The following is a 49,810-nucleotide window of genomic DNA, read 5'->3' on the forward strand; positions in this document are numbered from 1 at the left end:
TCGCCTTCCTTCTTTCGTTCCATCCATCGCTGAGTAAAAGGCAGGCAGCTCGCGCCGCCTCGCATGGCAATCTTCAAAACCCGTGCCATGTGGGCAGCAGCATATAAAACAGTTGTTTTGCTGATCTTCAGCTATTTAATTCCAAACTTTCGAAGGCGGGATCGACAAACTCTTGTCTCGAAACCGCCAAACTGGACGAAGCGGCTGCGAGGTCTTGTCGGTTGGAAATCGCTTGCGTCAAAGATCAACAAATCTCGTCCGTATCCTTACATCTCAGGCGAGGGACAGAAGTAGTGTGGCAAGTCGTAGAGCCAAACAGATCGGTACCGCATTGACGGCCGATCGGCTTCGCACCGCGCGTCGGAATTAAGGCCGGATGATCAGCAGAACGCATATGAAGGCACAGTAGAGATTGTCCCTTACAACAAGCTCGCTGTTATGCTGTCTCCATGAACAAATAGGAGGAATGCCGACAGCTTGGCAGCTGCAGTCTTGCAGGCCCGGATTGTTCCGCCATTGGCGAGATTGACAACGGAGCCGGTTTCGATCGTCAGCGGGCCAAATTCTGGAGGAAATGCTCGAAGGCTACAGCAAAGATCGTGAGCGAGCTATCAAGTTAAAGCGCTAGTCGCGGATGCTTTTTCCGGCCGCACGCTCAGCTCCGACAAATTGTAGATCGCGTAGTCGAATATGGCGAAGAGCTTAAGGCAATTTTAGTAGGCGCTATAGAATGGACCGATGATCATTATCCGACGACGACATCACCGCTCATATTTAGGAAAGTGGCATTTGCGCGTGCCCGCACAGTCGCAACATCGGGAGCAATAATCCCCCGTATCGGTTCAACGTCGCCGGACAAGCCCGCCAAGATTGCATCTGTGGCCTTTACGTTTTCAAGATCTCGCGCCCGACGAACTCTGCCGCTCCAGAAAGACTTCCGCTTTCCTCAGGGAGAAAGCATTCATTAAAATCGCCGCATTCCTTGCAGCTGGGAGCGCTACAAAGGAAAAAGCCTTCAGCTTCGCAAATCTTGCGGTAGAAATATTTTTTCCACCTCATGTTGCTGGTGTTGCCTGCCGCCAGCGCCGGAAAATGCGCGAACAGCAATCTCCTAAGTTCGGCTTTGTCATGCAAGCCGAGATCCCGCCAGAGGTGGTCTTCACGCATGGAACGTCGCGCAATGATCTTAGCAAAACGCACGCCCTCAGGGTCGCCTGGCCGCACATGCGCTAGGAGCATGTCGCGCAACAGTTGCTCCTCCGCATCAGGCACGCAATCACTCGCCTCTTGCAGGGCAAAGGCGCGGATAAGCCTTGCCGGGAAACTGCGGGTTGTATCCCGCAGCTCCCTAAGCGAAAGGCCGGTTGCCTCGGTCGCGGTGGCAATCCCCATCTCAATTTCTTCAAGTGCGCGCGAAAAAAAGCGGAAGAGCACATAGTCATCAAATAACTTGAGACCCATCTGGCATGGTCGGCTGAAATAGAGTGTTTGGCAATCGTCGCAGTGGTCGACGGCTATGCCGGTTTGACGTGCGGCGTCCACAGTTGGTACCGCTACCGTCAAGACCCCGATGTGATGCACATTTGGCATGCGCTTCGTCGCTTTCTCCAATAATCGAATTCAGTTGGCTGCTTTGGTCCCCGGAAGGCGAACATTCAAAGGTTGTGCCAACTTGAGCAAGTGACAATTGAAGCCGGCTTTTCAATCACTCGATCGCCTGTGCAGCGGGAGGCGATCCCGCCTCCCGCTGTCGTCAAACGGACAAACGCAGGCTTTCAATCTGCGGCGCCGATTGAGCAGTCTGAGTGCGGCAATCTGAGGGAAAATCGAAGATCAACTGCTGCGCAACGACGCCTTAGCCGTCGATGAGAGTTATCATATGTCTCTTCGTTAGTCCTCAGAGTAGTTGGAGACCGGGCCTGTTCGCCACACTCCGAGGGCCGCCGCCATAGCGAGCAACATGGCGGCGGCAGTATCTCTCCGGGATACGCAATAAAATCTGCCGCTTCCTATCTATTGCATTTTTTTACGTTCTCCGCTGACGTCGCGATCACCTTGTTTGGTTAGACGCTTTGGTCATGCACCAAGGTCGCTAATCAGGAAAAATAGATTGATTGGATGCCGTCATCCGCGTTTTGAATAGCACTAAAAACGCGGCACCAAAAACGCCTGGGGACCGAGCGCGAACTCGCGACCGCGGCACTCAGCACACTTTAAGTCAGCCAACAGTGAGCGCGGCTGTTGCCCCGGTTGCGCTAGCCAAATGTCGTGATGCTCGGATGGAACTTGCCGATTGCAAATTTTCTTTCTGCTTTCAGCGTCGTAAGGGGTGCCTTGATAGAAGCTCCACTCGTCAGCTTCTCGCGTCTGCAGCATGGGAGATGATTTCCAATTCTGCCGGGGTATTCGTACAGCGTACAGCTCTCGTCAAACTTGGAACACGCACCCGTTTGCATAGCCTGCCCAAGGTCGGGATCCCGTTCCGCAAATTTGGGACAAATGTCGAGCCATACGAGCGGCGACGCCGATGGCCGCCGCGTTCGATTGCTGAACTCGCCTTAGTCCACTGCGCGGCTGCTGGTATGGTCCAACATCGTCGCGTACATGTTTGGCGCGGAATTGGTATGGGGGCGGGCCGGAATAAAACCACGCGTATTCAAATATCTCAATAAATTCAACCAGATGGGCGACACTTGAGCGACACGTCCGGAGCGTGACTTGAACTGAACCGAACCGAATTGGCGCAGGACCATTTACACAGCACGCTGAAATCTGCATATTGCCGCGCGTTGTCGCTATCCCGAGTTGATGCACGAGTCGCTTTCGCTCCAGTCAAAAGCAGCTGGGCACGGGCTCTTTTCAAGAATTTAGAAGGCAAGGATATGGAAAATTTTGTGTATCTGTTGGAGCCGGAAAGTGCGATCTTTCGCGCCGCTGAGCTCCCTGATCGCAACAGCATTGCATCGATCTCCGGTTTAATTGGCAGTGATCTTATTCAGATGATCCGCTTCGACGACATGCACTCGCTATTTGTTGGGGAAGAAGCTTTGCGAGTTGGGTTAACCGCCTTCACTATCTTTGACGGGTACCCGATCCCTCTTGCCGGGCAGATAGCGCTTTTGGGAGGCGACGGTAGTAAACCTTATCGTTCACCGTCAATAACGATGACGGAAGCCGCGCGACGTTTTGAATGTTGCCGGCCGGTGCTTGATCCTGTGTTTGCTCCGATGGACCGAGTGGCGAACAAGGGCCTCATCGTTGCGGGCGCACTGGAAAGCCTGCAAGTGCGTATTGATCGCCGCTCCCCGGTGCTCCTATGAGCGCAATGACGAATGATAGGATCCAGGTCGCGCCGATTCGCTCAGAGTCCGCGAGCGTGCCGACATGGGCTCGAGAAACGGAAAGCTGACGCCTCAAAGCGGCGTTCACTACGTTGCCGAAGGCCTCCCGTTCAACTGGACAAAGGTCAACACTGAAGGGCGGAAGACGTTCAGTGCATTTGCCGATTTGGAAGCCGCGAAGGAAAAAGTCGCCATTTTGGCGTGTTCGCGCTGACCCGGCTTTTGGCAACCTATGGCACCAGCTGAATGCCGAAGTAGTTGATCGCTGTCGACGGCGCAACCCGCTTTGCTTGCAGACGCTGTTTCAACGCCTGCTCTCGGCGAAGTCATGCACGTTCATAGCGTAGACGAACCGGGCGAAATCGTCGGCGTCGACGCAGTTGAAACATTGGACGAACGAACGGGAGCAAGACCTTGCCCTTTAGAACCTTTTTTTGCATCCTGCTGCTGGTCACGTGCACCAGCGCTGTTTCGGCCTACGCCGCCTCGCTTTCCATCTTCAAAGCGTTCGCCGTAACCTTAGCGGCTTCGGTTTTCCTTCAGGTCGTTTATTTCTTGAGCCTGCTATTTATGTCCTTCCGGCCCACGCGCGAGAGCGACAGATCGATACATTCAGGAACTCGGCAGGCAGACCAGCCACAAAAACGTGATCGCGATAAAACAGAGCAGTCCAACGTCCCCAAGCTTGACCCAAGGCGTAAACGGCGCACCCCTTAGCGGTGTAGGTATTGACCGATTTCATCAGGCGTAAGCTCAATTCGATGTCATGGAACTATTCAACAACCTCCAGCAACCGAGGGCCGCTTTCTTCACCACGGTGCGGCGGTCCATGAGATGCTGCATTGGTCTCCCGATTGCTTCATCTTCGGCATGGATCGGGCATCGTCTGGTTTAGAAGGCCTCCGACTAAGGCGACTGCTGCCGACCGCCGCTTCTGATTAGATGACATGTTTCCGGAAGAGAACATGCCTCGAAATTTGATCGTTTCCCGTTGCCTTTTGGACCTACGCCGATCGAGAAGCTCGACCGTCTCGGTAAGCGCGGGGGTGGAAACATTGAGAACAACGTCAACGAGATGACTGCAAGCTCGGAACTTGCATCTGGCGGAAATAAGCTCCGCAAACTTTATTACCGGAGGCTCGAGGCGGGTCCAGTCAGATTTGCCCAAAGCCGGCGCTTTTAACGCGGCGGCGCAGTCGACGACGTTCCCGCCCATGGGACGAAAACTGGCGGGGCAACTTCGACGTCGAAGATGGCGTGGATTGTTGCACGAAAGCTCGCCTCGGGGCATCCCATGCAGGTCGCCGACTGTCGGACGCAGACCGGCGTTAGAGCAGGCTTTTGTCAGACATGTACTCCGCGGTTGTCGGCATTGAGACTGAATGGCGGGAGCTTGACACTACGCGCTGCTACGAAATGCCTGCTGAGCCCACGAATTCACTTCGGCACGCGATTTGCTCTGGTCACGGTATGTCGCCAATCGCAGCGCGATGGTCTTCGGGCGGCGCGTCGCTGTTCGCGTCCCGTGAGGTCCGATGGTTTGCTGTGGCAACGATAGTGGCTCGGTTGTGCGCCGGGAAAATGTGAGGAGTGTTGGATGCGATCTAGAGTTCTTCGTTTGCGAGCCACACACGTCGCGAGCGGTACAGCCAAAGCGGCGGACCTTGAGCCAGGCGGGAAGCCGGGGGTGGGGGACTGGTTTGGAAGTTATGTTTGCGGACGGGTCGGTGGGCGGGTGGGGTCGAACCTGCTGCGCCAATTCCTACGGTCGGCCGACCTATGGCGTTACCGACATGTTCGATTTCAACCGGCTGCAAAACCCGCACCTGCCGCTCGGCCAGGGGCCGCATCTGTGCGTGGGCGCTACGCGCTCGCGCCTGAAATTGGGAAGTGCCTTCCCCCCGCCGTTCGTGCGGCCGGAGGATCTGGCGCTGGCAATCGCCGCGGAGGACGTCGTCTACACGCTGTCTTAACTCATTTGCTGCCCGCAGTCTGCCCGTCATCTTCCGCCCCTTCCGGGCTTAAAGAGTGAAGCGTCACCATGTCCGAACAATCCTTGCCGACGCTGCCGATGTGGCGGGTCGATCACATCGAGCCCTCGCCCGAGATGTTGGCGCTACGCGCCAAGGGTCCGATCCACCGCGTGCGCCTTCCGTCCGGGCACGAATGCTGGTGGGTGACAGGCTATGACGAGGCCAAGGCGGTGCTGTCTGACGCGGCATTCCGGCCCGCGGGAATGCCTCCGGCGGATTTCACCCCAGATTCGGTCATTCTCGGTTCGCCGGGATGGCTGGTCTCGCACGAAGGGGACGAGCATGCTCGGTTACGCACGATCGTGGCGCCGGCCTTCAGCAACAGCAGGGTGAAGCTGCTTACGCAGCAGGTCGAGGCGATCACCGTGCAGTTGTTCGATACGCTGGCGGTTCAGCCCCAGCCCGCAGACTTGCGACGCCATCTCTCCTTTCCGCTTCCGGCCAAGGTAATCAGCGCGCTGATGGGCGTGCCCTTCGAGGAACACGCCTTTTTCGCAGGGCTCTCCGACGAGGTGATGACGCACCAGCATGAAAGCGGCCCGCGCAGCGCGTCCGGCCTGGCCTGGGAAGAGCTCCGCGCCTACATCCACGGCAAAATACGGGGCAAGCGACAGGATCCGGGCGATAACCTGCTGACGGATCTGCTAGCCGCGGTCGACCAGGGCAAAGCGACCGAGGAAGAGGCGATCGGCCTCGCGGCGGGCGTGCTGGTGGCGGGGCACGAGAGCACCGTCGCGCAGATCGAATTCGGCCTGCTGGCCATGTTTCGCCATCCGCAACAGCGCGAACGCCTGGTCCGCGATCCTTCCCTGGTTGACAAGGCGGTGGAAGAAATACTGCGCATGTATTCGCCTGGCGCGGGGTGGGACGGCATCATGCGCTATCCCCGGACCGACGTTACCATCGCGGGCGTGCATATACCCGCGGAGAGCAAAGTACTGGTCGGCCTGCCGGCGACCTCGTTTGATCCGTGCCATTTCAAAGACCCGGAAGTCTTCGACATCGGACGCGACGCAAATCCCCACCTGGCGTTCTCCTACGGGCAGCACAATTGCATCGGGGCGGCGCTGGCGAGGCTGGAACTGAAGGCCATATTCGGTTCGATCTTCCAGCGCTTTCCCGCGTTGCGCCTGGCCGTGGCGCCCGAAGAACTGAAGTTGCGCAAGGAGATCATCACCGGCGGGTTCGAGGAGATGCCGGTGCTCTGGTGCGGACGCCCCCCGGCATCGCAATCTTCTCATTTGGCGGCGCCTGGCGCGCACCGGTCAGATCAGCCACTCGACAGGTAATCAAGATGGACGTGCAAGACACCACGGCAGCATGCCACGACGCCTTCGCCGAGCTGGCGTCGCCAGCATGCATCCAAGACCCGTACCCGTTCATGCGGTGGTTGCGAGAGCACGATCCGGTGCACCGCGCGGCGTCGGGCCTCTTTCTGTTGAGCCGCCACGCCGACATCTACTGGGCGTTCAAGGCTACGGGCGATGCGTTTCGGGGGCCGGCGCCATCCGAACTGGCGCGCTATTTCCCGCGTGCGGCGAGCAGCCTGTCGCTCAATCTGCTGGCGTCTACGCTAGCCATGAAGGAACCACCGACGCATACGCGTCTGCGCCGGCTGATTTCGCGCGATTTCACCGTGGGCCAGATCGACAACCTGCGGCCGAGCATCGCGCGCATCGTCGCAGCTCGCCTGGATGGCATGGCGCCCGCACTGGAGCGAGGAGAGGCGGTGGACCTGCATCGGGAATTCGCACTGGCCTTGCCCATGCTTGTCTTCGCTGAATTGTTCGGCATGCCCCAAGACGACGTTTTCGAGCTCTCAGCGATCGTCAGCGCCATTCTAGAAGGCCTGAGCCCGCACGCCAGCGATCCACAGCTCGCCGCGGCGGACGTGGCCAGCGCCAGGGTGAAGGCCTATTTCGGCGACCTCATACTGCGCAAGCGCGCCGATCCCCGCCGCGACATCGTGTCGACACTGGTCGGCGCACACACCGACGACGCCGATACGCTCTCGGACGCGGAGTTGATCAGCATGCTGTGGGGCATGTTGCTGGGCGGCTTCGCCACCACTGCTGCGACTATCGACCATGCGGTGCTGGCGATGCTGGCCTACCCCGAGGAGCGGCACTGGCTGCAGGGAGACGCCGCAGGGGTGGAGGCATTTGTAGAAGAAGTACTGCGCTGCGAGGCGCCCGCCATGTTCAGCTCCATTCCGCGTATCGCCCAGCGCGACATCGAACTGCATGGCGTGGTGATCCCGAAGGACGCGGACGTGCGCGTGCTGATCGCGGCCGGCAATCGCGACCCGAACGCTTTCGCTGATCCCGACCGCTTCGATCCGGTGCGGTTCTACGGCACCAGGCCTGGCACGTCGAGCGACGGAAAGATTATGCTGAGCTTCGGCCACGGCATCCACTTCTGCCTAGGTGCTCAACTCGCCAGGGTGCAACTGGCCGAGAGCCTGCCGCAGATCCAGGCTCGCTTCCCCACGTTGGCCTTGGCCGAGCAGCCGACCCGGGAGCCCTCAGCGTTCCTTAGGACGTTCCGCGCGCTGCCGGTGCGGCTGCACGCGCAGGCGGCGGCTGAGGTTCGCGTCGTGGTCGACCAGGACCTGTGCGGAACCACTGGTCAGTGCGTGTTGACGCTGCCGGGCACCTTTCGTCAGCGCGAGCCGGACGGCGTGGCGGAAGTGTGCATGGCGACGGTCCCGCAGGCGCTGCACGCCGCCGTGCGCCTAGCAGCCAGCCAGTGCCCGGTCGCGGCCATTCGGGTGATCGAAAGCGAAGCCGGCGATGACCATTGCACCAACCCCGGCCCTACGCCCTCTCCGGCAGACGCTGAGCGACATGCAGCGAAAGACCTACGCAATCCAGGAGAACATGATGGAACGATTTAAAGGCAAGGTGGCCGTGGTGACCGGCGCCGGCGCCGGGATCGGCAAGGCATGCGCCCTCGCCATCGCGCGCGAGGGCGGCAGAGTGGTGGTGGCCGACATTGATGGCCCCGCTGCCATCGCCTGCACCGCACAGATCGCAGCCGAAGCGGGCCAAGCGCTGGCCGTGGCCATGGACATCGCAGATGCGCAGGCGGTGGCAGAGCTGTTCAAAACGGCGAAGCGGCGCTTCGGTGGGGTCGACGTGCTTGTGAACAATGCGAGCGCCATGCATTTGACTCCGCACGACCGCGCGATCCTCGACCTGGACGTGGCGGTCTGGGACCAGACCATGGCGACCAATTTGCGCGGCACGCTCCTTTGCTGCCGGCAGGCCATCCCACAAATGATCGGCCGTGGTGGTGGCGCGATCGTGAACATGTCATCGTGCCAAGGGCTCAGCGGCGACACCGCACTGACGTCATACGCCGCGTCGAAGGCCGCAATGAACATGCTGTCGGCCTCGCTTGCCACCCAATACGGACACGCGAAGATCCGCTGCAACGCGGTTGCGCCAGGTCTTGTCATGACCGAACGTCTCTTCGCCAAGCTGGACGAGTGCATGCAACGGCATCTACACCGGCACCAGCTCCTGCCGCACGTCGGCCGCCCCGAGGACGTAGCCGCGCTGGTCGCGTTCCTGCTCTCGGAGGAGGCTGCGTTCATCACCGGCCAGGTGGTGTGCATCGACGGCGGCATGTTGGCGCATGTTCCAACCTACGCAGACGGTGGCAACAGCGCGGCTCGGCCGGCCGGTGACGCCGCCGAAGCAGCCGCAGCGTCGCATTGGTGATGGACATGCTGCTCAACCCGCTGAACCGCTGGCGCCGGCTACGGGACGACATCCCGGTCATGCCTGGCGCTTTCCCCCTGGTCGGGCATCTTCCCGCCATCGTCTGCGATCTGCCGCGCCTGCTGCGGCGCGCGGAAAGGACCCTAGGCAGCCACTTCTGGCTGGACTTCGGCCCGGCCGGACACCTGATGACATGCCTGGATCCAGATGCGCTCGCATTGCTCCGGCACAAGGAAGTGTCCTCGGCACTGATCGAAGAGATGGCGCCCGACATCCTTGGCGGAACGTTGGTCACTTTGGACGGTAGCGCGCACCGGCAGGCGCGCGATGGGATAAAAGCGGCGTTTCTGCCGAGGGGTCTGACCGAGGCCGGCATTGGCGAGCTGTTCGAACCAATTATTAGGGCTCAGGTCAAGGCGTGGCGCGACCGCGGTGAAGTCGCTATCCTGCCAGACACCCGCAACCTGATGCTCAAACTCACCTTCAGTCTCATGGGCATCCCCGCCCAAGACCTGTCGGAGTGGCATCGCAAGTACCGGCAACTGCTACAATTGATGGTCGCGCCCCCGATCGACCTGCCGGGGATGCCCTTGCGACGCGGCCGCGCCGCCCGCGATTGGATCGACGCGCAGTCGCGCCAGTTCATCCGGGACGCGCGCGCGCGCGCCGCGCGCACCGGGTTGATCAACGACATGGTGAGCGCCTTCGATTGCAGCGATGGCGCGCTCTCCGATGACGTCCTGGTCGCCAATATCCGCTTGCTGCTGCTTGCCGGCCACGAGACCTCCGCCTCGACGATAGCCTGGATGGTGATCGAGCTGGCGCAGCATCCAGAGCTGTGGGACGCCCTGGTCGAAGAGGCGCAACGCGTGGGCGCGGTGCCGACCGGGCACGAGGACCTGGCGCAATGTCCGGTCGCAGAGGCGCTGTTTCGGGAGACGCTACGAATGCATCCGGCTTCCTCGCTCGTACCGCGTCGCGCGATGCAGGAATTACAACTCGGCCAGCGGCGCATTCCTTCGGGCACTCATTTGTGCATCCCACTACTGCATTTCTCGACCTCGCCGCTGCTGCACGAAGCGCCCGATCAGTTCCGTCTGGGGCGGTGGCTGCAACGCACGGAGCCGATCCGGCCGGTGGACATGCTGCAGTTCGGTGCCGGCCCACACGTCTGCATGGGCTATCACCTTGTATGGCTGGAGCTGGTGCAGTTCAGCATCGCCTTGGCATTGACCATGCAGGAGGCCGGGGTGCGGCCGCGATTGATGAGCGGCGTCGAAAAAGGCCGGCGCTATTACCCGACCGCACATCCGTCCATGACAGTCCGCATCGGATTCTCATGAGCTGGGATCCTCTGCCCCGTGTCAAGAGGCAGCGGCGACGACGATGGGCGGCATTGCTGCACTCGGCGCGCGCGCGCGGTGCGACGCCGGCAGCACCGCGGCGGCTCGCCGCTCGCCGCGGCATTCTCTGTCAGGTAGAAGGAGATGAACAACATGCAGAAGGGTTCCACGCTAAACGACGACCGAACTGGCGTTTCCCCGTTCGGCGGATCGGGCGCGCAGGCGTGCGGCGGATTGCCGGTGCGCGCGTCCATAGGCATTGGCGCGCTATGCGCCGTCGCGGAGGATGCCGCGCTTTACTCTGTACCGCGCACTGGATCGCTATCGCGCCTGTTTCGGCCTTGTATTGTAGGTGGTCGAGGATGACACGCCAGCGGATGACGCGACGCTGGGCAAGCCCCCGGCAAGCATGCGGCGGAGAAGAAAGCAACCGGCGTGCCGATCACGAAGCTGCATGCAGCGCCCCAGTCAGTGCCGGGCCTATGGCCAGAGGCCGAGGAAGCCATCACCTCGCTGCGCCCGCGTGCGGAGCGGTTGGCGCAGGCCGTGCAGCGGGCCAAAAGGGTATCTGTTCAAGCACGCGCCGTGCGCATTGGCGCCGGTCCGCACGGAGGCGCCGCCGTACCGCTGCGATCGGCCGGCGGCACCGCTAGATGCTACATTGTGTTCGATTCCACGGCGCAGATCGGAGCGGTTGCCCACCGCGGACCGCCGCCAGCATAGGTGCGCTTCGCCGCGCTTCTCGTCAACTGCCTGCAGAGGGAACATCCCGCATGAGTGCGCTGTCCGAACAGATCCTTTCTGAATTGCGCCACTTGCTGAACGAGACGCGCGATGGCGGCAGCGTGAGTCCGTCCGTTTACGACACGGCGCGCGTTTTGCAGTTCAGCGGCAACGTCACCGGTCGGCAGAACGGATACGCGTGGCTCATGGCGCAGCAACAGGCCGATGGCGGGTGGGGAAGTGCTGACTTCCCACTGTTCCGCCATGTACCCACGTGGGCGGCGTTGCTTGCATTGCGGCGTGCCGATCCTCTTCCCGGCGCTGCGGACGCAGTTCAGGCTGCAACGCGGTTCCTCGAGCGCCAGCCGGATCCCTACGCGGATGCGGTGCCGGAAGACGCGCCGGTAGGCGCGGAGCTGATCCTGCCGCAGATCTCCGGCGAGGCCACATCCTTGGTGGGCGACGTGGTGTTTCCGCGCTACCCGGCGCTGTTGCCGTTGCGGCAAGCGTGCCTGGTTAAGTTGGGGACGGTGGGACCGCTGCCGAGCGGCCATCCGTTGTTGCACTCCTGGGAAGCCTGGGGGACGTCGCCGACCACGGCATGCCTGGACGACGACGGCAGCATCGGCATCAGCCCGGCGGCAACCGCCGCGTGGCGTGCGCACGCCCTCACACAGGCGAGCGCGCCACAGGTCGAGCGTGCCGACAGGTATCTTCAGGCCGCATCGCGCGCGGCGCGCAGCGGCATCGAAGGTGTCGTTCCCAGCGTCTGGCCGATCAACGTGTTCGAGCCATGCTGGTCGCTGTACACTCTGCATCTGGCCGGGTTGTTTTCGCATCCCGCGCTCGCCGAGGCGGTGCGCGTGATCGTCGCGCAGCTCGATGCCTGTCTGGGCGTGCGCGGTCTGGGTCCGGCCTTGCACTTCGCGGCCGATGCGGACGACACTGCTGTTGCGTTGTGCATCCTGCACCTAGCAGGACGCAACCCGGCTGCCAACGCGTTGCGCCACTTCGAAATCGGCGGGCTGTTCGTTACCTTCCCCGGCGAGCGCAATGCCTCGGTGTCGACCAACATCCACGCCCTGCATGCGTTCAGACTGTTGGGAAAGCCCACCGCCGGTACCAGCGCTTACCTTGAGGCCAATCGCAACGCGGACGGTCTATGGGACAATGACAAATGGCATGTTTCGTGGCTGTATCCCACCGCGCATGCAATCGCTGCGCTCGCGCAAGGCGCGCCCCAGTGGCGCGACGAGCGCGCGCTGGCGGCGCTGTTGCAGGCGCAGCGCGACGACGGCGGCTGGGGCGCGGGTCGCGCGTCAACATTTGAGGAAACCGCCTATGCGCTGTTCGCGTTGCACGTGATGGATGGGCGCGAAGAGCCGACAGGGCGCGCCCGCATCGCGCTGGCGGTCGCGCGCGCGCTGGAGTGGATGCTCGCTCGCCATGAGGCGCATGAATTGCCGCAGACGCCGCTGTGGATCGGCAAGGAATTGTATTGCCCGACCCGGGTCGTGCGCGTGATCGAACTCGCCGGCTTGTGGCTGGCTCTTCGTTGGGGGCGGCGCATCCCGACCGAGGGAGCAGGAGGAATGGCGCAATGATCCCGACGGAAAGCGCGCTGCAGCAAGTACTGGAGTGGGGGCGTTCCCTGACCGGATTCGCCGACGAGCATGCCGTAGAAGCAGTTAGGGGCGGACAGTACATCCTGCAGTGTATCCAACCGAGCTTGCACGATATCAGCGCCCGCACCGGCCGAGATCCGCAGGACGAAAAGCTGATCGTGGCGTTTTATCGCGAGTTGGCGCTACTGTTTTGGCTCGACGATTGCAACGACCTTGGCCTGATCGCGCCGGAGCAGCTGGCCGCGGTGGAGCAGGCGCTGGGGCAGGGCGTGCCATGCGCGGTCCCCGGTTTCGAGGGCTGCGCTGTGCTGCGCGCTTCCCTGGCCGCGCTCGCCTACGATAGGCGCGACTATACTGAGCTTCTAAACGATACCCGGTGCTACTGCGCGGCGCTGCGCGCCGGACCCGCGCAGGCGGCGGGGGCTGAACGCTGGTCGTACGCCGAATACTTGCACAATTCCATCGATTCGATCGCCTACGCGAACGTGTTCTGTTGCCTGTCGTTGCTATGGGGGCTGGACATGGCGACCCTGCGCGCGCGTCCGGCGTTTCGCCAGGTGCTGCGGCTCATCTCCACGATAGGGCGCCTGCAGAACGATCTGCATGGATGCGCCAAGGATAGGGCGGCGGGAGAAGCCGACAACGCTGCCATCCTGCTCCTGCAGCGTTATCCGGCTATGCCTGTGGAGGATTTCCTCAACGACGAGCTGGTCGGCCATGCGCGCATGCTGCACCGAGTGATGGTGAAAGAACGCTTTCCTGCACCATGGGGACCGTTAATCGAGGCCATGGCGGTCATTCGCGCGAAGTACTACCAGACCTCGATCAGCCGCTACGGCAACGATGCGGCGGGGGGAGGCCAGCGTGCGCCGGCGTGAACGCGCGGGAGGCGGCGGCGTGCGCGCGGCGCCCTCGGTCCGATCCGACGCAACGCCAACGCCCAATACGGCGGATCGAGCGAGCGGGTGCGACGACGCCCTGACCCGGCGCAAGGACGACCATCTGGACCTCGTGCTGGATCGGCGAACGGCGCCAGCCACGGTCGCTGCCGGCTGGGAGCAAATCCGGTTCGAACACTGCGCACTGCCCGAGCTGGACCTGACGCAGATCGAACTGCGCACATCGCTGTTAGGCAAGCCCATACGTGCGCCGCTGCTGATCAGTTCCATGACCGGCGGAATGCCACGCGCAAAGGCCATCAATCGGCACCTGAGCGAGGCGGCGCAAGCCTTGGGGATCGCCATGTGCGTCGGTTCGCAGCGCGTGAGCCTCCAATCGCGCAATTCCCAGGGGCTGACGCGCGCCCTACGCCGCCTGGCGCCTGACATTCCCTTGCTGGCCAATATCGGCGCTGCGCAACTGCGCGAGGCCGACGGCCTTGATCTGGCGCGCCGGGCTGTCGATGCGCTGGAGGCTGATGGGCTGATCGTCCATCTCAATCCGCTGCAGGAAGTGCTACAGCCGGATGGCGACCGCGACTGGCACGGCGTACTGGCGCAGGTGGCTCGCGCCGCGCGTAGCGTGGGCGTGCCGATCGTGGCCAAAGAAGTCGGGTGGGGCCTGTCCGCCTCGGTGGCCTGCGCGCTCGTCGAGGCGGGTGTTGAGGTGATTGATGTCGCCGGAGCCGGCGGCACCAGTTGGGCCGCGGTGGAGGGCGAGCGCGCCCGCGATGCCGCCGGCCGTGCAGTGGCGATGGCGTTTGCCGATTGGGGGATCCCGACACCGGCCAGCTTGCAGGCGGTCCGTCGGGCACTGCCAACGGTGAAGCTTATCGCGTCCGGCGGGATCCGCGACGGCGTCGACGTGGCCAAGGCCATTCGCCTGGGTGCGGACATTGCCGGGCAGGCAGCCGGCGTGCTGCCGGCGGCTACGGTATCGACCGAAGCGGTCGTTGCGCATTTCGAGGTCGTCATCCGCCAGTTGGCCGTCGCCTGCTTTTGCACCGGCTCACCTGATCTGGCGACGTTGCGCCAGGCGCGCTTGTTGCCCTCCGCGCACTTGTTGCCCTCCGCGCATCCGCCAGTCGGATGATGCCGGCGTCGCCCGCTCTGTCGGCCGGCCCTCCAAGCTGGTTGCAAAAACCGTTAACGCTAAAGCTAGACCTCTAATCCACCTTGGCCCAGCGGTTCGATGCAGGGAACGAAATGTTCATGAAGCAGCTGTTGACGATGAAGCGGTAATGATGCCGCCGGCTAGGTTATGCGTACCGTAACTCGGGCTTACAAAGGCGCGCAATCCAGCGCCGTTTGTTGAATCAGACCGGCTTTTCCCGGTCCAGCCACGCCTTTGCAAAGTGCATGATTAAGCCAGTCAACGAAGGACCGTTTTTGAGGGCTGGCAGGAATGGTGTCACCTATCTGTTCGAGATACGCATAAAATCTGGCGGCTGCGCTGTCCAATCCTTGGCCGCGAACGATACTGGGTCGATTCAGCTGCGTGTCCACGGCAGGCAATTTGCCAAGCACTTCTGCGCGGCCGACTGTATCTGCGATGTCGTCGGCGATCTGATACGCGTGCCCGAGCAATTCCCCCACCTTAGACCATGGGGCCGGATCTGCACCACTTGCCAGGGCACCGCAAGTGGCCGCCGCGACAAAGAGGGAGCCGGTCTTGTAATGGTGATAGCGGTCGATTGGGACGTGCGTCATTGCCTCCATCGACTGTCCGGCGATCAGTCCGTGACTGGGGCCGACCGCCTCCGCAACCACCTCGATCATGCGCGCGCCCAACTCAGGTGTTAGCGCAGCCTGCAAGCTGAGGTATTTGAAAGCCATCACAATCAAGGCATCGCCGGTCAAAACGGCGATAGGCTCTCCGAAAAGCCGGTGCACCGTTGGTCTGCCGCGGCGTAGCGCCGCGTTATCGAAGCAAGGCAAGTCGTCATGCACCAACGAGGCACAGTGCAGCAATTCAATTGCTGCCGCGGCTCTTGTCGCCAGCTCAGGATCTTTTTCGCCGCACACATAGGAGACTTTCAAGCAGAGCTTGGGGCGCATCCGGGAGCCCCCTGGAAACACTGCCGCGTCCAGCGCTCCACGCAGGTGAGCCGGCGCAGCCGGACTTAGAGCAGTATCCATGGCAGCTCGCAGCGCTTGCTCGATGAGCTTGTCGCTATCGCCAACCACGTCGGCTTGGTGATTCGAAATCATATCGCATCTCCACTTTTGAGACGAAAACGAAAACGGGCCTAGTCCAACCGGTGCCAAACAAAAGGCCGATTTCGCTGTGTCTCTTCAGGTTCTAAGGCACCGTTAAGTTTAGCGGATTGCGGCGGCCAACATGCGGCACCGGCGTGACCAATGAAACCGTGTGCCAGTGGGAGCCTTAACTCGGCAAGGCGATCTCCCACTGGAATCCCTTGAAGCAGTCTCATTCGTGGCGACCTGACATCTGAACGTCGGTTACTTCGATCGCGCGCGAAGAACATTGGCTCCGGCGGCGCTGTCGGCCAGAATGGCATCGCTCTCAACGTCTTGGTCCAAAGCTGAAGAGGCTCCCGCGCTGAGCAGTGGCTGGTGACAAAGCTCTTTGGATCGGCTGCACGCCGCCGCGCGTGATGATCGCTGACGAGCTCCGTTCGTACGGTACGACATGGGCGAAGATGGGCCTTACATCTAAAGGTGTTGGTCATCGTCGATAGTAGCCACTGGAGCTTGGACCGGAACCATTGCTGGCAGAGATCTGGGCTCCTACAAGCAATTGGTGTGCCACCAGATCATTGTTAGTGAATGTTTCAATGGCGACAGAAGGCGTCTTCCGGTGCTCACCGTGTGTCGGGAGTCGCGGATTGTGCCATCCGCCTAGTATTTGAACAGCGTCAACCTTGCGAGCGATCCGTCCGAAGGCCAACCCAGCATTGGAGTGATTTGGGTTGAGGTCACAATGCACGTCGGCGCTTGCATCATGCCAGCCTGTCAATGTGCGCGATCGCACACGACTGTCAGCTTTGCGTCAATTACGATCGAACCGATGCTTTTGACGTTTCACGAGGTTACGCTGCCGATAGACCCAGCGTGAGAAGACGACTGAGCCTTCCAGTTGTTCTTCGGCGCGATGTTGCCGAAGCCTTACACTCGACCGGCTTGGCGAGGATTTCAGCGCTGCCGTAGCCCTTGTCGGCCGGCAGGAAACCGCTTCGAAAAGTCGGTCCCCTACCGCCTTTTGCTAGCGGACTAAAAGGGCGGAGCAGGTGGATCTATACAGCGCTTTCTTTCAAAGCCCTGGTTGCGCCTTGTGTTCGTCAGCGATCAGGAGCGCCTTCGGCTCCACATGCTTGGCGACGGCCGCCCATGCATCCTTGCCGTTCTCGTCCAGGATCACCCGCGTCACCGTTCTGTTCGGTGCATGGCGGTTGGCCTCCCTCAGCGCCAGAACTCACATACGCTTGCCGTTCTGATTTTCCTTCTTGCGCCCGTCCTTGCGCTCTTCCTTCTTGTCACCTTGCGGAGGACGCCGCCCACATACTTGCCGTCGATCTGCACCGTACCGTGCAGCTTGATCGCATCACGGCGAAGGTCGGCTGCCTCCCGGAGCTTCTGCAGCAGGAAGTAGGCGGTCTTGTACGTACCCATCCGGCGAAGGCCGTCTGTCCTGACTTGCTGATTGGCTTTAAGTCCATGCCTTATGTCATGCGCTACAATCATTTCCCCCATTGAGGTCTTGTCCGTCGACGATCTTGGTCGCCGACGGGATTGGTCGGACGAAGAGAAGGTTCGGATCGTCGAGGAAAGTCTACAAGGCTTTCGGAAAGGCTCGGTGACGGCGCGGCGATATGGATTGTCACGGTCATTGTTGACCCGTTGGCGTCGGGAATACCGTAGTGGTCTTCTGAGCAGTTCCGCTACAACGGGCTTCGTGCCACTTACGATTTCGCCACCGGCGGCGGCATCTTGCGAGGTAGCCTCACGGCCGCGATTTGAAGACGACATGACGATCGAGATCGGCCTGCCGAATGGCCGACGGCTGACGATCCCAGCCTCGCTTGATCCGACCATTCTTGCCCGCCTGTTGCCCGTCGTGGATGGGTCATGATCGCGTTTCCCGCGGGGGTAAAGGTGTGGATCGCGGGCGGGGTGACGGACATGCGTTGCGGCATGAACAGCCTGGCGCTGAAGGTTCAGCAAGGTCTTGGCCGCGATCCTCATGGCGGCGAAGTCTTCTGCTTCCGGGGTCGCAAGGGTGACCTGATCAAGGTCCTCTGGCATGACGGCGTCGGCATGTCGCTTTACCTGAAGCGGCTGGAAGCTGGAAAGTTCATCTGGCCGGTCAGCCAGAATGGCTCCGCCGTGCCTGTATCGTCGGCGCAGCTCGGCTATCTCCTGGAAGGGATCGACTGGCGCAACCCGCGCTGGACGCAGCGGCCTTCGAAGGCAGGCTGACCGCCTGCATTCCTCTGTTTTTGTTGGGCTTTCGGCATGCGGCATGGTAGCTTTCGGCCATGGATGATGCTGCTTCGGAGATAGCCAGACTGCGCGCCGCGCTTGCGGCATCGGAAGCGCGTGCCGCCTCTGCCGAGGCCGACCTCGCACAGGTGCGCGCGGTCGTGACGACGTCTGAGGCGATGATCCGGCATCTCAAGCTCGAGATCGCCAAGATACGTCGCGAGCAGTACGGCCAGAGCTCGGAGCGCCGCGCCCGGCTGATCGAGCAAATGGAATTGCAGCTCGAAGAACTTGAAGCCGACGCCACCGAAGACGAGATCGCTGCGGAACGCGTGGCGACGAGAATCACAAATGTCTCCGCTTTCGAACGCCGCCGGCCGGCCCGCAAGCCGTTTCCCGAGCACCTGCCGCGCGAGCGCCTGGTCATCGATGCCCCGTCGACCTGCACCTGCTGCGGCTCGCACCGCATCGTGAAGATGGGCGAAGACATCACCGAGACGCTGGAGATCATTCCGCGCCAGTGGAAGGTGATCCAGACGGTGCGCGAGAAGTTCACCTGCCGGGACTGCGAGAAGATCAGCCAGCCACCGGCCCCTTTCCATGCGACACGCGGGGATGGGCAGGACCGCACCTGCTGGCGACGATCCTGTTCGAGAAGTTCGGCCAACATCAGCCATTGAACCGCCAGGCTGAGCGCTACGCCAGGGAAGGCGTCGCTCTCAGTCTCTCCACACTGGCCGATCAGGTCGGAGCCTGCACGACGGCCCTGCAGCCGATCCATGACCTGATCCGTGCCCATGTTCTGGCCGCCGAGCGGCTGCATGGTGACGACACCACCGTGCCGCTTCTGGCCAGGGGAGCAACAAAGCAGGCGAGGCTCTGGACTTACGTCCGCGATGACCGCCCTTTCGCGGGCGGCGCGCCTCCCGCCGCACTCTTCCACTTCTCTCCCGATCGCGAGAAGACCCACCCCAACACGCATCTCGCCGGATGGCACGGCACCCTGCAAGCCGATGCCTATGGCGGCTACAACGACCTCTATCGTGCCGACCGCCGCCCCGCGCTGGTGATCAGCGCACTTTGCTGGAGCCACGCGCGGCGCAAATTCTTCGAACTCGCTGACATCGCCGGCAACGTGCGCAAGGGCAAACCTGCCCACGAGATATCGCCCGTCGCGCTTGAGGCCGTTGCCCGCATCGACGCGCTCTTCGACATCGAGCGCGGCATAAACGGAATGCCTGCCGAGGATAGGCTCGCAGCGAGGCTGCAACATGCTCGCCCGCTCGTCGAAGAACTGCACGATTGGCTCATGGCCCAGCGCGGGCAAATGTCGAAGCACAACCCCGTCGCCGAGGCGATCAACTACATGTTCGAGAAGGAGGGTCGCTGGGAAGCCTTCGCCCGGTTCCTCGACGACGGCAGACTGTGTCTGACGAACAATGCCGCCGAACGAGCCCTGCGCGGCGTTGCCGTACCTGAGTCATTGTGCACTCCCTCTTTAAGTATCTGTAAACATTGGAAGCGTCTCGGTGTCAGCAATGCGACACGGGCGGCCCTTTCGGGCTATCGCGGCTTGGACGGTTGCCGAAGTCAGATTGCTGGCCCGGATTTGATACGGCGCGCCGGGAACCACCTGCTCGGCAGACAACACGTTCGTCTTGATCAGGTGGCGTATTCGGTGGTTGGTCACGCCCAAAACCGCCGCCGCCTCTGTCATGGTCAGCCATTCGCCCTCTTTATCGGCTGATTTGTACGCGTGAATGGCCCGGACCCGCCTTACTGAAGCGACCCGGTGTGCAGTCCAGGTTTTTCCTTGCCCCGTGGGCATTCCCATTCGATTGAGCGACGCGGCGATATGTTCATCGGACCAGCGTCCTGCCATGCTCCGCATCACTGCCAAAGCATCTTCCGTTGTGGCGCACCCGTGTTCAACCGTCTGGGGCTTGCGAACCTTGAGCTCCGAATGCTGACCGCCTTTCCAATGGATGGTCAGCACCACGTCGCGCACCTCATCATCGACATCGACAACAATGTCGGCGATCAATGTACGTAGCAGTTGCTGGCGCACGCGCATGGTGACATCCGGCGACTCCCAGGCCGCCTGCAGATTGTCGGCGAGGTTTGCGAAAGTGCCTGGGTCAACTTCGATGGTTGAAGGACTTTCGGTAGGCCTGCGCACTTCCAGATCACGGACGCGGCGTAGCGCCGTTTCCCAATTCTTCTCAAGCTGTGCAGCTATCAGGCGGTTGTCGGGATCGCATGCCGCATAGCGGCGCTCGGCGAGGCTAGCCTCGTAGCGGGCCTGTTGTAGCTCCAGATCGTGAATGTGGCGCTGGTCTTCCTGTCGCTCCCGGTGCATCCGCTCTGCTTTAAAAGTCGCCTCGATCGCTAATGGTTCTACCGCGCGCAACAACTCGCGCGCAACCGCCGCATCGACCTTCGAGCCGCCGAACGTCATGCAACGGGGCAAGCCCATCATCAGGTTCTGTTTATAGCAGCGATAGACAGGATTTTGTGGATTTCCCGTATAGGCAACACTCAGTCGCCGTCCAGACCGTCCGCAGGTCAGGAGACCTGATAATAATGCTTTGCCGCCGCGGCCCGATTTAGTCCCACCCGATCGGCCATAATTATTGAGGGCCAGTTGCTGTTGGTTACGCTCGTATTCGCCCCAACTAATGTAACCTTCGTGATGGTCCCGGATCATCACCTCCCAGGTACCGACGGGCTTGCCGTGCCCGTAACTGCGCCGAGCCCATCCATCGACGATGGCAGTCCGCTTCTCGCTCTTCCCATAGACGTAAACGCCGGCGTAGAAGGGGTTTTTGAGGATGCCGATCACATTGCGATAACGTACTGGCATCCATACGAAGTTGGTCATGCGCCCTTCATCCGACGGCCGAGGGAAGTGAATGTGATCTTTCGTCATCGACAGCAGCACCTGACGCGCGCTTCCAAGGTCGTGGAAGCGGGCGAAGATGGATCGAATTACCTCTTGCAGACGCAGATCAGGATCGAGCCCAAGCCCGGCCTCCCGATGCCAAATGTAGCCGAACGGAACAGAAAGTCGCAGTTCGCCACGGCGCGCCTTCGACCTGGCGGCATCGAGCATCCGGGCTCTCAGCACGCCCAGTTCGAACTCGCTGATACTGCCCTTCATTCCCAGCAGCAGCCGATCGTTGGGTCGACATGGATTGTAGACGCCGTCATGGTCAATGACGCGGGCTTCGACCAGGCCGCACAGTTCGAGCAGGTGATGCCAGTCCCGACCGTTGCGCGCAAGCCGTGAAGCATCGAAGCAGAAAACGGCACCAACTTTGCCGGCGCACAGTAGGGCGACGAGACGATCGAAGCCCGGACGGGCGACGGTTCCGCTGGCAGAGCGCCCGAGGTCGTCGTCGATCACCTCGACGTGGCTGAAGCCGTGGTGTCGCGCAATGTCAACAAGATCATACTGCCGTCGCTGGCTTTCCAGATTGGTTATAACCTGCGACTGAGTGGATTGCCGCACATAAACGACGGCCTTGCGCGCGAGCAGCGCTGTCGGAATCAAATCAGTGATGGTCATCGTTGAGCTCCTCGAATATCAGGTCGAGCTGCCGGCCCGACGCCGGCACCAGCGTATTGCGAGATCTCATCATGGTCCTCCTGAGTGATTCTACGTCCACTTCGGAAGGGTGCCGCTTTGCTGCCGCCAGAGACCAGCCTGTTCAATTCGATTAGCGTCGCAAGATCGACGCGTGGCGTTCCCATGGTCATGCCGCGGCAGACCACGGGATCGATCATCCACCCTGAGATCGCGATGACGACACCTGTCGGCCCCAGAACCTTCAAAAACCGGCCTGTCGCTCGTTCTTCGACGCGACGAATGGAAACCTTCTGGCCAAAATATGGATGCCAGCAATAGTGAACCTCGACTTCATCGCCGACATGGGCAGAATGAACAGGGCATTGCTCTCGGAAGAAAGGCATGGCTATTCGCCGGTTCCCAGCGCGGAGGCGAGCGTGCTGCCTTCATGTATTCCCTAATCGTCACGGCAAAGACGAACGATATCGATCCGCAGGCCTGGTTGGCGGACGTGCTCGCCCGCATGCCTGGCATTCCCGTATCACGGCTGCCGGAACTGCTGCCGTGGAACTGGCCCGCCGGAAGCGCCCGGCAGATGGCGGCCTGATGGCGCGCCCGACGCATGTCTACACGATCAACTACGTCGCCACGCTGATTGGCGAGAACCTCGAACTCATCCAGGAGGTCGCCAGCAACTCCGACAACATCGACTATGGTGAGATGATCCATGCCCATGACGGCAGCGAAGAGGGCATCACGACCTTCACCGACCGGGGCATCGAAAGCTTGAAGGAGTTCCTCGCCGATATCCGCACCTGGGAAGGAGGTGTTCGGCAGTTCCTTGTCGACGAGCAATGCGATCGCGACAAGATTCGAACGCATCATGGCAGACGAGCCGAAATCATAAGTGCCGCGGCCTTCGCCGGATGGATACTCTTGTACTGGACGTTGACCTTGCGGCTCAGATGGAGCGCCGCCATGCCCTTGGCGGCCGTGATTCCTCCCAGATTGCCATGATGATCTTCTTGAATGAAAGCTTGCGGTCGGCGAAAACCGAAAATTCGGCGCGGCATTCCGGCTCCGAGCATCAGAACGACGACGCCGTACGGCGCCAGGCAGCCACAGCGAGGGCAATATGGCTTCCCGACGTTCTTGGGCCAACGGAAGTCGACGAACAGGCCGTAGGTGTCGTCCTCGGCTGCCCGAAGCCTCTCTCGGGTCAGGCCAGGCGCACTGGTCGTATTTCGAACCTCCGGTCTCCTGCGGAGAAAGCGTCGTAGGAATTCGGTCTCAGGATGGAATTCGCTCCTGCAGCATGTTCAGGCTTCCGGTCCATACGCGAGACATAAGCAGACAACTCCGTCGTAAGGACGGAAGCGAAAGGTCAGTGCTCTATTCGTATCGATTTGAACATGAAAGGACCCTTACCAGGAGAACGAAACCACGTTCAGGGGTTAGCACTTTCGTAAGGTTGTCAAACCCGTGCCCTTATATCGGGAGAAAATTCAATGTCTCAGAGCCAGACTACCCAGCGCAATCTATAATCCAGTTCAGTGAATGGGTCCAGATCGTGAGAGCTGTCTTCGGGTGACCGCGCCTCATGACGACTATTAACGACTCGTTCCCAACAATCGAACATCCGCAAGGTAGATTCACGTTCGAGCATCTTGTGCCTACCTCTGTATGCCTTACTGGGCAGGTAACATTGCCGTTTCAGGCCCTGTCCTGACCTCTGGCCTTAATGATCTTGTTGTTTATTACCTTTTCCCGAGCAGATCAGACGAACACAACGTAGAACTGGTGGTAAAAAGCGCTGATCAGAAAGAAATTAATTTCAGCCGCATCAAGCGAAGGTGTAACGTCTGCCAACTCGTAAAAAAGGCTCATTTCCAGCAAATAAGGGTGCCCTAGAAACAAAAAAGGCCCCCTAAAGGAGCCTTCCCATGGCGTTTCCGCCGAACGCGTGTGCCCTACCGTGGTGTACCGACCTCTAAGGGTGCACCTGCAACAGCGACCTTTCGGAAGCCTCGTTGTCTGCTGCTCACAAAGATATAACCCTCACGGTCGACTATTTCAAGCCCTTTGTGTGGATGCGATAAGGTGGCGGCTTCGTTTAGCAAAGTTCACGTTTGTGGCACTTGCTCCATGATGCCGGAATTTTCAGAGAGCATCGAACCTACACGCTAGCGGGAGCGGTAACCGATATGGGTTCTTGGCTGAGTGATTTCCAGCACGGCGGAGCTTTCCCAGCTAGCCAAATGGGATATCGTGGGACGGGGAAATGGATCGGTTTTCGAGGATTATGTCTTATCGTCCTCAACGAAGACCGCTTAGAAGATGTTGAGCATTGAATGTGAATTTTCGCTCAAATTCGACGCAACCTAGATGTTTCAGTCGCGGGTGCGGCCATAGCCGACTCATCTTTCATGGAACTGGGCCACCGGTCTAGCGAGACTGTTTTGAATGCATTCATGAAGCAATTTGGCTAAACTCTCAAATATTTGCTATAACGCAAAAAATGCCCAAAATGGGTATTTAAAACGGTTGTAGTGTGGCGATGACAAGTGGTTCAAATCGGTTCAGGTTGGCTCAAGCCTACAACGAGTGGCAGGAAAACAGGGACGTGCGGTGACGGAAGATCTAGCAAGCTACAGAAGTTCGAGAGGCCTCGTCAGCACCGCCGATCCGGAGGTTGACAAGGCGATCTATCGAAAGCCAGGTTTCGGCGGCGAAATTACATCGTTGGGTCACATGGAGGAATTGATCAGCGCGTTCCTGAAAAAGACACGCGAAGCGCAGGGCCTGTCTCGCGCAGACGTTGCTCCAATGCTTGGTCTGTCCATCCCTGTATACGGACGCTACGAGCGGGCATTTTCCAAAATGACTGTTACTCGGATGATCCATCTGTGTGAGATTCTTGGCTTCATGCCTATCGATATGATCTTTGAAGCTGCGCCACATCTTTGGGGCCGCACATCGGAGGAGGCCGAGGATTGTCTCACACTGGCGAGGATTCTTAGGAGACTTCCGAACGGCACGACGCGCGATCTTATTCGGCTCCTGCAGCGAATGATCCCCGATGACGACGAGAGCGACAGAGGTATCAGTGATGTAGCGGAGCCCGTGAAGTGAGCTGGGTTTGTCTATGACGCCCCGACCAGTAGTTAGCAGTATTGGTGATAGCTGTCGCAGCCGACGCGCTGTCGTCGGTGTGCAGACACCCGCAATCTCACAACTTAGTTTTTCACTCGAATTTCCGTCTGATCAACAATACGCGCCGATTGCGCAATTTTTCGATGTTTGGTTGGCGTTGATCTCGCTCGATGCTCGAGCGATTCGTCGGCGAGCGACGCCAAGTCTATTTGCATGCGCTTTGCTTCGACAGTAGGGTCTGTGTTAAACTCCCTCGTTGGGTTTTCCCGCTCAATGCCATGTGGGTATTCGAGCTGCCGGCGCGCATGCTTTGATTTCGATTGCTGAATCTAAGCCCGTCCTCTCCGCGCCTCCGTTCCATCGCGCCGATCCTTTTTGCCATTCGGCTCGGAAACAGTCTTTTGACATCACGATCAGGTTCCGCGAAAACGGGGTCGAGTCGCTGAGACTGGAAACGCTGTTCATGGCTGTCGCCGTTCAGAGGTAAGGGCATCGCCTAGGTGTTTAGTCCCGGCATTTGATGGATGGGGTCGATGATGAATCGATCCGGCTCCAAAGTCCATCGTCTACAGATGAACTCGTAAGGCGTAAGGCCCTTTAACGTCTTGAGCCGGCGCCCGAAATTGTAGGCGTCGATAAAGTCGGCCAGATGTTTTTTCAACTGCGCATGATCGTCGTAGTGGAAGCGCTTGACGGTCGCCTCCTTGATCGTTCGGTTCATCCGTTCGACCTGTCCGTTGGTCCAGGGATGCTTCACCTTGGTCAGGCGATGCTCGATGCTGTGATCGTCGCAGACCCAATCGAAGATGTGCTGGAAGGCATTTCGATCACAAGCTCGGTTGGTGAACTGAATGCCATTGTCGGTCAAAACGGTGTGAATGGTGTAGGGCACTGCCGCGATCAGATTGCGCAAGAACTGAGCGGCATTCATCTTGCCGGCTTTGGTGTAGAGTTCCGCGAACGCGAACTTGGATGTTCGGTCAATTGCGACAAAGAGATAGAGCTTGCCCTCAGCCGTCTGCACCTCGTCAATATCGATGTGGAAGTAAGCGATCGGATAGCTTTTGAACTTCTTCTTCGGCTCCTTGTCGCCTCTGACCTCCGGCAGACGTGAAATGCCGTGGCGCTGCAAACACCTGTGCAACGACGAACGCGTCAGATGTGAAATGGTCGGCTGAAGAGCGTAGAGGCAATCATCGAGCGGCAGCAACGTGTGCCGGCGGAAGGCGACGATAGCGGCCTCTTCTTCGAGGGAAAGGGTCGTCGAGTGCGGGTCCTTTGGGCCTGTAGGAAGGTCGACCAACGATGTCCGCTTCTTCCATTTCGCCACGGTTTTCTGGTTGATCCCGTATCGCTTCGAAAGCGTTTTCAGGCTCTCTTCACTATTGCTCGACGGATTGCCTCTGTCGTCGTGGCGCTCCCGTGTAGAACCTGGCCCATAGTGCTTCCCTCCATGCCAAGGAAAATATTGCACCATCAAATGCCGGAACCAAACACCAGAGCAGCCAGCGCGCGGAGCCGTGATTGGTCTGCCGTGAACCGAGAGCTCCACGTGCAGGACAAAAGGCCACCATGCCCGCACACGACGTCCCGGGAGCTAGACGAGGAAATGAAGCGACCGTTATCACCAAAATCACTGAGGGTCATAGCCAATTTGGCGCAAGTGGATAATCCTTGCGTGAAGCGATTTCGGTATGATCTATGTCTATGTACTTGCGATCACTTATATATTTTGGTGAACGATAGCTATCGGGTGAGGTCCGCGTGGCCCAAAATGCGCCAAATTAGATCGAAACGAAACATTGGTGGTTCCAAGCACATCACTTTCCGTATAAAGAGCTTTGGCGCATTTACCTCAGTCGGAGCAATGTCAGGACCACCATTGAAGCAATGGATTAATGAACTCGGTTTGCAACAAGTCGATGATCCAGGCATAGACAAGCCGGTCTATCGAAAACCTTTTGACGGACGGATTGCACTTAGCGCCGAACTCGAAAACTTGATCAGCATCAGCCTTCGCGAAGCCCGCGATAAGCGAAAACTCCCGCGCTCGAAACTGGCGCCCTTGCTTGGCATCACTAAGCAGGTCTACGGCCGGTACGAAAATGGAGTATCCCGCTTGACCGTGAGCCGACTGATTCATCTGTGTGAGGTTTTGGATGCCACTCCGGAAGAGATTATCGCCCCGGCGGCACCTTATCTTTGGGGCGAAACTGAAACCAAAGCGGTTCTGCTGCTGGCTACTATCGTGAAGTTGCGGACTTTCGATGAAGAGATCTTGCAAGATATTTTCAGCTTACTAAGCCGCATAGACGAGACCGGTAGCGATAGCGGCGATCGTGCCATGAAAGTCGCGTCTACCAGCGCCACTGCAGACGATCGCGAATAGGACGTAGATCGCTAGCTTCAATAAACAGAACGTGCGTCCCTGATGAAGTTCCATCAGAAACCGCGAAGGACTAGCTGGCGACCGTTCATCGCCACTCCGGGACATAGGTGGGTAAACCGGGGAGGGCGCAGTTGGGTCAACTGGTCCAACGCATCCCTGCTTTCGGCCGCTGGAGGGGACGCGCGGTCGTCTTTACGCCGCGAGTGCCAGGGAGGTCACGTCAAAGTCTAAGAAACCCGTATATTCGACATACAAAGCATCGATAATTCCATTCATACAATCCATTTTACCAATCTCCCGTGATGATGCACTAGGAATGATCTCAGACGCGAGTGACGGCGAAACATTTGACGATCCGGACTGGCTATAGCGCGAACCCGAGCAACGGCGCCGACATGCATCGGGGCGGCCACTGCTTCGATCGCACAGTGCGGGCTTCAAAAACAGCAGCAGGAAATACCAAAGGAGGTCTTTGCATGCGTTCTGAGGTGCGGTGGAAGCTGTGCTGGGAAAACGAGCTGGAACTCATCGACCACGTCGATCCTCCCGAGCTCTTTCGCAAAGCCCAAGGGCCGACCGGGGTCTTCAATTTCAGTGGCAGCCAAAGCTGGGCAAGGCGCGCCGACAACCTGCATTGGCAGGCGACCGACGCTGACAAGGGCGCGCGCGGCGATGAAGAGTCAGCAGCCAGCCGTCCTTTTGTTCACTGGACTTTCCGGCTCCGGCAAGTCGACAATCGCCAATGCGCTCGACCGGCTGCTGCATGCCCACGGGAAGCACACCTACATCCTCGACGGCGACAACGTGCGCCACGGGCTCAATCGCGACCTGGCTTCAATCAACCCGATCGCGTCGAGAACATCCGCCGCGTTGCCGAGGTCGCCGAGCTGATGGAGGAGGGGAGCTTATTGAAATCCTCGTCGACACGCCGCTTGAGGAATGCGCGCGACGCGATCCGAAGGGGCTTTATCGGAAGGCGCTCGCCGGCAAGATCGCCAATTTCACCGGCGTTTCCTCGCCGTACGAAATCCCTGAGGGCGCTGAATTACATCTCGAAACGGTTGGCCACGACCCTGCGGCGTTGGCGTTTGAGATCGAACAGTTCCTCGAAAGGCGAATGGAGCAAGTGACGCATGAGTGTGAGAGTGGGGAGGCTTGACCATTGGCGGCTTGAAGCGGCCGCGGCGGTCCTTGGCCTATTAACTACGCGGCGACCGTAGCAGCCCGCAGGCGGCCCGCGCCAACGTCCGATGTGGCTTCAACAGGAGACGGCCGATCACGCGCTCACGACTCGGCTTACTGAAACGGAGAAAAGATATGGCTGATGCAAAGCTGCAAGCCGTGCTTTCGGCTCTTTCGCCGATGGCGAGACAGCTAAATGCGCTACCCTCCAATCAACCGGGGCGAGATGCGAACTGCGTTAAACTAAACACGAATGAGAATCCGTTTCCGTTGCCGATGATGGTGTTGCAAAGTGCGCTGGCGGCCCTCGAACGGCATTATCTGTATCCCGAAGATGACAATCTGAGCTTGCGCGACGCAGCCGCCAGCGCGTATGGCCTCTCCCAGGATCAGGTGGTCGCCGGGAACGGCTCGTCGGAGCTGCTTGGGCTCATCTACAGAGCATTCCTCGACCCGGGAGATAGCGTTGCGATGATATCGCCAGGTTTTTCCTTTAACCGCAAACTGGCCAAGTTGCAGGGTGCCAGATTTCTCGAAATCGAATGGGGCGAGTCTTATTCTCTGCCAATCGAGCAGCTGCTTCTTGGTCCAGCAAAAGATGCAAAATTCATACTGCTGGCCAATCCGAACAATCCAACGGGAACATTCGTTCCGGTGGCTGAAATCGACCGCCTCGTCGCGCAATCGGACCAGTTGATAGTGGTGGATGAAGCGTATGTCGACTTTGCACCCGATGATGCCCTGCGCCTAGTCGATCGTCATCCAAACCTTCTAGTATTGAGAACACTTTCGAAAGGCTTTGCAGCCGCGGGAATTCGCGTCGGTTTCGGCTTTGGTCATCCCGAACTTATTGGGAGGCTACGCAACCTGCAAAATGTCTTTAACATGAACGTGATCGGCCATGCGGTGGGCATTAGTATCCTTTCGCACCGCGCCGACTACGACGAGAACCACAGATATATTAAACATGAAAGACACAGAACGACCACTGCCTTGTCTCAATTGGGCTTTTCTGTCATTCCCTCCCACACAAACTTTTTGCTAGCTCGGGTGCCACCCGGACGAGATGGCAAATGGTGGCAAGCGTCTTTGGATAGGCAGAACATACTTGTAGCCGTCTTTCCCGATGCCGGTTTGGAAAATTTTATCCGCGTCAGCATCGGCACCAGAACCCAAATGGACGCGTTCCTTTCAGCCGCCAGGGACATCATTTCTGGAAGTATGAAGACGCAGAGCTAGGCGGTTAGAATTATTGGCCACACTGCTTGTCACTTGGAAACACCAAGTATCGAAGTCCATATTGTGGGATAAAGATCACAAATAAGCGCAAGACCGTAAAGCGTGTGCCGTCTCGATCCCGTTGATTACGCGTGTTATTGGCGCACGAGTGGAGCACCCGGTGGCCGATGCGAGGCTTATTTCTGGCGATTCGGCCGCGGCTCTGCCGCTGTATTGGGAATGGTTTAGGTTTCTTCATAATCGGTCCTTCGCATTGACATTGAGCGAACAGTAATCTGCGGTCGTCGCCGATCTTCCGTCGATCACCTGCGACAGAACCTCGATCCGCTAAAGATCACGCTCGCTCATCGCCATTGATTCCACCCGCAATCCCCTACGCCAGCAAACGTGGGCAGTATGGCATTCGAACTTGGCAGAAACAGAACTTTTTCAATCTGCGGCACTCTAGCCGCTACAGAGATTCGAAGCGGGAGCCGTGCGGCCATGGTCACCATCCGCCTTGCTACCAAATGGTACAAGCAGAGCCGCGGCTTCGCCGATCGGCAGGTCGACCACCGTGATTCCGCTTGCTGCAAGGAAACGGCGCTCGTTTTTGGTAAGGCCTTCCGCATCAAGTACTGCAAAGTGGGGGCCGTGAGAGCGCTTGATGATCTGTCGAGCGTAGATCCGGAGCATCTGATCGTTGAAGCGGCAGCCAATGAAAAGAAAACCGCGATCTATACGCCGTTCTTTCACCATTCCAGGTATTGGCGTCTGGATATCGATTTCGGTTAGGACTTCCACGTAATCGGAATCGGACACCAGAAAGTTCGAAGCTGGTATAACACTGCCGTACGGCGCATAGAGGACCGTCTTTGGCGCTGCGACGCATTCGACGTCTCTCCCGGACAGATCGTAAGTTTTTGTCCAAATGTCGCCGCCGCCGTTTGCACGCGTGACGCCCTGAATCTCGACGACATCCGTTCGACCGGTCTTCGCGAAAGCCGCACGCATTGTCCCGTCGTACCAACCGTCGACGATAAGGGAGAGCGGCAGCGTTGCGAGCCAGTCGTGGAGGGCGGTCGGCGCCACGGGTGCTCCAAATATTTCTGCCATCCAGGCCTGAAGCGTCCGGCGATGCCGTCGCTGTTCAATAAACTGCGCGACTGACCACATATTGCTGCGTATCCTGGAAGGGGCAGGTGTGCGTTCGTTGAGTGCCGCGGAGACGGCTTCCGGGGTGTCCGGTACAGGTGGTTCCGTGGATTGCAGCCGAAGGAGATCCGGACCGAGATAGGGAACGATCCGATCCGCAGCGAGCGCTTCCTGAAGCAGCCTAAGTCTTTCTTCGGCGTCACCGTTGCGAATGATCAGGAGACGGTCCGAGGTCAAAATTTTATTCATGCTGTTTTCTCTTACCTCTCGTTTGCAGCATCAGTCCTCGTCAGGAATCTTCCTTGCGTGGACGGTGATCGGCAGAGGCGTATCCCGCGATAGCTTGGGCAAGACGAGTCTCCAGCCGTTCCTGAGAGTGATCGTGCCGCCCCACATGTCATCAGCCTCGACATCTACGATCGGCTCTTCGAGATCTTTCTTTGGTACGTAAGCCGACAAGCCGGCGCTCGTTCTGCGAATCATTATCTTCATGTCGCTATTCCTTCGTTGGGGGCCCCGCGATTTCAGCAGCGCCGCAAGCAGCGGCGTTGTCTAGACTCGTCAGTTCACGGGCACGCATGCCGACGATAGTGCCACGTTCGACCCATTCGACGGCATAGATGTAAAACTGCTGGAGAAAGGTGCCGATGTCGCGCACATAGCCTTCGTCGCCCTTCCGCACCAAACTTTCCCCAATTTTTTTGCCAGCATAGGTGCCGTCATTCTTTACGTGAAGTCTGGCCCGCACCCGCTCGCCGGGTGTAAATCGTGGAGGCCTGTGGATTTCGACCTCCTGTTCACGTCCAAGGCCCATGGGCATTCCTCCTTGCAGGATATCATTGAAGGCTTCTCCGCAGGAGCCCCGACCATGCTGAAGGTCAAATCGCAGGTGCGGCGAGGACGCAGGTCTTCGGCACGGGGCAAACCTCCGCGCATTGCTGCGTTTCGAAGGTACCCTTGCATTCGGTGCATTTTTCCGGGTCGATAACGTAGATCTCACCTTTGAACCTGATCGCACCGGAGGGGCATTCGAACTCGCAGGCACCGCACTGGGTGCATTGGGACGCTATGATCCTGAAGGCCATTTTTAAACTCCTGAAGATGTTGGATTAAGAGCGCTCACGCCGTCGCCGCTTGTGGTTCGACGCCAAACTTGGCGGCGTAGAGGGTGCCGATGGCGGTCTCGATGTAGTCATAGCAATAAGCATCCGTTGCCCGAACCCCGGCCTCCATGAGCTTAGTCTTAGGGCACTCCCCGATCTTGGCGCATAGCACGACGTCAATACCGACCAGCGCAGTTATGATGCCGTCGAGGGTGGCTTCCTCGCCCCTGCCTCCGAGGCAATACTGTTCGATCTTGCGATGCCCGACGTAGGTGATGCCTCTCGACGAAGCTTCGTATACTTGGAACTCCTTCGCATGGCCGAAGTGCTCGTTGATGCGACCGCCACCCTTTGTCGCGACCGCGACGTGGAGGGACCCATCGCCGGCTGCTTTGACTGTCTCGATTGCCTCGCTCTTGGCGGTCGCGTGATCGCCGCGTTCGCGGGCGATCACTTCCCGATAGGCCTCGCGCTTACGGGCGTCATAGGTGATCTCTCCGGGAAGCTGGTCGAGTGCGAACTCCTGGCCCCGATCATCCCCAAGCAGGCCGACGGCATCGGCCCTACACTGCCGGCAATGGCGCATTAGCTTTGCGCCGCCTTCGAGACGATCCTGGAGCGCCTTCAATTCGAGCGCCCGCGGGCCGCGCTGTCCGGTCAAGCCGTAGTAGGTGCCATGGGCCGGATCGGAAATAAGCGGCATGACGTTGTGCAGGAACGCCCCCCGCTCCTTGACCCATTTATTTACCTCGACCAGGTGTTCGTCGTTGACACCAGGAATCATCACCGAATTGACTTTGGTGATGATGCCGCACGCGGTCAGCATCTCCAGGCCCACCATTTGCCGCTCGTGCAGAATTCTCGCAGCTTCGATGCCGGTGTAACGACGGTTGCGGTAAAAGATCCAGGGATAGATCTTTGCGCCGATTTCAGGGTCAACCATGTTGATCGTAATTGTCACGTGATCGACATTCATGTCGACAAGTTCGGCGACGTGATCCGGCAGCGCAAGCCCGTTGGTGGAGATGCACAGCTTGATGTCGTGGATCTCCCCCGCAACTCGTTCGAACGTTTCCTTTGTCTTCTTCCAGTCGTAACAGGCATCGCCCGGTCCGGCGACACCCAGCACGGAAAGCTGCGGCACTTCGTTGGCGACGGCAATGACCTTGCGCAGCGCCTGGTCTGGCGTCAACTTTTCCGAGACGACCCCAGGGCGGCTTTCGTTGGCGCAGTCATATTTACGATTGCAATAGTTGCACTGGATATTGCAGGCTGGTGCGACCGCGACATGCATGCGCGCGAAATAATGGTGAGCCTCTTCTGAATAGCAGGGGTGGTTTTTGATCTTCGCCCAGATAGCCTGGTCCACGTCGGCCGGTTTTGTGGACACGCCACATGACGAGGATGTGCAGCCACTCGGTTTCGCGGTCGCCAGCAATTGATACAAGGATGTCGTGCTGGTCGCACTTTCAAGCGAAATCATCGGTGCGGACATTGAGTGCTCCGTTGCTAGTTGACGTCGCCTTTCAAAACGCAAAAGCCATGCCATCCCAAGGACGGGATTTGCTTTAAGAATTTGCATTTATTGCCCGATTCCGACCGTGTTCGGACACAGACTTGTCAAGCTTCCGACAGTCGACAAAAGAGTTGTCCGTAAGCCACCAAACCAGGCATTGGAGATCGAGAAGGTCCAACATCACCCAGGCGCTTAAAGCTTTTTCACCTCGATGCGATGCTGGCGTAGAGCATAGCCGACCTGACGAGGCGTAAGGCCGAGAATACGAGCCGCTTTGGCCTGAACCCATCCGGCCTTTTCCATCGCCTCGATCAACCGGTCCCGTTGCGTGAGGCGCGACTCCATTGCGGGACAACCGGAACCGTGCGGATCACAAGCCTTGACGGAAGATACCTCGTCCGACGCACCGATGCTCCCGCCCGAGCGCGGCGATGAAGTCGGCATCACATTGCTCCGGGCATGCCCATCGACGGTGATGCCGCCGGGCGACCCGTCGGTTTTCCAGAGGAGCGACGAAAGGCACTGGCTGTTCTTGCAGGCAAAATCAGACGAAACGATCGAGCTTGAACGCGCAAGGGTGGCAGTCCTTCGCACGCAGTTTTCGAGTTCCCGGACGTTACCTGGGAAATAGCATTGCGACATCACCTCGATCGCCGACGACGAAAACGTCAGCTCGCGTTGGTTCTCCTTGTTGAATCGGTCAAGAAGAGCGTTCGCAAGGCGTGGAATATCGCCGGGTCGCTCTCGAAGCGGCGGCAGGACAATTGGAACTACGCTGATGCGGTAATACAGGTCGGCCCTGAATTCGGCGTTTGCAACAGCCATCTCGAGGTTCTTATTCGTGGCGCATATGAGCCGGACGTCGACCGCAAGCGTCTTGGTTCCGCCCACCCTCTCCAGTTCGCCTTCCTGCAGGACGCGCAGCAGTTTGGCTTGAAAGGCGGGCGAAATCTCGCCAATCTCGTCAAGTAGAAGCGTTCCGCCATTTGCCAGTTCGAAGCGTCCGGCGCGCTGCGCGATGGCCCCGGTGAAAGCCCCTTTTTCATGCCCAAACAGCTCCGATTCCAGGACGCCTTCGGGCAGCGCGGCGCAGTTCAATTTGACGAACGGCTTGTTTTTACGAGGGGAAAGTTCATGGATCGCCTGTGCAAAAAATTCCTTGCCGGTGCCGCTTTCGCCCCGCAGAAGCACGGTGGAATTCGTCCTCGCCACCACCGAGACGGTTTCAACCACCTGCTGGAGAGCCGGGCTATCCCCGATAATCCCGTCGATTTTGACGGGTGGATGTCGGCCCGGCGCGCCCCTTTGCGCGATGATCGGCTTCTCCGGTCTCTCTTGTTCGCCGATAGGTCGCCGACCCTCCAGGTTCAGGAAACGATGAAGCCTGATCGTCCGACTGACCAGATTGGCGACCATGGTCAGAAAGCGAACGTCCTCGTCGGCGGGGAAGGGGGCGGCGTCGTTCCTGACGCGATCGATCGATATTGTGCCAAGTATTTTATTATCGGCTTTTACCGGAACGCCAATAAAAGAAATTGGGACGGTGCCGCTGCTCCAAGGCGGTTGCGGCTCAGCCTGAAATAATTCGGACTTGCTGACATCCTTTACGATTAAGGGCATACCGGTCGTCGCGATATGGTCGATTACGGCCTTAGGTATAACGCCTCGAGCGGCTGATTGAGAGGATGGGGGGATGTCGCCAGTTGCGGCAATCTCGGGCTGACCTTCAGCGTCTAGAACAACGATTGCTCCGCATCGAATCTGCAGAAAGGAAGAGAGGACGTTCACGACGTTGGCAAGCGTAATCTCTAGCCGGGCGGGGGCAGTCAGTACCTTTGATATCTCGTAGATTCCGCTGCGCTGCGTGCCCGCTTGGCGCATAGGTCCAGCAGGTAGCGCAGATAGGGGTTCCGCTCCATCGACCGGTCGGGCGGGCATGTGGGTCATTATATGGCCTTGGGTTGTCTAACGTTTCTTATCACCCTTGCTTGCATGTATATATAGTAATTTCTAATACCAATCTGCAACGCGCACCTCTGCAAGTTTCCGATGCGCCCGTCTGCAAACCCAAGTTGGTTCTGAATCGTGGAGTTGCAAACCTTTATCCGAACTTGAAGAGAACGCCGAAACCGCCTCTCGGATAGTTCCACTCGATATCTCCACTTGCCTCGCAGAGTACGCGGCACGTGCCGCACTCCATGCACCCGTCGGCGATAACCTCCACTTGGCCCTGGTCATTCAATTCGTAGCACTTGGCCGGACAGACACTTGTGAGGGCATACAGATTTACGCTTGGCCAATCGTGTGGACGCACCCTAATATGCGGGCGTCCGGCATCGACCACGTATCGATTTTGGTAAAGCTTGTCCTCTACGCGTATGTTCGTCACTGCAACCGTCATCTCATCTCTCCTTTATCGCCACGCGCGCGCCAAGCGAACCGCGTCACCAAACAGCCCCCAGCGGGAGCGTGCCTTGATGAAGGTGCCCGTGGTCGCCCGTTCCTTGTCGATCTTCGGGGTGCCATCGACTCGCACAAAGTTCTGTGCGGCCTGCGACAGCAACCTTGGATAAGTCGTGAAGAAATTGCGGGAATTGGTGTGCAGCAGGGCAGGCATGTCCTTGTATTTCCGCAAGTCTTTGATAACGAACGACTTTTCAAGCATCGACTTGTAAAGGGAGAGGTTCTCCTTGACCATCGGCTTTTTGCGATTCTTGATCTGGACGATTGCTTCGCCGGCGATGCGCCCCGACGTCATGGCGAGGTTGGACCCCTCGCGGTGCACCGCATTATTAAGTTGTGCCGCGTCGCCGACGACGACCCAGCCGTCACCAAAAAGCTGCGGAATTGCCTTGTAACCACCTTCTGGAATGAGATGCGCCGCATATTCCTTGACTTCCGCTCCTGCGATCAGCGGCTTTACCGACGGATGGCTTTTGAATTTTTCGAGCAGATCATAAGGACTTTCCATTGTTGCCGCGAATTCGGAGACAAGGCAGCCAATGCCGATCGAGATCGATTCTTTGTTGGTGTAGAGGAAGGCAAGCCCGGCCATGTTGCGAGAGATCGTGCCAACTGCCTCGATGACGCAGCCTTCATTGGCCTGGAGGCCGAACCGCTGGTCAATTACCTCTTCGGCCAGGAAATGCATTTCCTTGACGGCGAGCGCGACAGTTTCCGGTTTTGGCGTGTCACGCAATCCAGCACGCGTGCCGAGCAGCCCATTGACGCCCTCTGCGAGAACGACCACGTCAGCAAGAATCACGTCGCCGGCGCGGTCGGTGCGAACGCCAATCACCTTGCCCTTTGGATCACGAACGAGTTCCGTCACGGTCGTCTCGCATAGAAGCGTCGCTCCGGCCTCGCGCACCTTGCGTGAAAACCATTTGTCGAATTGGGCGCGAATGACCGTGTAGCGATTGTGTCTCGACTCGTTGAAGTCGTCCGACCGGTATTGCATACCGATGTGGGACGAGTCGTCCATCATCCAGAAGCGCTGCTCGACTAAGTGCCGCTCCAGAGGCGCATCATCCCGGAAATCCGGCAGGATTTTCTCCAGCATGTCCGCGTACATGATGGCGCCCTGCACATTCTTGGAGCCCGGATACTCGCCACGCTCCAACTGCAGCACCTTCATGCCGCGGTTCGACATCGTGTAAGCAGCTGCGTTTCCGGCCATGCCGGCCCCGATAACTATGGCGTCGAAGTTTTCCTCAGTCATGGGGCGCCCTCAGTTTGCAAGCTTATCGCGACTGTGCGGCGACAGTCGATGGGTGAAGAGTTCCGTTAATGACGGCAGTAAACGGATCGCATCGGTGACGACGCCGAGGTGGGCGAAATCAAAAATCGGCGCGTTAGGATCGGTGTTAATGGCTAAAATAAGATCAGCTCCCTCGACGCCAACGCGATGCTGGATGGCGCCGGAAATGCCGGCTGCTATGTAAAGCTTCGGCCGGATAGTTTTGCCAGTTTGGCCGATCTGCCGATCAGCAGGCATCCAGCCCTTTTGGACGAGGGGGCGCGAACAGCCATAATCGGCCCCGATCGTCCGCGCGAGTTTCTTCATAAGCTTCACGTTCTCCACCGCGCCGAGACCGAGGCCTCCAGCAACCACGACGTCCGCATAGGCGAGATTCGCCGTCGCCGACTGGCCATCGGACAAGAAACCGAGGACCTTAGTGACGATCTCTTCCTCGATCATCGACACTTTGTGTTGAATGACGCGTCCGATCTTATTATTCCCGCGCGGAGGCATGGCCATGACCCTCGGCCGGACCGTTGCCATCTGCGGCCGGCAGTTGAGCGTGTAGATCGTGCAAAGCAAGGAGCCGCCGAAAGTCGGCCGGGTCGCCGCAAGCGAGCCGTCCGCATCCACATCAAGTTCGGTGCAATCCGCCGTGAGCCCTGTCAACAAGGTCGTCGCCACGGAACCGGCAAGGTCGCGCCCGAGCGTCGTTGCCCCTAAAAGAAGGATTTCCGGTTTGTAGTTAGTAACCAGATCCGTCAATGCTTTGGTGAAAGGCTCATTTCGGTAGTCGGCGAGCAGTGGGGCCTCGACGAGGTAGGCCAGGTCGGCGCCATAAGCAAAAGCCTCGGCGATGGCAAACCACGTGGCCTCTCCCGGTGGTCCGAGAACGACGCCGGCAAGCTGGACGCCCAGCTTGTCGGCGAGCTTGCGGCCTTCGCCGAGCAGCTCGAAGGAGACGGGATGCACCTGATCGCGCTCCAGCTCCATGAAGACCCAAACGTGCCGATGGTCCTTAAACTGATCGGGCAGCTCTTTCTTCATGGCGGCACGGCCAGCGGCTGGAGGAGGGCTCTCTCGATTCGTGCTCAACATCGTCGCTCCTTGCCTTCATTCGCCGTCAAAGGCGAGTTCGCTTTCGAGCGCCGGCTGGCGCAAAAAGATCCCAGCGATCAACTCCTCCGCGAGATCGCGCGGTGTTTTTTCCGCGGTGTCGATCTGCTCCGCCTTTTCCGCCCGCTCAGGAGGGGCAAAGACCCTCTTAACGACGGTTGGCGAGCCACGCAGGCCGCACTTGGTGAGGTCCTCTATGCCAGCGTCGGCCGCATTCCACTTCACGATCTGGCTGCGCGCGGCCCGTAGCGCGTCATCGAGCGAGCCGCGGCGGATTTCGTTTGTGCCTTCGAGCATTGTAATTAGGCAAGGGAGCTTGCTCATCAGCGTCTGCGTGCCCCCTTCCGAGCGGCGCTCCACCGTAATCTCGCGCCCATTGATGTCGACAGAGACGATTTTGGCAACGTAGGTGAGCTGCAGGAGGTCGAGGCGCTTGGCGATGCCAGGCCCAACCTGGGCGGTATCGCCGTCGATGGTCTGTTTGCCCGTAAAGACGATATCGGGCGTACCGAAGGCCTCTCCGATCTTCGCGATGGCTCGCGAAAGAGCAAACGAGGTCGCCAGAGTGTCGGAGCCGGCAAAATGACGGTCGGTCAAGAGTACGGCGCGGTCGGCGCCGTAGGTGAGCGCCTTGCGCAACGCGTCCTCTGCCATGGGCGGCCCCATGGTGAGCACGGTCACCTCGCCGCCATGGCGGTCGCGCAACTGGAGCGCCTCTTCAAGGGCGAACAGATCATAGGGGTTGATGATGGTTGGCACTCCCTGACGCATGATTGTGTTCGTCACCGGATGCACTCGTATTTGTGCGGAGTCCGGTACCTGTTTGATACAGATAACTATGTGCATGGCGGTTTCTTACTCCCTCCCTCTATGGGTGGCGGGCTTGTCAGTACACATGCTTGCGTGCATCATTCGTGCCAACCGTTTGGCGTTCTCTATCACATTGAAATGGCTTCGATTCCGACGTTGCTAGCATATGACTGAATTGTAAGCTTCCCGACATTGTCGTGTCGCAACCGTGCTCACTTCTTTTCGAACGGCTTCAGGAAAGAGTCTAACGGGACAACGGTGCGGCCGGGTGTGACAGGTCTGTTCGGATTGTGGTCCTTGAGCACCTTGAAGACCCGGTGCGAGAGCGGCGCGGAGGTCGCGAAATCACAGTAGGCCCTTTCCAGTATGGCACGGGCACGAGCAGCGATTACCCGGTCTGGGAGATGGGAGAAGTCCTCTGCCGCGAGGTATTGGCCCATACGCTTCATGATATGGAGTCGTGAGACATCGAGAACCTTAGGGTCATAGGGGACCCCTAGGGCTGCGAAGAACTCCTCCGCAGCCGAGAGAGATTTCAGCCGATTGAGGATGTCTTTGACATCGACGGGACTGCTGTCAGCGGAGCAACGGCACATAAGATTCCCCCTGGTCGTGAGCGGTGATCGCGAGATCGTTCTCCCGTAGCTTAAGCTGCAACGTACGGAATGCGTGGTTCGACGCGGCTAGGCGCAAGGCAGTCGCGTTGCAACTGGAGTCGGCATAGGCTGGTGGTCGGATGCGATCCACCGATGGTGTCGAGAGATTGATTAAGATGATATGGCGCTGGGCCCCCTCCACGAACACGCATGGGCGGTGAACCGGCGATCTATGTGACTGAGAGCCCCGGCTTTTACCTGATCGTTCATACGATGCCGGTGCCGTCATGCAGGTCGTATCGGTGAAAAGGAATTGCCGTTTCATGAGCGTGCCTGCTCCTACTCCCCTGAACGAACCCGGCTGCTCGTGTCGGCCACGTGGCCGGAACGGCATTGGCTCCGGAGCCTTTCAACGATGCCCGGTAAAACTTCGAGCACCCGGTCGACATCCTCGTCACAGTTATCGCGCGAGAACGAGAAGCGGATTGTTCCGTGCGCCATAGCATGAGGGATATCCATTGCCCTCAAGACATGGCTCGGCTCCAGCGAACCGGAGGAGCAAGCAGAGCCGGAAGAGCAGGCGATGCCATAGCGGTTGAGAAGAAGGAGCATACTGTCTCCTTCGACACGTTGAAAGGCGATGTTCGCCGTGTTCGGCAACCTCTTAAGCCTATCGCCGGTTACGAAGGCGCCTGGAACACGCTGGACAATGCCGTTCTCCAATCGATCTCGGAGCGACTTTAATCGGGTGCTCTCGTCGTCTATTGATTTCAGGGCGAGTTCGGCAGCCTTGCCTAAACCGACAATCCCGGCCGTATTTTCTGTCCCTGCGCGTCGGTCGCGCTCCTGATGACCTCCCTTGATCAGTGAGGAGAAAGATAAGCCCCGCCTGAGATAGAGTGCACCAATGCCTTTTGGTCCATGGAATTTGTGTCCGGACAACGAAAGCATGTCGATTGCAGTAGGTTGGAGGTCCATTGGAACCTTGCCGACCGCCTGGACCGCGTCGGTGTGGAAAAGTGCACCGATTCTCTTGGCCATCTCGGCAAGCTTAGCGACCGGGAAAATGGTTCCCGTCTCGTTGTTCGCCCACATGATCGAAGCAATCGCTACACGATGAGTGAGGGCGGTCTCATAGGCGTCAAGATCGAGACGTCCATGTCGATCCACTGGGATCCTGTGTACCTTAATGCCGCGCGTCTTCTCCAGATGGCCGCAGAGTGTCAGCACCGCTGAATGCTCGACTGCGGAAGTCACGATCTCTGTGCGCTCAGGCATCACCTCCAGCGCCGAAAGGATCGCCGCATTGTCGCTTTCCGTCCCCCCCGAGGTGAACACGATCTCATGATCGAACTCGGCGCCGATCAGCGCTTGCAATTGCCGGCGCGCCTTCCTCACCGCCTCGCGGATGGAGGAGCCAAAAGCGTGCGTCGACGAAGGGTTTCCAAACTGATCCGCAAAGAACGGCAGCATGGCTTCAACCACTTCAGGATCGACTCTGGTCGTTGCATTATTGTCGAGATAGATCGCTCTCATGGGTGGATCTCGACTGAGGGGAAGCGGTGACAATGCTGCGGCGTCTTGCACATGCTGTTGTTTGATAGCCTCGGGCAAGCAGCGCGGGGTGGAGTCGTGCGATGGCGCGTCACGCGATCTTGTTGGCATCGATAACGTCGCATAGCCGCCATCAGTAGGAAGGGAAGAACGTTGTGCGCTCGCGCCTTTTCCAACGGTTGGATTCGCCGCGGCTGCTTAACTAGATGGGTCGCCAGCTTAGCTTGTCGCTGAGAACTGAACTGTTGCAGGCTGCGGCGATTTTTAGACCCTGTCCTACGCGATTGCCGGCTACAACATCCATTTCGACCCTGCCAATTTCTCCAGGCCTCAGATTTCTGTTGTGACGGTCTGATCGTCCTCCTCTGCCGGAACGAGGCTTTCGACGACCAGTATTGTATAAACCGCTGACACGTCTTCGACGGCTTGAACGAGTGTCGTCCGTCTACTGCCAGATCTAGCGAAGTGAGCGACTTGGTCATGAAATCAAGCCTCTTGACACGCACGCGTCTTCGCTCACCTTTCCTCGGCGCGGAACTGCTTGCAGAGGGGGCGTCTCCTTTGGAATCCTGGCCCGGATGCCCGCCAAAAAATTTTGCTGCCTCAGGATAATCCGTTGATGAGCAGACCTTTCTCTCCGGCAGCAAACCGCTTAAAAAGCCTGCTGTCTCCTGACGGACGGTTTGAGGCGCTTCGGCGGGCTTTAGGGTTATGAGTTCGGCCAGCGCTGGCGAGAAGGCGGTCGCTGGGTTGGAACGCAAGGACGACGGCGTCACCAGAAACGCTTCCACCGTTGGATCGACTCCAATTATCAATTCAGGCCCTCTACCGTAGGAAACTGCCCCGGTCTCGCTGAGGGGATTTTCCTGCACGCCGTCGTTCTTCGGATTGAAAAAGGAAACCATGACCTTTTCGCAATAATTCCGCATGGCTCTCTCGCTTTCTCGGTGATCAGCCGAAGGATTTGCCGCAAGTGCAGTTCTGGTGCGCATTGGGATTGTCGAAGACAAAACCGGAGGTTTCTGGTCCCGTCACGAAGTCGATCGTCATGCCGTTGATGTGTGCTTGCGAGTCTGCGTCAACGAACACCTTGACCCCATTTGTTTCGATCACCGCGTCGCCCTGGCCCTGGACGCTTTCTAGCCCCACCAGGTATTTGTAGCCGGCGCATCCACCTGCCTCGACCGCGATGCGAAAGCCTTCCGCCTGCTCGGCTCGGGAAAGCGTTACGTTCATGATGGCGGCGGCATTCTCTGTGAGCTTGATCATGGGATGATTCCTTTTTGTTCGATGGCGCATTTTCGGATTACCGTGCATGCGTCGTGCCAAGCGGTGAGGAAGGCCAAGAGTTCGATCAGCCCGCGTGTTGTATTCCTGCGTCGTCGAACATCGGAGATCTCGAAAGCGCGCCAACTCCAGAACGTCTGCCCGCGTATCTCCGTCTATCATTTTCGGTTGAGGCTCTCGTTGCCGCCGCACCGAAATCCCAGCGGTTCGGCGAAAATGAATGGGAGGCGACAACTGCTTCTAGATTTGTCGCTTGCGCGACATAAAAATTCTGCACGAGTTTTCGTGATTAACCGCTTAGCCCCTAAGCGCTTGGGCTATGGAACAGACATCTAATCTTTTCTGGAACGTCAGCTTAAGCGGCCGGAACAACTTTTGAAGCTCCCGTGACGAGGCTGCGGTCGCCAGCCCATATGAAGTCGATCCTCCATGGAGAGGACTAAGCACAATGTCACATGTGCCTCAGTTCCGCGGTTTTTGGGAAAAGGGCATCACCTACGGTACAAAGGACTTATCCCTCCGCGGCCGCCAGTACAAACCGTTTCTCCCGCCGGCGTTGCGCGGACGAGGGGATGTTCATCGCCTCGCGATATTTGGCGACTGTGCGGCGAGCAATGTCGACGCCTGTTTCCTTGAGCTTGGCAACGATGCCATCGTCGGACAGCACATCATGGAGCGTCTCTGCGGCAATAAGTGCCCTTATCTGATGGCGCACAGCTTCGGCCGAGTGCGCGTCACCGCCTTGTGAGGACGGGATCGCGACGGTGAAAAAATACTTGAGCTCGAACACGCCGCGGGGCGTGAGAATGTATTTGTTCGACGTTACCCGACTTACAGTGGACTCGTGCATGTCGATCGCGTCAGCGATGGTCTTAAGATTGAGAGGGCGAAGATGAGCAATGCCATCTTCCAAAAAGACATCCTGGTGGCGCACGATTTCGGTCGCCACCTTAAGGATCGTCGTGGCGCGCTGATCGAGACTCCGAACCAACCAGCTCGCGCTCTGGAAGCATTCGTTCAGGAATGACTGATCTTTCGAGCTTTGGGCGGTTAGGCGAGTAACTTGCGCAAAATAGGTTTGGTTGATCAGTACCTTGGGCAAAATCTCCCGATTAAGCTCGACGTGCCATCCGCCTCCCGGCGAGGGTAGGACGAAGACGTCGGGTATGATGGATTCCGACCTTGCGGACTGGAACTGGTTTCCAGGCTTTGGGTCAAGTGCACGAATTTCGTTCAACATATCGAGAAGGTCGTCTTCATCGACCCGGCAACGTCGCTTCAGTGCTCGAAAATCGCGTCGCGCAAGCAACTCGAGATTTGCGACCAGAGCTGCCATGGCCGGGTCGAACCGGTCTCGTTGGCGCAACTGAATCTCGAGGCATTCGCCCAGACTTCGCGCAAATATGCCCGGCGGGTCAAATAGCTGCAAAGCCTCAAGAACCCGCTTCACTCCAGCCTCAGGGCTATTTAGCCTCTCTGCTAGCTCCAGAAGGTTCACTTGCAGATACCCAGTGTCATCCAGATGGTCGGCAAGCGCGCCAGCAATCAGCCGCTCCTGGGGTGTGAAGGCAGTGAGGGCGATCTGATGGGCGACATGTTCGTGCAATGTCTCAGTTGAGGCGGCGAACTCATCCAGGGAAGGCCTTTCCCCCGGCGAAAGGTTGCCTGTGTCACGGATTGATTTCCAGGGACTAGACAGCTCAGGCATGTCCGTCCTGGCCGGTCCATCAACGTGGTCTTCGCGTGCGCTGATATTTGGATCATCCGCCGCAGTTGGCGATACGCCAGAAGCCCCGCCGTCATTCGACGCCAGGTCGAGAAATGGGTTCTTCTCGATTTCCTGTTCCACGAACTGATTCAGTTCGGTGTGCGCCAGCTGCAGCAAGCGAATAGACGCGATGAGCTGGGGCGTAATAACCAGCGATTGCTGCTGACGCTGATGAAGGCTTGTAAAGGACTTCATGGTTCGAGCAAAACTCCTATCATTCGGCGCAGGTGTGCACGACAAGTCGTAGCTGCTGGTCGTTGGCTTCAATGCTCATACGAAGGCTGGGGCCTTAAGGCATTTCAAAATGTTTTGCGGCGAAGAAACGCCATACGGATCGGTCGCGCAGTTGTCGCCAAAGCCTTCTTCCTCGAACCACCCCTCCACGACGCCATTATTGATCACGGCAGCGTAGCGCCAGGAGCGCAGACCGAAACCGAGATTGTCCTTGGCGACGAGCATACCCATTTTCCGAGTGAATTCTCCCGAACCGTCCGGGATAAGCTTGACATTTTTCAACCCCTGAGACTTGCCCCAAGCATTCATGACGAAGGCATCGTTGACGGAGAGACAGTAGATGTCGTCAATGCCATTCTTCTTAAACTCGACATAAAGACTTTCGAAATCAGGCAGTTGGAAGGTGGAGCAGATTGGCGTGAAGGCGCCCGGCAGCGAAAAAAGGATTACCCGCTTACCGCTGAAATAGTCGTCGGTCGTCTTGTCTTCCCAGCGGTAGGGGTTGGGACCGGATATAGACTCGTCGCGAACCCGCGTGCGAAAGGTGACAATAGGGACCTGCTTTTCCATGGTCATCAATGAAGCTCCTCTAGGAAAATTTATTTGCGGCCTCTCAGTCACGGCTAACACGAATCCGACCTCGGCCCACACGCCAGGGCAAGCAAGCGTCATGCCATTTGGCCTGAAGGAGATGGACTTGCGGTCAGCACAGGGCCTTCGTCGCCGCACTCGTGCGCTGCTCGTGCGGGCGAGCGAATTGTGAAGCCGTTGTGCCGCGCTGACGGCCGGGCGCTGTTTCGGCTACTTCCGACCGCATCTCGATCAAGGTTTCTCTGCCGCCTTTTAGAACCTTAGCATACTGCCCGCCAGTCCGGTCGCGGCGGGAAGGCGCGGGTCACGAGGTTTGAGGTTCTGCTCGTGCGTATGTCTACCCGCGCACGTTTTCTTGTTTGAAACTGCACAAGAAAGTTTGAGGTCCGACAAAAAGGGGGCGCCAGGCTCGGACCGCGCATCGAAAAATGGTGAAACGCAAACGGCTCCGATAATTTCGTCACAGAAGACGACGATGGCGGATATCCGCAGGTTGGGGGCGTGAAGAGCTCGCAGCCGCCAATATCGATCGGCTGATGCCGACCGGCACCCGGGTCGCGCTATGTAGCCTTTGGCCTACGAGCATTTGTTGCTCGGCTGACGTCGCCGCGGAGCTGATATTTTGTTCCTCTCACCGCTCACCGCTCAGCTCGCTGGCGACCTGCTGGGCGCCCGGCGCCGATGGCGACGCCACCCACCTGCCCGGCGGCTATCCCGAGCTGCAAGCCGGCGGCTCCGGGACTAGAAGTTTTCTCGCCCGGAATGCTCGATGTGGTAGCGCCCGGCACGTCCGTCTGCATCCCGACAATGCCGCCTAGTTCTTTACGCTGGCGCGCCAGGCTGGCCTTTCCAATACGCGGGTGGTAATTACCCGCTGATTTTCTTTGCGAGCGCATCCATGTCGGGCACGGTGATATGCCGGATGTTCTCGATGCGGATGACGCCCTCTTTGCGAAGCCGGGTCAACTGGCGGCTGACGGTTTCGATCGTCAGCCCGAGAAAGTCGGCAATCTCGGCACGCGATAGCGGCAGATCGAAGGCAGTGCTCGTCGCCGTCTCGGCGTGGGCGGCAATGAGGTGGAGCAGGCTTGCGACCTTCTCCTCGGCGGTCCGCCGGCCGAGCGTCAGCATCCATTCGCGCGCGGCATCCAGCTCGTTCAGCGCCTGAGCGTGCAGGCTACGCTGCAATTCCCTAGTCTCCAATATCATGCGTTCGAGCAAATTGCGGGGGAACACGCAGATCTCCGCATCGGTCGCGGCCTCGGCCGACAGCGTGCTTTCGCGCACGAAGGGGCGGCCGACGAAATCGGGGGCGAATTGCAGGCCAACGATCTGCTGGCGCCCGTCCGACATCACCTTGCAGAGCTTCACCACGCCGCGCGTGATGTTCGAATAGAAAGAGTTTTCCGATCCTTGTGCAATGATCTCGCAGCCTGCGTCGACCTTGCGGCGCAGCGAGTGGCGGCCAAGTTCGCTAAGCTGGCCAGCCGACAAGGCGCCGCAAACGACGCCGTGCCGCGCCTGGCAGGAACGGCAAGCGACGGAAGTGCCAATCACGAGAACCTCACTGCGTGCGACGTCCATGTCCTGATCCCTTCGAAAACCGCCTATGCCGGACATGCCCGAGACGACCACGCGGCCGTTGCGACTTCGGCTATCCCTATTTCTTCCAGCGCGTCTTTGATGGCTATCAATTTCATCGGGATTGCGATTTGATCCAGATCAAATCTCCGTACCCACGCTCTTGCCGTGCCAGGCAGGGTAGTTTGTGGATTTGTTTCGGACGGCATTTTCGGCCCGCCGCTTGAGCGGGCTTTCTGCGGCCATCGCCTTCCGTCTCGGCGGACGGTAGGCCACCATACCCATTGCTGTCAGGCAACACCCAATCGGCAGATTGCCGCCGACTCTTAGGGTGGTGTCGTCGGGCTGGTAGAACTGACATTCAGGACAAAGGAGTAGCACGCTTCGAGCTGTTCCCGGAATTCCGCCGCTAGCTCGATGCCACAATTCAAAGCTACCCACCCTCAAGCTATCCCACTGCATCGCAGTACATCAGGACATTCGTTACTCGTCGCGCTGTCTCTGGCCCCCGGCTGTGGTGGCTGGAAAAAAGTCGCACCTGAATAGATGGCATCCGGCACCTGATGTCGGGTTTTGTTAGATACGCGACACGGCCTTGATCAGCCAATCTTTAGTTCTGCCTTGAGCCAAAGCGCTGAAAGGCAATTGAAAAATTTCTTTCCGGCCAAATCAATCAAATTGGCATGAACTTTGAAGTTCTTCTTGCGGGGCGGCAAGGACTGTCGGCCGGTTTCTTTGGTGACCGCCATGGAGCGGAGGAAATCAAAATGCATCTGTGCTCAGAACGCATTTACCGGAAGAGAGGTACCCGTGAAAATCCGATGTCGACCGGAAGGGCGGGCGAGGCATCCAAGAAATTTCGACTTCGGCCAACAAAGCAGCGTGGATTTCGAGCCGCACGGCGATCTGATCGCTGCATCGCATGTCATTGGCGCCTCGCGCTGCTGAGATTGGAAATCTGGCGCTCAACGATTTTGCTCGCTCCCTCTCCGAGGAGAATTCGTTCTCGGCGAAGGGGCTTTGATGACAGGAGAAAAGCAGTGGCTACCATTAGGGTTCCAGAACATGTCCCTCCCGAAATGGTGAAGGACTTCAGCCTGTTCACGTCGCCCGGCATGGAGCGCATGCCAAATGGGGATCCGCACGCAGCTGTCGCTTGCCTCCATAATGGACCGAGAATCTTTTATTCTCCCTGCAATACGCGCGATGGCCGAGGTACCTGGGTCATCGTTCGCGCTCAGGACCAACGCAAATTGCTGCAGGACACCGGAACCTTTTCCAGCCATCGGAGCCTTTTCGCCTCGGCGCTTGGCGAAAACTGGCCGCTGATCCCGCTTGAACTCGACCCCCCGGCTCACAGCGTGTTTCGCTCACTTCTCAATCCGCTGCTTTCGCCCAGGCGGATAATGGAGCTTGAACCGGCGGTCCGTGATCGGGCGATTGCGTTGATTTCCAAGATTTCCGCGTCGAGCACAAGCTGCGACATCTTGACGGACTTCGCCTTTCCTTTTGCGGTTAGTATCTTCCTCCGTTTGCTCGGCTTATCCGATGAGCGCCTCAATACATTCGTGGGCTGGGGGAAGGACCTGCTCCACGGCGACGGCATCAGACGAACCGCAGCCGCCCGAACAATTTTGGCGTTCATCGATGAACTTGCAGCGATGCGCCGCAAAGAACCGGCCGACGATTTCATGACCTTCGTCGTGCAGGCAAAGGTCGACGGCCGCCTGTTGAGAGACCAGGAAATCCATGGAATAGGCGTGCTTCTATTCGTCGCGGGACTGGACACCGTGGCAACGGCGATCGGCTTTGACCTGGCCTATCTCGCGCGCAATCCGACAGAACAGGAATTGCTGCGGAGCAAACCGGATCGAATTGTGCTCGCAGCCGAAGAACTGCTTCGCGCCTATTCGACCGTGCAGATGATCCGTGTGGCGACGAAAGATATCAATTTCGAAGGCGCGCCGATCCGTAAGGGGGACTACATTTCCTGCGCCACGATGATTGCCAATCGTGATCCGGTGGAATTCGAAAATCCGAACACGATCGATTTGGCACGAGAAGACAATCGCCACACCGCTTTTGCGTACGGTCCCCATCGCTGTCTTGGATCACACCTTGCCCGGCGAGAGATCGTCATCGGCCTGGAGGAGTGGCTGTCGCGCATCCCTGACTTCCGTATCAAGGATGGTACGGCGCCCATCACCTATGGGGGCCACGTGTTTGGAATGGAGAATCTGATCCTGGACTGGTCCTGATAATTGAGAGGAGGAAAGACATGGAGTACCGTATGCGCGTCATAGTGCACACTTCCAAATGCCAAGGTCATGCAAGATGCTGGGCCCAAGCGCCCGAAATATTCAATCTTGACGACGAGGGATACATACTGCCCGGTGCAATCGATGTCGAGGAGAGGGACGAACTGTTCGCGTCGCGAGGCGCTCGATCCTGCCCTGAACGTGCGCTGGAGATAGATTGCGTTTCGGATGCGTTGCTCGATCGCCTTTTGTTCAACCAACATTGTGGGGGTTGAAACGCAACGCAACTGGTGCATGACGGCGCCGTCGCTGTCCAAACACCTTACCCGCAGCTCTCCCATTGATGTCTACTTCTAAGGGCAGTTGTTTACATGCATGCCTAAGCAGAGGGAGGGTTTTTCCTTACGTCAGCCGAGCAGTTGAAAGCTGGCTGCGTCACTGGATGGGTAAGCGCCCCGATATCAGATGTGCGACAAGCGATGAAACACAAAAAAATTACCGAATTGCTCGACCGCGAGGCGCTCCGCGACTGCCTCTATCGGTATTGCCGCGGGATAGACCGCGCCGATGAAAGGGCGCTGCGCAGTTCCTACTGGCCCGATGCACGTGACAATCACGGGACCTATTCCGGTTCGGCCGAGGGCTTCATCGAGTTCGCCCTTGGTGTCTTCAAGACGGGACCGCGCAACATCCATCAAATCACGAACATTCTGATTGAGTTCAAAGCCGACTGATAATGCTTTCATCGAAGCGTTCAATGGCCGCTTCCGTGCAGAATGCCTGAACCAGCATTGGTTCCTGACCCTTGCGGATGCCCG

At 58.7% G+C, this 49,810-nt stretch carries 41 protein-coding genes and 10 pseudogenes; 25 read left to right on the top strand and 26 right to left on the bottom strand.

Annotated features, from left to right (window positions below):
• Positions 1-885 precede the first annotated feature (885 nt).
• A complete protein-coding gene (locus tag BBJ66_RS18590) occupies positions 886-1,590 on the bottom strand; it encodes a nitrogen fixation protein NifQ (protein WP_010009888.1) in 705 nt (234 codons plus the stop codon).
• 1,292 nt (positions 1,591-2,882) lie between these two features.
• On the opposite strand from BBJ66_RS18590, the gene BBJ66_RS18595 reads away from it, so the two are divergent.
• The 10 genes from BBJ66_RS18595 (at position 2,883) to fni (ending at position 14,821) form a co-directional block, all read left to right on the top strand.
• Positions 2,883-3,320 (top strand): DUF3846 domain-containing protein, encoded by a 438-nt coding sequence (locus tag BBJ66_RS18595; RefSeq protein ID WP_004673815.1) that lies wholly within the window; start codon positions 2,883-2,885, stop codon positions 3,318-3,320.
• Positions 3,321-3,384: 64 nt separating this feature from the next.
• Positions 3,385-3,555 carry a CCE_0567 family metalloprotein gene (locus BBJ66_RS34235; protein ID WP_010009890.1) on the top strand — a complete coding sequence of 57 codons (171 nt, stop codon included), beginning with the start codon at positions 3,385-3,387 and terminating at the stop codon, positions 3,553-3,555.
• A 1,579-nt stretch (positions 3,556-5,134) separates the two neighbouring features.
• Positions 5,135-5,314: a cytochrome P450 gene (locus tag BBJ66_RS18600; RefSeq protein WP_041684048.1), complete on the top strand. Its 180-nt coding sequence runs from the start codon at positions 5,135-5,137 to the stop codon at positions 5,312-5,314.
• 68 nt (positions 5,315-5,382) lie between these two features.
• Positions 5,383-6,663 carry a cytochrome P450 gene (locus BBJ66_RS18605; protein WP_049730597.1) on the top strand — a complete coding sequence of 427 codons (1,281 nt, stop codon included), beginning with the start codon at positions 5,383-5,385 and terminating at the stop codon, positions 6,661-6,663.
• A 5-nt stretch (positions 6,664-6,668) separates the two neighbouring features.
• Positions 6,669-8,270 carry a cytochrome P450 gene (locus tag BBJ66_RS18610; protein WP_012489561.1) on the top strand — a complete coding sequence of 534 codons (1,602 nt, stop codon included), beginning with the start codon at positions 6,669-6,671 and terminating at the stop codon, positions 8,268-8,270.
• Entirely contained in the window at positions 8,257-9,099 is an 843-nt protein-coding gene (locus tag BBJ66_RS18615) for an SDR family oxidoreductase (protein WP_008536513.1), read from the top strand. Before BBJ66_RS18610 ends, BBJ66_RS18615 begins: the two co-directional genes overlap by 14 nt.
• Positions 9,099-10,442 carry a cytochrome P450 gene (locus tag BBJ66_RS18620; RefSeq protein ID WP_011053442.1) on the top strand — a complete coding sequence of 448 codons (1,344 nt, stop codon included), beginning with the start codon at positions 9,099-9,101 and terminating at the stop codon, positions 10,440-10,442. Before BBJ66_RS18615 ends, BBJ66_RS18620 begins: the two co-directional genes overlap by 1 nt.
• Positions 10,443-11,215: 773 nt before the next feature.
• On the top strand, positions 11,216-12,769 hold the full coding sequence (locus tag BBJ66_RS18625) for a hypothetical protein (protein WP_012489559.1): 1,554 nt from the start codon (positions 11,216-11,218) through the stop codon (positions 12,767-12,769).
• Positions 12,766-13,668, top strand: coding sequence for a terpene synthase family protein (locus BBJ66_RS18630; RefSeq protein WP_008536520.1), 903 nt, complete (start codon positions 12,766-12,768; stop codon positions 13,666-13,668). Before BBJ66_RS18625 ends, BBJ66_RS18630 begins: the two co-directional genes overlap by 4 nt.
• On the top strand, positions 13,634-14,821 hold the full coding sequence (fni, locus tag BBJ66_RS18635; RefSeq protein ID WP_185171564.1) for a type 2 isopentenyl-diphosphate Delta-isomerase: 1,188 nt from the start codon (positions 13,634-13,636) through the stop codon (positions 14,819-14,821). Before BBJ66_RS18630 ends, fni begins: the two co-directional genes overlap by 35 nt.
• A gap of 188 nt (positions 14,822-15,009) precedes the next feature.
• On the opposite strand, the gene BBJ66_RS18640 is transcribed toward fni, so the two are convergent.
• The 4 genes and pseudogenes from BBJ66_RS18640 to BBJ66_RS18650 all read right to left on the bottom strand — a co-directional run bounded on the left by BBJ66_RS18640 (position 15,010) and on the right by BBJ66_RS18650 (position 17,442).
• A complete protein-coding gene (locus BBJ66_RS18640; RefSeq protein ID WP_008536525.1) occupies positions 15,010-15,939 on the bottom strand; it encodes a polyprenyl synthetase family protein in 930 nt (309 codons plus the stop codon).
• 829 nt (positions 15,940-16,768) lie between these two features.
• Positions 16,769-16,916 (bottom strand): annotated as a pseudogene (locus BBJ66_RS35875) (IS5/IS1182 family transposase); the annotation flags it as partial.
• Between the two features lie 86 nt (positions 16,917-17,002).
• On the bottom strand, positions 17,003-17,119 hold the full coding sequence (locus tag BBJ66_RS34240; protein WP_008536526.1) for a transposase: 117 nt from the start codon (positions 17,117-17,119) through the stop codon (positions 17,003-17,005).
• Positions 17,120-17,151: 32 nt separating this feature from the next.
• Positions 17,152-17,442, bottom strand: coding sequence for a hypothetical protein (locus BBJ66_RS18650; protein WP_008536527.1), 291 nt, complete (start codon positions 17,440-17,442; stop codon positions 17,152-17,154).
• Between BBJ66_RS18650 and tnpA the strand changes: the two genes are divergently transcribed.
• The 3 genes from tnpA to tnpC all read left to right on the top strand — a co-directional run bounded on the left by tnpA (position 17,414) and on the right by tnpC (position 19,918).
• Positions 17,414-17,821 carry an IS66-like element accessory protein TnpA gene (gene tnpA / locus BBJ66_RS35880; protein WP_011053439.1) on the top strand — a complete coding sequence of 136 codons (408 nt, stop codon included), beginning with the start codon at positions 17,414-17,416 and terminating at the stop codon, positions 17,819-17,821. The two genes, BBJ66_RS18650 and tnpA, sit on opposite strands and share 29 nt — an antisense overlap.
• On the top strand, positions 17,818-18,168 hold the full coding sequence (gene tnpB / locus BBJ66_RS18660) for an IS66 family insertion sequence element accessory protein TnpB (RefSeq protein WP_016737501.1): 351 nt from the start codon (positions 17,818-17,820) through the stop codon (positions 18,166-18,168). The genes tnpA and tnpB overlap by 4 nt, the downstream gene beginning before the upstream one ends.
• 59 nt (positions 18,169-18,227) lie before the next feature.
• Positions 18,228-19,918, top strand: a protein-coding gene (gene tnpC / locus BBJ66_RS18665) for an IS66 family transposase (RefSeq protein ID WP_237350495.1) whose coding sequence is annotated in 2 segments (ribosomal slippage) — positions 18,228-18,780 and positions 18,780-19,918 — 1,692 coding nt in all. Because the reading frame shifts where the segments join, the coding sequence is not laid out codon by codon here.
• A gap of 723 nt (positions 19,919-20,641) precedes the next feature.
• Here tnpC and BBJ66_RS35885 read toward each other — a convergent pair.
• A pseudogene (locus tag BBJ66_RS35885) lies at positions 20,642-21,739 on the bottom strand (recombinase family protein); the annotation flags it as partial.
• Positions 21,736-22,143, bottom strand: coding sequence for a hypothetical protein (locus BBJ66_RS33320; RefSeq protein ID WP_012489556.1), 408 nt, complete (start codon positions 22,141-22,143; stop codon positions 21,736-21,738). The gene BBJ66_RS33320 and the pseudogene BBJ66_RS35885, both read right to left, overlap by 4 nt.
• Here BBJ66_RS33320 and BBJ66_RS33325 point away from each other — a divergent pair.
• Positions 22,116-22,346: pseudogene (locus BBJ66_RS33325) on the top strand (transposase domain-containing protein); the annotation flags it as partial. The gene BBJ66_RS33320 and the pseudogene BBJ66_RS33325 sit on opposite strands and share 28 nt — an antisense overlap.
• Positions 22,346-22,646, top strand: a pseudogene (locus BBJ66_RS18675) (hypothetical protein). The pseudogenes BBJ66_RS33325 and BBJ66_RS18675, both read left to right, overlap by 1 nt.
• Here the strand turns inward: BBJ66_RS18675 and BBJ66_RS35010 are convergent.
• On the bottom strand, positions 22,621-22,812 hold the full coding sequence (locus BBJ66_RS35010) for a hypothetical protein (RefSeq protein ID WP_170965075.1): 192 nt from the start codon (positions 22,810-22,812) through the stop codon (positions 22,621-22,623). The pseudogene BBJ66_RS18675 and the gene BBJ66_RS35010 overlap by 26 nt on opposite strands.
• Positions 22,813-24,367: 1,555 nt before the next feature.
• On the opposite strand from BBJ66_RS35010, the gene BBJ66_RS18685 reads away from it, so the two are divergent.
• Entirely contained in the window at positions 24,368-24,871 is a 504-nt protein-coding gene (locus BBJ66_RS18685) for a helix-turn-helix transcriptional regulator (RefSeq protein ID WP_010069248.1), read from the top strand.
• A 517-nt stretch (positions 24,872-25,388) separates the two neighbouring features.
• Here BBJ66_RS18685 and BBJ66_RS18690 read toward each other — a convergent pair.
• Positions 25,389-26,332: pseudogene (locus BBJ66_RS18690) on the bottom strand (IS481 family transposase).
• Positions 26,333-26,774: 442 nt separating this feature from the next.
• Between BBJ66_RS18690 and BBJ66_RS33335 the strand changes: the two are divergent.
• The 4 genes and pseudogenes from BBJ66_RS33335 to hisC all read left to right on the top strand — a co-directional run bounded on the left by BBJ66_RS33335 (position 26,775) and on the right by hisC (position 29,702).
• Positions 26,775-27,281 carry a helix-turn-helix domain-containing protein gene (locus BBJ66_RS33335; protein ID WP_004671987.1) on the top strand — a complete coding sequence of 169 codons (507 nt, stop codon included), beginning with the start codon at positions 26,775-26,777 and terminating at the stop codon, positions 27,279-27,281.
• Between the two features lie 476 nt (positions 27,282-27,757).
• A pseudogene (locus BBJ66_RS35390) lies at positions 27,758-27,856 on the top strand (adenylyl-sulfate kinase); the annotation flags it as partial.
• 39 nt (positions 27,857-27,895) lie between these two features.
• Positions 27,896-28,440: pseudogene (locus BBJ66_RS33340) on the top strand (adenylyl-sulfate kinase); the annotation flags it as partial.
• A gap of 158 nt (positions 28,441-28,598) precedes the next feature.
• The gene (gene hisC, locus BBJ66_RS18705) at positions 28,599-29,702 is read left to right on the top strand and encodes a histidinol-phosphate transaminase (RefSeq protein ID WP_008536542.1); all 1,104 of its coding nucleotides are present in this window, start codon (positions 28,599-28,601) and stop codon (positions 29,700-29,702) included.
• 444 nt (positions 29,703-30,146) lie between these two features.
• On the opposite strand, the gene BBJ66_RS18710 is transcribed toward hisC, so the two are convergent.
• The 15 genes from BBJ66_RS18710 to BBJ66_RS18780 all read right to left on the bottom strand — a co-directional run bounded on the left by BBJ66_RS18710 (position 30,147) and on the right by BBJ66_RS18780 (position 45,138).
• Positions 30,147-31,085, bottom strand: coding sequence for an SIR2 family NAD-dependent protein deacylase (locus tag BBJ66_RS18710; protein WP_012489553.1), 939 nt, complete (start codon positions 31,083-31,085; stop codon positions 30,147-30,149).
• A 30-nt stretch (positions 31,086-31,115) separates the two neighbouring features.
• Positions 31,116-31,328, bottom strand: coding sequence for a putative nitrogen fixation protein NifT (gene nifT, locus BBJ66_RS18715; protein ID WP_004678514.1), 213 nt, complete (start codon positions 31,326-31,328; stop codon positions 31,116-31,118).
• A gap of 4 nt (positions 31,329-31,332) precedes the next feature.
• Positions 31,333-31,650, bottom strand: a complete 318-nt coding sequence (locus BBJ66_RS18720) for a nitrogen fixation protein NifZ (protein ID WP_012489552.1) — start codon at positions 31,648-31,650, stop codon at positions 31,333-31,335.
• A 64-nt stretch (positions 31,651-31,714) separates the two neighbouring features.
• A complete protein-coding gene (locus BBJ66_RS18725; protein ID WP_012489551.1) occupies positions 31,715-31,921 on the bottom strand; it encodes a 4Fe-4S binding protein in 207 nt (68 codons plus the stop codon).
• Positions 31,922-31,955: 34 nt separating this feature from the next.
• Complete coding sequence (gene nifB / locus BBJ66_RS18730; protein ID WP_012489550.1) at positions 31,956-33,434, bottom strand: nitrogenase cofactor biosynthesis protein NifB; 1,479 nt, start codon at positions 33,432-33,434, stop codon at positions 31,956-31,958.
• A 213-nt stretch (positions 33,435-33,647) separates the two neighbouring features.
• Complete coding sequence (nifA, locus tag BBJ66_RS18735) at positions 33,648-35,336, bottom strand: nif-specific transcriptional activator NifA (protein WP_011053431.1); 1,689 nt, start codon at positions 35,334-35,336, stop codon at positions 33,648-33,650.
• Positions 35,337-35,556: 220 nt separating this feature from the next.
• Entirely contained in the window at positions 35,557-35,856 is a 300-nt protein-coding gene (locus tag BBJ66_RS18740; RefSeq protein WP_004678523.1) for a ferredoxin family protein, read from the bottom strand.
• A 12-nt stretch (positions 35,857-35,868) separates the two neighbouring features.
• Positions 35,869-37,176, bottom strand: a complete 1,308-nt coding sequence (locus tag BBJ66_RS18745) for an FAD-binding protein (protein WP_008536548.1) — start codon at positions 37,174-37,176, stop codon at positions 35,869-35,871.
• 9 nt (positions 37,177-37,185) lie between these two features.
• Complete coding sequence (locus BBJ66_RS18750; protein WP_008536549.1) at positions 37,186-38,295, bottom strand: electron transfer flavoprotein subunit alpha/FixB family protein; 1,110 nt, start codon at positions 38,293-38,295, stop codon at positions 37,186-37,188.
• A gap of 15 nt (positions 38,296-38,310) precedes the next feature.
• Entirely contained in the window at positions 38,311-39,159 is an 849-nt protein-coding gene (locus BBJ66_RS18755) for an electron transfer flavoprotein subunit beta/FixA family protein (protein WP_004678528.1), read from the bottom strand.
• 176 nt (positions 39,160-39,335) lie between these two features.
• Entirely contained in the window at positions 39,336-39,719 is a 384-nt protein-coding gene (gene nifW / locus BBJ66_RS18760) for a nitrogenase stabilizing/protective protein NifW (protein ID WP_008536550.1), read from the bottom strand.
• Between the two features lie 339 nt (positions 39,720-40,058).
• The gene (nifS, locus tag BBJ66_RS18765; RefSeq protein ID WP_012489549.1) at positions 40,059-41,255 is read right to left on the bottom strand and encodes a cysteine desulfurase NifS; all 1,197 of its coding nucleotides are present in this window, start codon (positions 41,253-41,255) and stop codon (positions 40,059-40,061) included.
• Positions 41,256-42,224: 969 nt separating this feature from the next.
• Entirely contained in the window at positions 42,225-42,542 is a 318-nt protein-coding gene (locus BBJ66_RS18770) for a HesB/IscA family protein (RefSeq protein ID WP_009995752.1), read from the bottom strand.
• A 529-nt stretch (positions 42,543-43,071) separates the two neighbouring features.
• The gene (gene rpoN, locus BBJ66_RS18775; RefSeq protein WP_011053429.1) at positions 43,072-44,523 is read right to left on the bottom strand and encodes an RNA polymerase factor sigma-54; all 1,452 of its coding nucleotides are present in this window, start codon (positions 44,521-44,523) and stop codon (positions 43,072-43,074) included.
• A 75-nt stretch (positions 44,524-44,598) separates the two neighbouring features.
• Positions 44,599-45,138, bottom strand: a complete 540-nt coding sequence (locus tag BBJ66_RS18780) for a peroxiredoxin (protein ID WP_004678566.1) — start codon at positions 45,136-45,138, stop codon at positions 44,599-44,601.
• Positions 45,139-45,941: 803 nt separating this feature from the next.
• Here BBJ66_RS18780 and BBJ66_RS34245 point away from each other — a divergent pair.
• Positions 45,942-46,031, top strand: a pseudogene (locus BBJ66_RS34245) (L,D-transpeptidase); the annotation flags it as partial.
• Here BBJ66_RS34245 and BBJ66_RS18785 read toward each other — a convergent pair.
• Positions 46,021-46,737, bottom strand: coding sequence for a Crp/Fnr family transcriptional regulator (locus BBJ66_RS18785; RefSeq protein WP_010009905.1), 717 nt, complete (start codon positions 46,735-46,737; stop codon positions 46,021-46,023). The pseudogene BBJ66_RS34245 and the gene BBJ66_RS18785 overlap by 11 nt on opposite strands.
• Before the next feature lie 596 nt (positions 46,738-47,333).
• Positions 47,334-47,507, bottom strand: coding sequence for a hypothetical protein (locus BBJ66_RS34765; RefSeq protein ID WP_010009909.1), 174 nt, complete (start codon positions 47,505-47,507; stop codon positions 47,334-47,336).
• A 306-nt stretch (positions 47,508-47,813) separates the two neighbouring features.
• Here BBJ66_RS34765 and BBJ66_RS18790 point away from each other — a divergent pair, with 306 nt between their 5' ends.
• From BBJ66_RS18790 to BBJ66_RS33355, 4 genes and pseudogenes are all read left to right on the top strand, one after another.
• Positions 47,814-48,992, top strand: a complete 1,179-nt coding sequence (locus BBJ66_RS18790; protein WP_010009913.1) for a cytochrome P450 — start codon at positions 47,814-47,816, stop codon at positions 48,990-48,992.
• Between the two features lie 20 nt (positions 48,993-49,012).
• Positions 49,013-49,267 carry a ferredoxin gene (locus tag BBJ66_RS18795; RefSeq protein ID WP_004678571.1) on the top strand — a complete coding sequence of 85 codons (255 nt, stop codon included), beginning with the start codon at positions 49,013-49,015 and terminating at the stop codon, positions 49,265-49,267.
• 204 nt (positions 49,268-49,471) lie between these two features.
• Positions 49,472-49,714: pseudogene (locus BBJ66_RS18800) on the top strand (nuclear transport factor 2 family protein); the annotation flags it as partial.
• A 1-nt stretch (position 49,715) separates the two neighbouring features.
• Positions 49,716-49,810: pseudogene (locus BBJ66_RS33355) on the top strand (integrase core domain-containing protein); the annotation flags it as partial.

Origin of the sequence: Rhizobium sp. RSm-3 (genome assembly GCF_001854685.1) — a bacterium.
GTDB classification, from domain to species: Bacteria; Pseudomonadota; Alphaproteobacteria; order Rhizobiales; family Rhizobiaceae; genus Rhizobium; species Rhizobium ecuadorense.

Coding starts and splice junctions, on each gene's coding strand:
- BBJ66_RS18710 (WP_012489553.1), bottom strand. CDS start 31,085: ATGAATAAAATTTTGACCTCGGACCGTCTCCTGATCATTCGCAACGGT.
- BBJ66_RS18725 (WP_012489551.1), bottom strand. CDS start 31,921: ATGGCCTTCAGGATCATAGCGTCCCAATGCACCCAGTGCGGTGCCTGC.
- BBJ66_RS18780 (WP_004678566.1), bottom strand. CDS start 45,138: ATGACCATGGAAAAGCAGGTCCCTATTGTCACCTTTCGCACGCGGGTT.
- BBJ66_RS18605 (WP_049730597.1), top strand. CDS start 5,383: ATGTCCGAACAATCCTTGCCGACGCTGCCGATGTGGCGGGTCGATCAC.
- BBJ66_RS18630 (WP_008536520.1), top strand. CDS start 12,766: ATGATCCCGACGGAAAGCGCGCTGCAGCAAGTACTGGAGTGGGGGCGT.
- BBJ66_RS34235 (WP_010009890.1), top strand. CDS start 3,385: ATGGGCTCGAGAAACGGAAAGCTGACGCCTCAAAGCGGCGTTCACTAC.
- nifS (WP_012489549.1), bottom strand. CDS start 41,255: ATGAGAGCGATCTATCTCGACAATAATGCAACGACCAGAGTCGATCCT.
- BBJ66_RS18770 (WP_009995752.1), bottom strand. CDS start 42,542: ATGATCAAGCTCACAGAGAATGCCGCCGCCATCATGAACGTAACGCTT.
- BBJ66_RS18610 (WP_012489561.1), top strand. CDS start 6,669: ATGGACGTGCAAGACACCACGGCAGCATGCCACGACGCCTTCGCCGAG.
- BBJ66_RS18720 (WP_012489552.1), bottom strand. CDS start 31,650: ATGGGCCTTGGACGTGAACAGGAGGTCGAAATCCACAGGCCTCCACGA.
- BBJ66_RS18650 (WP_008536527.1), bottom strand. CDS start 17,442: ATGGGGGAAATGATTGTAGCGCATGACATAAGGCATGGACTTAAAGCC.
- BBJ66_RS18625 (WP_012489559.1), top strand. CDS start 11,216: ATGAGTGCGCTGTCCGAACAGATCCTTTCTGAATTGCGCCACTTGCTG.
- nifB (WP_012489550.1), bottom strand. CDS start 33,434: ATGTCCGCACCGATGATTTCGCTTGAAAGTGCGACCAGCACGACATCC.
- BBJ66_RS18750 (WP_008536549.1), bottom strand. CDS start 38,295: ATGTTGAGCACGAATCGAGAGAGCCCTCCTCCAGCCGCTGGCCGTGCC.
- BBJ66_RS33320 (WP_012489556.1), bottom strand. CDS start 22,143: ATGCCTTTCTTCCGAGAGCAATGCCCTGTTCATTCTGCCCATGTCGGC.
- rpoN (WP_011053429.1), bottom strand. CDS start 44,523: ATGAAGTCCTTTACAAGCCTTCATCAGCGTCAGCAGCAATCGCTGGTT.
- BBJ66_RS18795 (WP_004678571.1), top strand. CDS start 49,013: ATGGAGTACCGTATGCGCGTCATAGTGCACACTTCCAAATGCCAAGGT.
- nifW (WP_008536550.1), bottom strand. CDS start 39,719: ATGTGCCGTTGCTCCGCTGACAGCAGTCCCGTCGATGTCAAAGACATC.
- BBJ66_RS35010 (WP_170965075.1), bottom strand. CDS start 22,812: ATGCCGCGCCGAATTTTCGGTTTTCGCCGACCGCAAGCTTTCATTCAA.
- BBJ66_RS18745 (WP_008536548.1), bottom strand. CDS start 37,176: ATGACTGAGGAAAACTTCGACGCCATAGTTATCGGGGCCGGCATGGCC.
- BBJ66_RS18740 (WP_004678523.1), bottom strand. CDS start 35,856: ATGACGGTTGCAGTGACGAACATACGCGTAGAGGACAAGCTTTACCAA.
- BBJ66_RS18790 (WP_010009913.1), top strand. CDS start 47,814: ATGGTGAAGGACTTCAGCCTGTTCACGTCGCCCGGCATGGAGCGCATG.
- BBJ66_RS18620 (WP_011053442.1), top strand. CDS start 9,099: ATGGACATGCTGCTCAACCCGCTGAACCGCTGGCGCCGGCTACGGGAC.
- tnpB (WP_016737501.1), top strand. CDS start 17,818: ATGATCGCGTTTCCCGCGGGGGTAAAGGTGTGGATCGCGGGCGGGGTG.
- BBJ66_RS18595 (WP_004673815.1), top strand. CDS start 2,883: ATGGAAAATTTTGTGTATCTGTTGGAGCCGGAAAGTGCGATCTTTCGC.
- BBJ66_RS18590 (WP_010009888.1), bottom strand. CDS start 1,590: ATGCCAAATGTGCATCACATCGGGGTCTTGACGGTAGCGGTACCAACT.
- tnpA (WP_011053439.1), top strand. CDS start 17,414: ATGTCATGCGCTACAATCATTTCCCCCATTGAGGTCTTGTCCGTCGAC.
- BBJ66_RS34765 (WP_010009909.1), bottom strand. CDS start 47,507: ATGCATTTTGATTTCCTCCGCTCCATGGCGGTCACCAAAGAAACCGGC.
- BBJ66_RS18785 (WP_010009905.1), bottom strand. CDS start 46,737: ATGGACGTCGCACGCAGTGAGGTTCTCGTGATTGGCACTTCCGTCGCT.
- BBJ66_RS18615 (WP_008536513.1), top strand. CDS start 8,257: ATGGAACGATTTAAAGGCAAGGTGGCCGTGGTGACCGGCGCCGGCGCC.
- nifA (WP_011053431.1), bottom strand. CDS start 35,336: ATGCGCCAAGCGGGCACGCAGCGCAGCGGAATCTACGAGATATCAAAG.
- hisC (WP_008536542.1), top strand. CDS start 28,599: ATGGCTGATGCAAAGCTGCAAGCCGTGCTTTCGGCTCTTTCGCCGATG.
- nifT (WP_004678514.1), bottom strand. CDS start 31,328: ATGAAGATAATGATTCGCAGAACGAGCGCCGGCTTGTCGGCTTACGTA.
- BBJ66_RS18755 (WP_004678528.1), bottom strand. CDS start 39,159: ATGCACATAGTTATCTGTATCAAACAGGTACCGGACTCCGCACAAATA.
- BBJ66_RS18640 (WP_008536525.1), bottom strand. CDS start 15,939: ATGATTTCGAATCACCAAGCCGACGTGGTTGGCGATAGCGACAAGCTC.
- fni (WP_185171564.1), top strand. CDS start 13,634: ATGCGGCGGGGGGAGGCCAGCGTGCGCCGGCGTGAACGCGCGGGAGGC.
- BBJ66_RS18600 (WP_041684048.1), top strand. CDS start 5,135: ATGTTCGATTTCAACCGGCTGCAAAACCCGCACCTGCCGCTCGGCCAG.